Below are 56,497 nucleotides of genomic sequence, written 5' to 3' on the forward strand. Positions count from 1 at the left end.
CGCCGTAAACCGTGGCAGACAAGGTCGTCAGCAGCCGCAGCTTTGCTTCAGGGATGCCTTTGGCTGCCAGGGCCTGCAGGCGCCACAGGCAAAAACTGTCGGCGATGTCACCTGTCAAGGCTGCTGTGAACGCCAAGGCGGCAATCGCCATGTCGGTCGCCAGGCCAAGCAGCACGCAAATTCCGAAAACAAAGACCTGCCGTGCCCAGAAAGTTCTGTAGCGCCCCTTGGCATAGCGCATCATCAGCTCAAACGAGCTGTACTTTCTCTCATAGCTGGCCAGCGGGCCATCGTGTGGCCCCTTCCCTATTTTCATCAGTCAGCCTTGCTGTCCGGACTCCCTGCCAGTGTTAGGGGTAACTGGTTAACATTTGGAAACTTCAACTCAAGATTGAAACTCTATGCCTGCCTCTTCCATCTGCGTCAGGGCTGCGCTGAGAGAGCCATCCAGATCAATGGCACGGCAGGCAGACAGCTGCACCGTCACGCCAAACCCCAGGCGCGCCGCATCCAGCGCGGTGAAGGCAACACAGAAGTCAGTGGCCAGCCCGGCAAGTGTCAGCCGGGTTATGCCGCGGCTGCGCAGGTATCCCTCCAGCCCGGTGGGCGTGATCTGGTCGTTCTCGAAGAAACCGGAATAGCTGTCGATCGCAGGCCTGAATCCCTTGCGGATTATCAAATCGCCATCGGTGCGCAGGCCCTTGCGGAAGGCCGCGCCTTCAGTGCCCTGAACGCAGTGGTCCGGCCACAGCACCTGGGGGCCATAGGGCATCTCAGTGGTTTCAAACGGCGCTTTGCCCGGGTGCGAGGAGGCAAAGGAGGAATGCCCCGCCGGGTGCCAGTCCTGGGTCAGGATCACGGCATCGAACCGGCCCATCATCGCGTTGATCGGGGCCACCACCTCATCCCCGCCGGGAACCGCCAGCGCGCCGCCGGGACAGAAATCGTTTTGCACATCGACAACGATCAGGGCATGGGTCATCGGCATCTCCTATGCTGTATACACAACATCTAGCGGTATAGGCGGGTCATGGGAACTGCTGCTGCAGGACAGTGCACAGGCATGGCCAAAACATACATCCAAAGCCCTTGTTTTATTGGGGCCGCCGGGCGGGTTCTTTGACTTGAAAACCCGGGCGCATGGTTCTAAGGGCGGGGCATGTACACGATTGCTGCCCTCTATCACTTCACCCGCTTCCCCGATCCCGCCGCGATCCGGCCGGCGCTGCTGGACCTGTGCCAGGCGCAGGATGTCAAAGGCTCCTTGCTGCTGGCGCAAGAAGGGATCAATGGCACCATCGCAGGCCCGCGCGCAGGCATCGACGCGGTGCTGGCGCATATTAAGGCGCTGCCTGGCTGTGCGGGGCTGGAATGGAAAGAGGCAACCGCTGCCGAGCCGCCGTTCGGCAAGATGAAGGTGCGGCTGAAGAAAGAGATCGTCACGATGGGGCAGCCGGACGTGGATCCGCTGGCGTCTGTCGGGCATTACGTCGAGCCGGAAGAGTGGAACGACCTGATCCGGCAGGACGATGTGGTGCTGATCGACACCCGCAACGATTACGAAGTGGCCATCGGCACCTTTGAGGGCGCGATTGACCCCAAGACCGGGTCTTTCCGCGACTTCCCCGCTTGGTGGGAAGAGAACAAGGACCGTTTTCACAACAAGAAGGTTGCGATGTTCTGCACCGGCGGCATCCGCTGCGAGAAGTCGACCAACTACCTGCTGGGCCAGGGGGTGGAGGATGTCTATCACCTGAAGGGCGGCATCCTGCGCTATCTGGAGGAAATGCCAGCGGAGAACAGCACCTGGGAAGGCGAATGCTTTGTGTTCGACAACCGGGTGTCGGTCGGCCACGGGCTGGTTGAAGGCCCGCATGAGCTGTGCCACGGCTGCCGGCGCCCGATCCTTCCAGAAGACAAGGCGCGGCCCGAATTCGAGCAGGGCGTCAGCTGCCACCTGTGCATTGGCCAGACCTCGGAAGAGGACAAGACCCGGTTCCGCGAGCGGCAAAAGCAGATGCAGCTGGCGCGGGAGCGCGGCGAGGACCATCTGGGCAGCATCCCGCTGTAGGCCTACTTTTTCAGCCCAGCCGCAACGGCAGGTTCGCGCCCGGTCCCGAGGGTGGGCGCGGTGCCGCTTGGGGCGTGTTGACAGACAAACGCCACCCATTCAGCCTGTTGCAACCTCAGTTGCATTCGCGCCCGCCCTGGGGGCGGGGCCGGGCGCGAACCGGATCGCAGGCGATCCGGGGACGTATTCAGCGCATCAAGAATAAAAACAGGCCGCTGCCCGTTAGGACAGCGGCCTTTTCGTGCTTTGCGGGGCTGGCAGCGTCAGTCGCTGCTCAGGCCCAGGTAGCTGCGGGTGCTGGCCAGCAGGCCCTCGCCATGGGCCGGGGCCAGCAGGCCTGCGTGATCCTCGCCTTCGGCTGCGGCCATGTCCGGCAGCTGGTGGGCGATACCCTTGTGGCAGCTGATACAGGTCTTCTCGCCGGTGAACAGGAAGCGCTCATGCGCATCCGCCGCCCGCTTGGATTGGCGGGTGATGTCCATCGACTCATCCGAGTGGCAGTTGCGGCATTCCAAGCTGTCGTTTGCCTCAAGCCGTGCCCATTCGTGCTGCGCCAGCTCCAGCCGGTGCTCCAGGAATTTCTCCCGCGTGTTGATGGTGCCGAAGATCTTGCCCCAGACCTCCTTGGAGGCCTGCATCTTGCGGGCGATCTTATTGGTCCAGTTGTGCGGCACGTGGCAGTCCGGGCAGGACGCCCGCACGCCGGAGCGGTTGGAATAGTGGATCGTCGGCTTCAGCTCCTCGAACACGTTGTCGCGCATTTCGTGGCAGCTGGTGCAGAAGGCCTCAGTGTTGGTGACCTCCAGTGCGGTGTTGAAACCGCCCCAGAAAATGATCCCCATCACAAAGCCGCCCATGGTCAGAAAGCCGAGCGAGAAGTAGGCGCTGGGCCGGCGGATGATCCACCAGAGACGTTTCAGAAAACTCCACATCAGTCAGACCCGCCCTGTTTGGAATGGACGTAGTCCAGCACCTTGTCGACATCGACGAACTCGTTTTCGACCAGCGGCCGGGCGTTGGTCTGCACCACGTGGCACTGGGTGCAGAAATAGCGCCGCGGGCTGACCGCGCCGAGGGTCTGGCCCTCGCGGTTCATGAAGTGGGTGACCGAGATCATCGGCGCCTGGCTGACCTCCACCGCGGTGCGGCTGTGGCAGGTCAGGCATTTGTTGGAGTTCAGATCGACCTGGTAGTTGTCGGTCTTGTGCGGGATCAGCGGCGGCTGATCCGGGTAGTTGCGCACCTGGCGGATGTCAGTGTTGACGATGCCGGGAATCTGGGTGGCTTCGCCCTGCTGGTCCAGCGGCGCAGTGTTGCGCAGCGTGGCGACCTGGTTCTGGGCAAAGGCTGCCGAGGCCAGCAGGATTGGTGCGGCCAGGATGGCGAGACGGAGATGTTTCATGACGGGCCTCACACTGCTTCGATACGGACTGCGCATTTTTTGAAGTCCGTCTGTTTCGAGATCGGATCGGTGGCGTCCAGCGTGACCTTGTTGATCAGCCGGCGCGCATCGAACCAGGGCACAAAGACCAGGCCTTTGGGCGGCTTGTTGCGGCCGCGGGTTTCAATCCTGGTGCGGATTTCGCCGCGCCGCGAGATCACCCGCACCTCGGTGCCGCGCCGGAACCCCTGCGCCTTGGCATCGTCCGGGTGCATGTAGCAAAGCGCGTCGGGAACGGCCTGGTACAGCTCCGGCACCCGCTGGGTCATTGAGCCTGAGTGCCAGTGCTCCAACACCCGGCCGGTGGCCAGCCACATCGGATATTCGTCATCCGGGCTTTCCGCCGGCGGTTCATAGGGCAGTGCAAAAATCACCGCCTTGCCGTCAGGCTTGCCGTAGAATTCGTAATCCGAACCCGGCTTCACGTAGGGGTCAGAACCTTCCTTGAAGCGCCATTGGGTTTCCTTGCCATCCACCACGGGCCAGCGCAGGCCGCGCACCTCGTGGTAGGTGTCGAACGGGGCCAGGTCATGCGCCTTGCCGCGGCCGAATTCGGCGTATTCCTCGAACAGGCCCTTCTGGATGTAAAAGCCGAAGTCCTCGGATTCGTGGTTGCCGTATTCGCGGGCCTTTTCGGACAGCTCGTACTGGTCGACTTTGCCGTTGGCGAACAGCACCTCGAACAGGGTCTTGCCCTTGTATTCGGGGTTGGCGTCCAGGATTTCCGCCGGCCAGACCTCATCGGTGGTGAAGCGCTTGGAGAATTCCGCCAACTGCCACAGGTCGGACTTCGACTCGCCCGGCGCGTTGACCAGCTGGTACCAGAACTGGGTGCGGCGCTCCGCGTTGCCGTAGGCGCCTTCCTTCTCGACCCACATGGCGGCGGGCAGGATCAGGTCTGCAGCCTCTGCCGTCACCGTCGGGTAGGCATCCGACACTACGATGAAGTTGTCGGGGTTGCGATAGCCCGGCAGCCCTTCCTCCATCATGTTGGGGGCGGCCTGCATGTTGTTGTTCACCTGCACCCAGTAGCAGTTGATCTTGCCGTCCTTCAGGTCACGGTTCTGCTTCACCGCGTGGGAACCGACCCAGCCCGGAACGGTGCCTTCGGGCAGCTTCCAGATCTTTTCGGCATAGGCGCGGTGTTCCGGGTTCTTGACCACCATGTCAGCCGGCAGGCGGTGCGAGAAGGTGCCGACCTCACGCGCGGTACCGCAAGCCGACGGCTGGCCGGTCAGCGAGAACGGCGAGTTGCCGGGGGTGGAGATTTTGCCGGTCAGCAGGTGGATGTTGTAAAGCAGGTTGTTGGTCCAGACACCGCGGGTGTGCTGGTTGGCGCCCATGGTCCACAGCGACATGACCTTGGTGTTGGGATCGGCATAAAGCTTGGCGATCTTTTCCAGGGTCTCAGCTGGGACGCCGGACATTTCTTCCGCTTTTTCGAGCGTGTATTCCGACACGAACTCGGCAAATTCCTCGAAGCTCATCGGCTCGGAACCGCCCGCCTTGTCGTTGTTCTCGGCCGCCTGTTCCAGCGGGTGTTCCGGACGCAGACCATAGCCGATGTCGGTATTGCCGCGGCGGAAATTGACGTGCTTGCCAACGAAGTCCTTATGCACCGCGTCATTCTGGATGATGTAATTGGCGATGTAGTTGAGGATCACCATGTCGGTCTGCGGCGTGAACACCGCCGGGATGTCGGCCAGGTCGAAACTGCGGTGGGTGAATGTCGACAGTACCGCGACCTTGACGTGCGGATGGCTGAAGCGGCGGTCGGTGATGCGGGTCCACAGGATCGGGTGCATCTCCGCCATGTTCGAGCCCCACAGCACGAAGGCGTCGGCGTTCTCGAAGTCGTCATAGCAGCCCATCGGCTCGTCGATGCCGAAGGTGCGCATGAAGCCGCCCACAGCCGAAGCCATGCAGTGGCGCGCGTTGGGGTCGATGTTGTTGGAGCGGAAGCCCGCCTTCATCAGCTTGGAGGCCGCATAGCCTTCCCAGACGGTCCACTGGCCGGAGCCGAACATGCCGATGCCTTCGGGGCCTTTCTCGGCCAGTGTCTTCTTCCACTTCTCGGCCATGATGTCGAAGGCCTCATCCCAGGAAACCGGGGTGAATTCGCCGTTCTTGTCATATTCGCCGCCCGTCTTGCGCAGCAGCGGCGTGGTCAGGCGGTCGGCGCCATACATGATCTTCGACAGGAAGTAGCCCTTGACACAGTTCAGGCCGCGGTTGACCTCTGCCTGGGTGTCGCCGTGGGTGGCAACCACGCGGCCGGCCTTGGTGGCCACCATGATCGAGCAGCCGGTGCCGCAGAAGCGGCAGGCCGCCTTGGACCATTTCAGCTCAGTCACGTTTGCATCTGTTACAAGGTTCTGCGCTGCCGCGGGAACCGGCAGGCCGGCAGCAAGCGCCGCTGCGGCGGCGGCCTGCGCCTTGATGGCGTCACGGCGGGTAAGTCCGGTCATTGGGGGACTCCTTCTTCAATGGCGAGGTCCTGCGCATCGCAGGTTTGATGGAAGACAAGCGCCGCGCTGGCGACGCCGTCGAGAAGCTGAATTTTGGCGAGTGCATCACCGATAGCCCGGTCGCTGCCGGCCTCGAACAGGACCACGATCTTGCCCGAGGGATCGGTTTGCGAAATTTCAGCGCGGGGCATGGATTTGATGTCGGCCAGAACGGCCTCCATCCGCGCCGGGTCGCTGCGCACCAGCAGGCTGGAGATATGGATTTCTTCTGTCACGCGGACTTCCTTTGCTGGCGGGGATCGGTGATCGCAATGGCGTTGTTCGGGCAAGTGGAAAGGCAGGCGCCGCAACCGGTGCAGGCGTCGGCGTCCACCTGAATTGCGCCGACCGGGCGGACCGACAGGTCCATCCGCAAGGCGCGCGGGTCGCAGGTATCGGTGCACAGCTGGCAGGCGATGCCGGCGGCGTTCAGACAGCTGCCGGTGATCTCTACCGTGACCGGCCAGGGGGCCGGCTGCACCAAGTCGAAAACAGGTTCGGGACAGGCTTCGGCGCAAGCGGCGCAGAAGGTGCATTCGCCGCCGCGGAAATTGATGCGCGGGCGGTTGCGGCTGTCGAACTCGATAATGTTCTCCGGGCAGGCGTCCACGCAGGCATTGCAGCTGGTGCAATGGGACTGCACCCGGGCCTCATCCGTCCAGGGCGGCCGGAACTCGGGATCCGGGCGGGCCACTCTTCCGGTCAGGAAGGCGCGCCGCGAAGGAGCTGTGCTGGCATGTGCTGGCATTGGCCTGGGCCCTTAACCTGTGGGCGGCCCCAGGAAGATCTGGGAGATCCAGATCATCAGGCCGTATCCGCCGACGATTCCCACTGCCAGAACCGGCGCCAGAATCACCGCGAGGAACAGAAAGGTATTCCGTTCTTCGGCTTTGGTTGGCTGTTCGGACATATCTGTCCTCCATGGCTGCTTCTATTTGCACCAAAGCAGATCGAGACAGGCTCAACTCTCTGGCGATGGCAGGAAAACCCTAACCCATTTCGGCAAAACAACAATCAAAGGTTGCAATCAGATACATCTTCACGCCCCAGCATGCTGCGTTCTGCCAGCGCCACCATGCAAATGTGCTGTTGCTGCTACCTTGATCTGAATCATTTCGCAGGCGGCTGATTTTAAAAAATACAAATATTCAAGAAAGCGAAAGTGAACTGCAGCAGCGCTGCCCGCAAGGCCCGGCTAGTCTGAGCCTGATTCGGGTGCCCTTCCCGCTTGCACTGGCACGTTGACCTGCGAATTCCCTTTGCGCCGCCGAGGATTCAGCCATGCTGCCGGGCAATCATGGCGCCCGCTGCAGTCAGCACGCGCCTCCGTGCAAGGCAGCCGCAACCGTAAAACTGATTCGCCCGGGGCGTTGTCTGATGCAGCGCACTCCGATCCCAGCGGCTGGACCTGCCTGCCCCTCCCCGGAAACGCAAAAAAGCACCCCAAACCAACGGCCGGACACTGCACCTGTAGTGAGATATTATGCAGCAATTTCAGGGATTAATGGTGCTGCTGGAGAGAATTGAACTCTCGACCTCTCCCTTACCAAGGGAGTGCTCTACCTCTGAGCTACAGCAGCGCCGGTGAGGGGGCTTTTAGGCATAAACGCGAAGGCGTGCAAGAGCATTCTGGACGGTTTTTTCGCACTAAGTTAGAGAAGTCTTATGGCAGAGAAGAAATCCCCTAAAAACGACGGTTCCGCAGCATCGCGCGAAGACCGGCTGAAGGCAGCGCTCAAGGCCAACATGGCCCGGCGCAAGGCTCAGGCGAAGGCGCGGTCAGACAAGCAGGATCAGGATACGGGCAAGAGTGGAGAGTAAGAGCAGATGGATTCGATTCTGGTAACCGGCAATGGCCCGCTGAACGGGCAAATTCCGATCGCAGGGGCCAAGAACGCCTGCCTTACCCTTATGCCGGCAACCTTGCTGAGCGAGGAGCCACTGACGCTGACGAATGCGCCGCGCCTCAGCGACATCAAGACGATGACGCTGCTGCTGCAATCGCTGGGGGCCGAAGTGTCCAGCCTTCAGGACGGCCAGGTGCTGGCAATGTCCAGCCATGACCTGACCAGCCACGTCGCCGACTATGATATTGTGCGGAAAATGCGCGCGTCGAACCTGGTGCTGGGTCCGATGCTGGCGCGGCTGGGCCAGGCTGTTGTGTCACTGCCCGGCGGCTGCGCCATCGGTGCACGCCCGATGGATCTGCACATTCACGGGCTGGAAGCGCTGGGGGCGGAGATTGAACTGAAGGACGGCTATCTGCACGCCAAGGCACCCAAAGGCCTGAAAGGCGCGGTGGTGGAGCTAAGCTTTGCCTCCGTCGGGGCGACCGAGAACATCATGATGGCGGCGACACTTGCCAAGGGCACCACCGTCATCAAAAACGCCGCGCGCGAGCCGGAAATCGTCGATCTGGCCGATTGCCTGCGCAAAATGGGTGCGCAGATTGAGGGCGACGGCTCCCCCAATATCACCATCCAGGGTGTCGACCGCCTGCATGGCGCGACCCACCAGGTGGTGACCGACCGGATCGAGCTGGGCACCTATATGCTGGCCCCCGCAATCTGCGGCGGCGAGGTGGAGCTGCTGGGCGGCCGCCGCAGCCTGCTGGAAAGCTTCTGCGCCAAGCTGGAGGCCGCTGGCATTGAAATCACCGAAAACGAAAACAGCCTGACCGTCAGCCGCAAGAACGGCCGGGTGCGCGCGGTGGATGTGGTGACAGAACCTTTCCCGGGCTTTCCCACCGACCTGCAGGCGCAGATGATGGCGCTGATGTGCACGGCTGAAGGCACCTCGGTTCTGGAAGAGAAGATCTTTGAGAACCGCTTCATGCACGCGCCCGAGCTGGTGCGCATGGGCGCCGAGATCGAGGTGCACGGCGGCCACGCGACCGTCACCGGCGTCGAGAAGCTGAAGGGTGCGCCGGTGATGGCCACCGACCTGCGCGCCTCTGTCTCGCTGATTCTGGCCGGCATGGCAGCAGAAGGCGAAACCAAGGTCAGCCGGGTCTACCACCTGGACCGCGGCTATGAGCATGTGGTGCGCAAGCTGTCCGGTGTCGGCGCAAAAATCGAGCGGATCAAGGAACAGTCATGACAGATGCGAGTTTCGAGGACGGCCGCGAGGCGCCGTTGAACCTGGGCGCATTGGATGAAGAGGACCTAAAGGTGCTGTCCTCGCTGCTGCAGGACGCGGTGTTTCCGGTGACGGAAATGAGCTGGCGCGCGTCTGAACGCCGCTTTGCTCTGCTTGTTAACCGTTTTCGCTGGGAAGACAGCGACGCAGCGGAGCGCCGTGGCCGGGCTTTTGAGCGGGTGCAGTCCTTGCTGGTGGTGGACAGCGTGCTGGGGGTTTCCTCGCAAGGGGTGGACCGCAAGGACAAGGACCTGATCCTGTCGCTGCTCTCCGTCACCTTTGAACCGGGGGAAGACGGTGCCGGCCATGTGCTCCTGACCCTTGCAGGAGACGGCGCACTGCGCCTGCCGGTGGAGGCGCTGGATGTGTCGCTGCGCGATGTCACCCGGCCTTACAAGGCCCCTTCCGGCCGGGCTCCGGACCACGGCGCATGAGCCGTGCAGAACAAGCGCGGCATTTCCCAGGCTTTCACCGCTCCGCCGGCACCGCTGGAGATCCGTGCCGCCACGGTTTTTGACGTCTTCGCCATGAGCCGGATTCTGATCGCCTCGATCCGCGATCTGTGTCAGGCCGACCACGGCGGCGACTCCGCCCGGATTGCGGAATGGACCGGCAGCAAGACGCCGGAGCAGATCCGCGGATGGATCGCCGGACCCGGCCGTTACTGGCTGGCCGAACATGGCGGAGAGGCCGCTGCCGTGGGCGGGCTGTCTCCGGACGGCTCCATCTCCCTGCTTTACGTCGCCCCTGTCGCAGCCGGCCGGGGCACCGGCGCCGCCATGCTGGCACATTTGGAAGCGGAATTGCTGCGGCAAGGCCATGCTGAGGGCCGCCTTGACGCCACCCGGACAGCGCTGGACTTCTACCGCAAGCACGGCTGGGAGGCTGCGGAGGAGACCGGCGGGTGCTGCGCAACCCCCTGCATCCCGATGCGTAAAGCCCTGAGCTAGGGTCTCTGCCGCTATAGGCCGGTTTGCACCGGCCATATGCTTGCGTCCAATTGCACCGCCGGCCCGCATATTTCTTGAGGCTCTGCGCCCATGCGGATATGCGGGGGTCAAAGGAGATCCCGATGCCGCAGTTTCTGAACACCTCTGAGTCCGGTTTTGAACAGTCCTTCACTGCACTGCTGGGCGCCAAGCGCGAGGACAGCCCGGATGTGGACGCCACCGTGGCCGGGATCATTGCCGATGTCCGCGCCCGTGGCGATGCCGCGCTGGTGGAGCTGACGGCGAAGTTCGACCGGCTGGAACTGGACCCGGCGCAGCTGCGCTTTACCGAGGCGGAGGTGGATACAGCCATCGCCGAGGTTTCCGCTGAAGAACGCCAAGCGCTGGAACTGGCGGCGGAACGGATCCGTGCCTATCACAGCCGCCAGATGCCAGAAGACGCACAATGGACAGACGCCAGCGGCGCAACGCTGGGCTGGCGCTGGTCTGCGGTCTCGGCTGCCGGGCTGTATGTGCCGGGCGGGCTGGCCTCCTACCCGTCTTCGGTGCTGATGAATGCGATCCCGGCCAAAGTTGCGGGTGTGGAACGGCTGGCCATCACAGTGCCAACCCCGGACGGGCAGGTGAACCCGCTGGTGCTGCTGGCGGCGCGGCTGGCGGGTGTGGATGAGATCTACCGCGTCGGCGGCGCGCAAGCGGTGGCGGCACTGGCCTATGGCACCGAGAGCATCGCGCCGGTGGACAAGATCACCGGACCCGGCAATGCCTTTGTCGCCGCGGCCAAGCGACGGGTGTTCGGCAAGGTTGGCATCGACATGATTGCAGGCCCGTCGGAAATCCTGGTGATTGCCGACAAGGACAACAACCCGGACTGGATCGCGCTGGACCTGATGAGCCAGGCTGAACACGACGAAAGCGCCCAGTCGCTCCTGATTACCGACGACGCAGCCTTTGGCCGTGCGGTGGCTGAGGCGGTGGAGAAGCGTCTGGAAACGCTGGAGCGCCGCGCCATTGCCGGGGCCTCCTGGCGCGACTTCGGCGCGGTGATCACGGTGCGGGATCTTGATGAAGCCGCAGCGCTGTCGAACCGCATTGCGCCGGAACACCTGGAGCTGTGTGTCGCTGATCCGGTTGCTCTGAGTGAAAAGACCATCCATGCCGGGGCCATCTTCCTCGGCCAATACACGCCCGAAGCAATCGGCGACTATGTCGGCGGCCCGAACCATGTGCTGCCAACCGCGCGCTCTGCCCGGTTCTCTTCCGGCCTGTCGGTGATGGATTTCCTCAAGCGCACCACGCTGAGCCAGATGACCCCGGACTCACTGCGTGCCATCGGCCCGGCAGCCGAGGTGCTGGCAAAAAGCGAAAGCCTGGAAGCGCACGGGCTGTCCGTGACTGCCCGTCTGGACGCGCTGAACGGGTAAGGGAGCGAGGGGCGCAGCCCCTCTGCGCGTACGCGCATTCACCCCGGGATATTTGCGGCCAGATGAAGAGGGATCCGCGCCCCGGAGCCCGCCGGGGCGCTTCACCTGGCGCGGTCATCGGCGTCCCCGCCTCTACCGCTGGACCAGGGTTGCGGAGCCTAGTTAACGAACCGTAACTTCATCTGGCCGAAAATATCCCCGCCGGAGGCATCAAGTCATTTTTCCCGGAAAAATGACGCAGACATCAATAATGCGCAGTATACCCGCCATCCACGGCGAGCACCTGCCCGGTGATGTAGGACGCAGCAGGTGATGCGAGGAACAGGATTGCGGGGGCCAATTCCTCCGGTTCGCCCCAGCGGCCTAGCGCGGTAGCGTTTTTCAGCTTCTCAGCAATCGCAGGGTCTGCAGCAGCAGCCATATTGGGTGCAGTCTTGAAGAATCCCGGGGCAATTGCGTTCACTGTAATTCCCTGAGCGCCAAGCTCTGCCGCCAGTGCCCGTGTCATACCATTGATGCCGGCCTTGGCGGTGGTATAGGCAGCATCGCCCGATTGCGCGATGAGGCCCGCGATCGACGAGATATTGATGATGCGGCCCCAGCCCTTGGGCGCCATCTGCGCCGCCGCCATCTGCGACAGGCGGAAAGGCGAGACCAGATCGACCTCCCACAGCTTTTGCAGATCGGCGCGGGTGAATTCCGGCAGGCTGCGCCGGTCGCGCTGGCCCACGTTGTTGACCAGAATGTCCAGCCCGCCCTCCTGCGCGATCCCCGCCATTGCTGCAGTTGCGGCGCGTTCATCGGCGATGTCCAGCACCAGCGGGCGGACAGTACCTGGCGCCCGGGCGAGTGCATCCTCTACCCGCACCCGGCTGCGGCCATTGATCCAGACCTCGGCTCCCGCCTCTGCCAGAAGGCGGGCCGCGGCGAAGCCGAGACCGTCGGTGGAGCCGGTCACCAGCGCGCGGCGGCCCTGGAGGGAAAACTGTTCAAGGGCTGTCATTTCAGTGTCTCCTGCTGGCGGCAGGCTGGTCGCGAGGGCGTGGCCTGTCAAGCACTGCCGCAAACGGGCAGGCGTTTGACGCCCGCTGCTGCATTGCCCCAGGCGGAGCGGTGCGATACTCATGGCCGGACGCCCCTGCGCATATCAGAGACAAAGACCCATGAGCCGCATCAGCCATATCGAACTGGACGACCGCAACCTGCCGCCTCCAACGCCCGAGATCGAGCAGGAGCGCAAGGTGGCGATTTATGACCTGATCGAGGACAACAGCTTTGCCTTGCCGCAGCGGGAAGACCGCGATATTCCTGCCGGTCCCTACCACCTGGGGCTGGCGATCCGCGACAAGCGGCTGGTCTTTGATATCAACACCGAAGGCGGGGAAAAGGCGGCGGAGTTCCATCTGTCGCTGTCGCCGTTCCGGCAGGTGGTCAAGGACTACTACCAGATCTGCGAAAGCTACTTCACCGCGGTAAAGACAATGCCGCCCAGCCAGATCGAGACCATCGACATGGCGCGGCGCGGGATTCACAACGAAGGCAGCCGGGTTCTGCAGGAAAGGCTGGAAGGCAAAGCGGAAGTTGATACCGACACGGCCCGCCGCCTGTTCACCCTGATCTGCGTCCTGCACTTCGGAGGCTGACGCGTGGAGGAGCTGCCGCAGTCCGTTCTGTTCTGTTGCGACCACAATTCGGTCCGCTCTCCGATGGCGGAGGGCATCATGAAGAAATTCTATGGCACCGGCACCTATGTGCAGTCGGCCGGGGTCAAGAACGACATGGAGATCGACGGCTTCTCCATCGCGGTGTGCCAGGAGATTGATGTCGAACTGTCCCGGCACCGGTCGCGTTCCTTTGACGAGATGGAGCGCTGGGGCGACGACCTGTCGTCCTTTGATCTGGTGGTGGCATTGTCGCCTGCCAGCCAGCGCCGGGCGCTGGAGCTCACCCGTTTTTTTCACCTCGATGTCGAATATTGGCCGATAATGGACCCTACCGGGCTCGGCGAGACGCGTCAGGCCAAGCTAGATATCTACCGTCAAACACGGGATCAAATCATCCAGCACCTGAAAAACCGCTGGGGTGAACCGACGGAGAGAACATGACCGATACCATCGCGCGCTATTTCGCGGCCTTCAATGCCGGCGACACGGAGACCATGCTGGACTGCCTGGATGAGCAGATCGCCCATCACGTGAACGAGGGCCAAATCCGGGTGGGCAAGGAGAAATTCGCGGAGTTCTGCGCCCATATGGACCGCTGCTACAAAGAAGAGCTGACCGATATGGTGATCTTTTCCGCAGCGGGCGGAAGCCGCGCGGCGGCGGAATTCATCGTGAACGGCACTTACCTGCAAACGGATGAGGGCCTGCCACAGGCCAAGGGGCAGACCTACCGCCTGCCTGCGGGCTCGTTCTTTGAGCTGAAGGACGGCAAGATTTCCCGGGTCACCACATATTACAATCTGGCGGACTGGATCGCCCAGGTCTCAGCCGGATGACCATCCGGGTTGAAGCCATGACCGGCGCGGCGCTGGAGGCCGCGCTGGACGATGTGGCACGCCTGCGGATCAAGGTGTTCCGGGCCTGGCCGTACCTGTACGACGGGGATCCGGCCTATGAGCGGGAGTACCTGCAAAGCTACCGCAACAGCGCCCGCGCGGTTGTGGTCGGCGCCTTTGACGGCGAGACACTGGTGGGCGCCTCCACCGGGGCGCCCCTTAGCGACCATGCGGATGATTTTGCAGCGGCGTTTGAGGGCAGCGGGATTGACCTGAACGAGGTCTTCTATTGCGCCGAATCCGTGCTGCTGCCGGAATACCGCGGGCATGGTGTGGGCCACGGGTTCTTTGACGCGCGCGAAGCGCATGCCCGGAAGCATGGGTTCAAGAAGGCGGCCTTTTGCAGCGTTCAGCGCCCGGCAGATCATCCCATGCGGCCTGGGGATTACGCGCCGCTGGATCCGTTCTGGCGCAAGCGCGGCTATGCCCCGCTGGAGGGCGCCATCGCGCATTTTTCCTGGAAGGATGTGGATCAGCCCGGCGAAACCAGCAAGCCGCTGCAATTCTGGAGCCGGGATCTGTAAGGGGAACAGGCGCCCGCACGGGCGCCTGTCTGTTTTGGTTCAAACGCCTTCAGGCCGCGCCGCCTGCACTTCTTCCAACGCAATATTCTGCTGAGTTGCGTACAGCTTCACGGAATCGCGGGCGTCATCAAATGTGCGCTTGGCCGCTGTCACCGCCTTGCCGGCCGCAACATATTCCTTCTTGCTGAAGTCTTCCTGCTTGAACTGCTTGTAGTTCTCAGCCAGTTCCTTGAACAGTTTGGGCAGGGCGCCCTTCACGTTCTTTGCATGCGCGTCGATCTTGTAGGCCTTGGTCAGGTCGCGAATGCCCTTGTCGGCCTGGGCTTCGATTTTGGAGCGGTCTGCACCCTCCTTATTGTAGGCGGTTTTCCAAGCCTTCTTGATCGCGTCCAATTTGGCCAGCGCAGCGTTCACATCCTTGGAAATATCCAGACAGGCAGCCTCAATCTTCTTGCCGCGCACCTCAGCTGCCTTGATTTCCTTGAGGATCAGCTTGCGGGTTTCCTCGTGCTCTTTCTTGAGCTTGGCCAGATGCTGGTCGGTTTCCTCGTTGGCCTTCTCGGCCTTCAGCTGCTACGCCATCTGCTTTTGCTTGATCTTGTCCGCATTACGGGCAAGATCTGCCGCCGCGTCTTCGCGTTTTTCGATCTGCTTGGCATAGGCCAGGCACAGCTCCCGGCTGTGGGACTGCAGCTTGCCGCATTTGCCGCGTGCCTTGAGCATCGCATTGGCCAGCATGCTGAAGGCCTGAACGATTTCGCCCATGTTGTCCAGATCCGCCTTGGCCGGGTCGCCAGACGGCGGCACCCCCAGTTTCTCCAGCAGGTCCATGTATTTACCGACACCGCTGCCCTTGCAGGCCCCGGCACGGTATTCGCGCCAGAATTTGGTGCGGAAGCCTTTTTTCGGGATGTCGGCAATAACGCCCTTCAGGTTCTTGTCATCAAGCTTGGTCGCCAAGGGAGTGGTCCTTCTTTCAATAAATCAAATGATCCGCTGCCTGCGAGAATGGCTAAATTGCCGGGCAGCACCAAGGTGAAACGCAGCACGCGGCTGTTTCCGTTGCAAAAATGTGCATTTTGTTTGAGTTTTTTCCTGCGCGCCCGGCGCCGGATAGGACCAGAGGGCCGCACAGTCTTGCGCAGGGCCGATAGGGCGGGCAATCCTGCAAAATGACCGCACCGGGATGCGGCCGCTGACCGCCGGAGAAACCGCATGAAAATCGCCACCGCCGCCTATCCGCTCGACTGGCTCGACAGCTGGGCACAATATGAGGACAAGCTGGCCGCCTGGGTTGCAGAGGCCGCCGGTAATGGCGCCGAGCTGCTGGTTTTCCCCGAATACGGCGCGATGGAGCTGTCAACGCTGGATGGCGCGACGGTTGCCGGAGATCTGGAGCAGTCGATCCATTCGGTGTCAGAAAAGATGCAGGATGCGGCTGCGCTGCACCTGAAACTGGCTGCAGAACACGGTGTGCATATCCTGGGTGCCTCCGCCCCGGTGAACACCGGACTGGACCGGCCAGTAAACCGGGCGGAGCTATACACCCCCACAGGCAAGCGGGACCATCAGGACAAGCAGATCATGACCCGGTTCGAGCGCGAGGATTGGGGCATCATGGGCGGCGGGCCGCTCAAGATCTTCGACACGGCCCTGGGGAGAATCGGGGTGCTGATCTGCTATGACAGCGAGTTCCCCTTGCTGGGCCGCGCGCTGGCGGAGACAGACGTGATTCTCGTCCCCTCCTGCACCGAGGCGCTTGCCGGATACTGGCGGGTGCGCATCGGGGCAATGTCGCGGGCGCTGGAAAACCAGTGCGTGACCGCCATGGCCTCCATTGTCGGAGCCAATGAATGGTCGGAAGCCGTGGACATGAACACCGGCACCGGTGGCATTTTCGGCCCGCCGGACAAGGGCTTCCCCGGTACCGGGGTGCTGTCTGAGGGCGCGCTGAACCAGCCGGGCTGGACCTACGGCGAAGCGGACCTGGAAGCGATCGCCCATGTAAGGGCGGATGGCGGCGTGCTGAACCGGCTGCACTGGGAGGAGCAGATACCTCGCGTGAAATCGGTCACAAAGGCCGCAGTTTGCTGATTGAGCCCTTGAATTATTGGGAAAATGACCCCATTTAAGCGCACGTCCCGCAGTTTGCGGGTTAACCCAATGATGGAGACAACATGGCCAAGGAAGATACGCTCGAATTTCCCGGTGTCGTGAAGGAACTCCTGCCTAACGCGACGTTTCGGGTCGAGCTTGAGAACGGCCATGAGATCATCGCGCACACGGCAGGCAAGATGCGCAAGAACCGCATCCGTGTTCTGGCTGGCGACAAGGTCCAGGTGGAAATGACCCCCTATGACCTGACCAAGGGCCGGATCAACTACCGCTTTAAGTAAGCGTTTGATCTGGAAGAAATATCAAGGCCCGGCACTCTGCCGGGCTTTTGTTTTGAAGCGGCCTCCGGCGGAAGTACTTTTGGCAAGATGAAAGAGCTGGATGCTCTTTTCACGAGGCCGCTAATCGCCGTATTACGGGCACAAACCGTTAAGAGGGCCATACGATGGCGTTTATCCTGGGATCGGGCAGCCCGCGGCGGCTGCAATTGCTGGCGCAGCTGGGGGTGCATCCGGACGAGGTGCGCCCGCCGGAAATTGACGAGACGCCGCAGAAGGGCGAACTGCCGCGTGCCTATTGCGCACGTGTCACGCGTGAAAAGACCGAAGCCGTTCCTGCCGGACCTGATGACGTCGTTCTCTGCGCCGACACCACCGTTGCGCTTGGCCGCCGCATCCTGGGCAAGCCGCGCGATGCAGGCGAGGCGGCAGAGTTCCTGCTCGCCCTGTCCGGCCGCCGCCACCGGGTGATCACTGCCGTTGCAGTGCGCCGCGGGGACCGCGTCTGGGAAAAAGACGTGGTCAGCCAGGTGAAGATGAAAAACCTCTCAGACGAGGAACTGAACGCCTATCTCACCACCGGCGACTGGGAGGGCAAGGCCGGCGCCTATGCCATCCAGGGGCCTGCGGGCGCCTTTATTCCGTGGATCAGCGGATCCTTCACCGGGATCGTCGGGCTGCCGCTCTCTGAAACCGCAAACTTGCTGCGCGCCGCCGGCCTGCCGCTTTATCAGGAGGCCGCCGCATGAAGGGCCGCACCATCATTCTCGACCACATCCAGGACCGTGAAGCCGCAGCACTTATGGTGGACGGCAAGCTGGAGGACTTTCTGGTCGAAAGCGATGCCCCTGCCCCCGGCACCATCTACCGCGCCCGCGCCGACCGGCCGGTCAAAGGCCAGGGCGGCATGTTCCTGACCACCCCGGACGGCCCGGCCTTCCTGCGCCAGGTCAAGGGACTGGCACCGGGCCAGATGATCCTGGTGCAAGTGTCCGGCTTCGCCGAGCCGGGCAAAGCCATTCCGGTGTCTCAGAAGCTGTTGTTCAAGAGCCGCTACGCCATTGTCACACCGGAGGCGCCGGGCCTGAATATCTCACGCAGCATCCGCGACGAGAACGAGCGCGACCGGCTGCTGGAGATTGCACATGAAGAGATGGGCGACTCTGGTTACGGGCTGATCCTGCGCTCTGCCTGCGCCGCTGCAGACAGCGAGGAAATTGCCGAGGACGTGGCCGCCATGGCAGCCCTTGCTGCGCAGGTGATGCAGGACGAAGGGACCGAGCCTGAGGTTCTGGCCGAAGGTGACACCCCGCACCTGCTGGCCTGGCGGGACTGGGTAGAACCTGCGGATATCGAGCGTGACCCCGGCGGATTCGAACGATTGGGCGTACTGGATGCGCTGGACACTGCACAGGGCATCCGTGAGCCGCTGCCGGGCGGCGCCTTCCTGTTCATCGAGCCGACCCGCGCCCTGGTCGCGGTGGATGTGAACACCGGCTCCGACACGTCTCTGGCAGCAGGTGTGAAGGCCAATATGGCCGCCGCCAAGGCCCTGCCCCGCGCCTTGCGGGTGCGCGGTCTGGGCGGCCAGATCGTGCTGGATCTGGCGCCGATGCCCAAGAAGGACCGCCGCGGGTTTGAAACCGCGCTGCGGGCCGCTTTCCGGGCGGATTCCGAGGAAACCGTGCTGGCAGGGTGGACCAACCTCGGCCACTACGAATTGCAGCGCAAGCGCGGCCGCATTGCCCTGAGCGAGGTGCTGAAATGAGCTGTCCGATCTGCGGCGGGGAATCGCAAAAGAGCTACCGCCCGTTCTGCTCCAAACGCTGCGCCGATATAGACCTTGGGAAATGGCTGACCGGCGCCTATTCGGTGCCCAGCCAAAACCCGGAAGACATTGAAAACGCTTTGGAAGAAGCCGGACGCGCCTCAGCACAGAAAGAAATTCCGCAGCAAACCCGGCATTAGCGATTTTCTTTGAAAAACCCTCTGGACACCGCCGCCCCCAGAGCATAGAAGGCCCCCACCCAAGGCGAACAGCCTTCCCGTGCCCGGGTAGCTCAGGGGTAGAGCAGTGGATTGAAAATCCTCGTGTCGGTGGTTCGATTCCGCCCCCGGGCACCATTTATACCAAAGAAAAACAGTGCGTTGGCGATGTGGTCGCTGCTGCACCTCGCTGTTAGCTTGCCCGGGACTGCAAACATCATATCTGCACGCTGATGAGAATTGAATTCCGCCATTTGATGGTGTTTCGATTTGGCGCTTCACTCGACGCTGTTGATGATCAGGAGATCAAGCAGGGTTTCACCGCCAGGGTAGAACCTTACCATCAACGCCTCCCCGTTCGCGCTTCTGATACCTGGCGGCGCTCCTCCTCGGCAAAGCAAGCCAGCAGATGCAGGAAGAAGTTCGAGACGTTCGGGTGCACGCAGACAGTCAGCTCTATGCCTTGTCCGATGATCCCCTATATGAACGACACCTTACGGGAGAACCGATCCAGCTTCGGGATACCTGTCACAATGCACGAAGAGTAAATCCGTCAGGGGAAGGGGGGCCTGCGGTCAGACCCGGATTTGCGCTACAGCTCCGATACGCGGAAATTACTAAGCCTCAAGAGCGCTGTGGCCCTCGGGAAGCTGCAAGCAGACCCCAAGATTGAAGCCTTCAGGCGGGTGATCCAGAATTTTCAGCCCGCCGCCCATCAGCCGGGCCAGCTCGCGACAGATCGACAGCCCCAGGCCGGACCCGCCCGCATGCTGGGACAAGGCATTCTCCAGCTGAGTGAAACGTTCAAAAACCCTGCTGCGGTCCTGTTCAGAAATTCCGGGCCCGGTGTCCAGAACGGTTATTCTGACAGGGCATTCCGTCGTCGCGTCATATTCCAGCATGATGCAAACGCTGCCAGAAACAGAGAATTTCACCGCGTTGTCGATCAGGTTGTTCACGATCTGAGTAACCTTCGGCAAATCAATCACCAGCGTTTCTGGAATGCCATCGGCAAGCGTCACCCAAGTGCGGAGCGGCTTGCCGTAGCGGATGGCGCTGGCCTGCAGTGCCTCGCGCCACAGCCCGGCCAAGGCTGCGGTTTCCTCAGGTTTGGGCGTATATTCCACAGCATCGGATTCAATCCGCGCGGTTTCCAGCACGTTGACCAGCTGTGTCATCAGCATTTCAGCGGCCCGGTGTCCCACATCCGCCCGTTCCCGGGTTTTCCCGGATGCGCTCGCATCAGTCCTTATCAGATGCAGCAAACCGAGGATCACATTCAACGGCGTGCGGATCTCGTGGCTCATCGTGGCCAGAAAGGCAGTTCGGGCCTCAACTGCGGAATTGGCACGTTCAACCTCCGCCTCCAGCACCGCGTTCATCTTTTCGAGTTTCGCTTCGCTCTCCTTGAGTTCGGTCAGGTCGTTATGCGCACCAAGCATCCGCACCGGCTTACCCTGTTCATCCCGGATCGCCAGACCACGGCAGCGAACTGTAACCATGTGGCCTTTGGCATGGCGGTAACGCACGATCTGGTCATAAGGATGCTCCGGATCTTCAAGGTGCCTTTGAAAATTCTCAAGCGCCAGCGCCAAGTCGTCCGGGTGAATAAGATCCTGCCATTCGGATGCAAAGTGCCCTTTGGTTTCCGGATCGATGCCAAACAGGCGCCAGAATTCCGAACTCATCCATTCATGTTCGGGGTTTTCCAGATCCCAGTACCAGAGGCCGTCCAAAGAGCCGATTTGAAGAAAGTCGAAAATGGCACCATCGCTTTTGACCAGGTCGTAAAGCTCGCGTTTGAGATAATGCATTTTCACCTGTCCTTGCCGGTCTTGCACAGCCATAGACCGCCACCAAGCAATGTCAGATTTACGACCCGCGTGCCAGCGCAATCATTGGGCGACTGCCCCGCAGCGCGGACCGCTCAGGCTGCCTTTACAGACGAGCGCTTCAGCTGTTTCCAGAGCACATCCAGCGTCTGCTTGGTACTGCGCGGATCACGATACAGGCGAATTTCCAGGTCTGTGCCCAGCCTTTCATCCACAATCGCAAAACGGCCGGACGCGATTTCCTGGCGGCAGAGGCTCAGCGGCAGCCAGCCCATGCCGAAGCCTTCCTGGATCATCGCCTTGACGCTGTTGGCCAGCGCGTTCTGGTTGACAACGAACACCTTCTGATCGGGCAGCAGCTGGGTCAGAGCAAATTCCTGCACCGAGCGTAACGCTGACACCGCACCATAGGACAGCAGAGGCACCGCGTCTTTGCTGCCGGGTTTGAAAGCGAATTCCGCCGTGCTGTCCGGGGCCGTGCGGGAAACCGGCACATAGCGGTCGGTGGACAGCGTCAGGTAATCGAAATTGGCAACCTCCAAGGGCCCCAGGAAATCCATCGACGGATGCCAGTAGGTCAGGATCACATCGCAGTAGCCCTGCTGCAGCGCGCTTACGAACTGGTCGGCCGCCCAGGAAGTGGAGTTGAGGTCGGTGTCCACCCCGCCTTCGCTGGCAAGCGGCGCAATCAGGGTCTTGTAGTGAGTCATGTAGAGCGACTGCGAGGCGGCGAAGCGGATCACGTTTTCGCTTGCCGCGTCGATGGTCTGGCAACGCTCAATGGTTTCCTCGTAAGTGCGCAGCATGATGCGGGACTGCGACAGGAACACCTCGCCTGCAGGCGTCAGGGTCAACGGCAAGGTTTCGCGGTTGATCAGCCGCACGCCGATCTCGTTTTCCAGTGCCCGGATCCGGCGTGAGAAGGCCGGCTGGCTGACATTACGTTCTTCGGCCGCGCGCGAGAAGTTCTTGCACGCGACCAAAGCTTCGAAGTCCTTGAGCCAGATGATGTCCAACTGGGCGTCCCGTCTTAACCGGCAGCCACCGCATCCAGCCTGTCTTCTTCGACGGCATGGCATGCAACCATGCTGCCGTCGGGCTGGTGAATGGCCTTGGGCTTTTCACTCTTGCATCGTGCGTCCGCAAAGGCGCAGCGGCTTTGGAACGGGCAGCCTTTCGGCAGGTTGATCGGCGTTGGGATCTCGCCCTTGAGGCGGATGTGGTTCGGCCGGTCGTCCTTCAGCTGCGGCACCGCGGACAGCAAGGCCCGAGTATAGGGGTGTTTCGGGCTGGAGAACAATGTCGCGGTGTCCGCAACCTCGCAAACCGACCCAAGGTAAAGAACCGCCACCCGGGTGCCGAAATGCTCCACCACGCTCAGATCGTGGGTGATGAACAGATAGGTCAGGCCGCGGCTTTCCTTGGCCTCCAGCATCAGGTTCAGAACCTGCGCCTGGATCGACACATCCAGCGCGCTGATCGGTTCGTCGGCAATGATGAATTCTGGATCCACCGTCAGGGCGCGGGCGATGGCGATCCGCTGGCGCTGGCCGCCGGAAAACTCATGCGGGTAACGCTTGGCCCAGCTGGGATCGACGCCAACCGAAAGCATTACCTCGGTCACCTTGTCGCGCACCTCTGCCGCCGAGGCATTTGGATAGTGGTGGCGCACCGGCTCCTCCAGCGCCTGCCGAATGGTCATGCGCGGGTTGAGCGAGGCATAGGGGTTTTGGAAGATCATCTGGATCTTCTTGCGCAGGGGCTGCATGCCGGCCCGCGGCAGGTTGTCGATGCGCTGGCCGCCATAGTGGATCTCACCTGCGGATGGGGTCAGCAGGCCTGCCACCAGCCGCGCCACGGTGGATTTTCCGCAACCCGATTCACCCACGACACACAGCGCCTCGCCCTTGCGGGCCTCCAGCGAGATGTTGTTCACCGCATGGACAGAGCGGCTCTCGCGCACGATCTTGCCCTGCTTGAACTTGAGCGTTTCCAGGAAGCCCTGATCGAGGTCGAACCTTTTTTCCAGGTTCTTGATCTCCAAGAGCGGGCGGTCAGTCTTTGCGTCGCTCATGCCCGTGCCTCCTGACGGTCTTCATCACTGTTCAGGCGCTGCACCTCATGGCAAGCCACCTCCACGCCGCCGTAATGCACCGCTTCCGGCACCCTGCTGCGGCACAGGTCAGTGGCGTATTTGCAGCGCGGGTTGAAAGCGCAGCCTGCGGGAATGCTGGCCAGACCCGGCATGTTGCCCGGGATCTGCTTCAGCCGCTGGCCTGGCACCGTCTGCTGCGGCAGCGCGTTGATCAAGCCCTGGGTATAAGGGTGCTGCGGGTCGTTGATGATCTCGCGGGTGCGCCCGCTCTCGATGATCCGGCCAGCATACATCACCAGCGTCCGCTCCGTCATCTGGCTGACCACCCCCAGGTCGTGAGTGATCAGGATCAGTCCCACCTGATTCGACTGGCACAGCTCCAGCATCAGTTCCATAATGTCGGCCTGGATGGTCACGTCCAGGGCGGTGGTCGGCTCATCCGCGATGATCAGCTGCGGATCCAGCAGCAGCGCAATCGCAATGATGATCCGCTGGCGCATACCGCCGGACAACTCGTGCGGATACTGCTCCAGGCGTTCCTCGGGTGACGGAATGTAGACCTCGCGCAGTTTGACGATGGCGATCTGGCGCGCTTCCTCATGGCTCAGCTTGCGGTGCGCCATCAGGGTCTCGATCATCTGCTGACCGATGGTCAGCACTGGATTGAGCGTCACCATCGGGTCCTGAAAGATCATCGCCATCCGATTGCCGCGCAGATTGCGCAGGCGCTTGTCGTTCATCTGAACGACGTCCTCGCCCTCGAACAGGATCTTACCGGTGTCGATGTAGCCCGGGCGGCTGAGAAGGTTCATCAGCGAAAACCCGGTGATCGACTTGCCGGCGCCGCTTTCGCCGACGATGCCCAGACGCTCGCCTTTGGCAAGGTCAAAGGAAATGCCGTTAAGGGCAGTAACCGTCTGGTCGCGCATGGCGAATTTGACGGTGAGGTCGCGAACGGAAAGAAGGCTCATCGCGTTACCCCTTGTAGAGTTTCGGGTTCAGGACATCGCGCATCCAGTCGCCCAGCAGGTTGATGACAAGAACCAGCACCACCAGCACCACGCCGGGAATGGCGGTGATCCACCAGCTGCCGGAGAAGATGTAGTCGAAACCGGAAGAGATCAGCGAGCCCAGCGACGGCTGGCTCGGCGGCATGCCCAGGCCCAGGAAGCTGAGCGAGGCCTCGGAAATGATCGCATTGGCGACCTGCACGGTAGAGATCACGAAGATCGGCGACAACGAGTTCGGCAGGATGTGCCGCACCATGATCCGCATCGGGCCAAAGCCCAGAACGCGGGCGCTGTCGACATATTCCTTTTTCTTCTCAGCCAGCACGGTGGCACGCACGGTGCGGGCATACTGCGGCCACTCTGCCACCCCGATCACCGCAATCAGGAACACCACCGCATATTTGTTGAAGGTGTCGGTTCCAAACATCGCCTGCGTGACGGCCAGAAAAATGATCGCCACCATCAGGGTGGAGAATGACAGCTGAATATCCGCCAGCCGCATCAGCAGACTGTCGAGGCGGCCGCCGACATAGCCCGCAATCAGGCCGATGGAGATGCCGAGGAACGCCTGCAGGGCCACGGCGCAGATGCCGATCAGCAGCGACAAGCGGGTGCCGTAAAGGATAGTGGACCACAGGTCGCGGCCCTGGTCGTCGGTGCCCAGCACAAATTCGGGCAGCGACCCGCTGACCCAGGCCGGCGGGTACTCGGAGTTCATGATATCGATCTGTGCCGGATCGTAAGGGTCATAGGGCGCGATCAGCGGCGCGAGGAACGACGCGAGTGCGATCAGCAGGAACACGATCATGCTCACCACCGCCACCGGATTGCGGCGGAAGCTGTAGCCCATGTTGGAGTTCCAGATCTTGGACCAGCGCGAGGGTTCGGATTTCGGGTTCAGCGTTTCGGTGCTCATGCGCCCATCCTCGCAATATTCACGGTCGGGTTCACCAGCCCGTAGATCAGGTCGACGATGGTGTTGGTGACGACAAAGATGAAGCCGACAACAATCAGGTAGGCCACAATCAGCGGAGTATCGACGCGGTTCACCGCCTCAAGGAACATGAAGCCCATGCCCGGCCACTGGAACACTGTCTCAGTCAGGATGGTGTACGCCACCATGGTGCCGATCTGCACGCCGCCCACGGTGATCACCGGCAAAAGCGTGTTCTTCAGTGCGTGGACAAAGTAGATCCGCCATGGGTTGATGCCTTTGGCCTTGGCGTATTTCACATATTCGGACTGCAGCACTTCCATCATTTCAGCCCGGATCAGCCGGACAAACAGCGGCAGCATGATGGAGGCGAGCGCAATCGAGGGCAGAATGATGTGCAGCCAGCCGTCGGCGGTGGCAAAGTTGGTCTGCCAGTAGCCCCAGACCTGCACGGTATCGCCACGCCCGTAGGAGGGGAACCAGCCGTATTCTACCGAGAACACGAAGATCATCAGGATGGCAGTCAGGAACACCGGGATCGAGATGCCGACAATCGACAGGCCCATGATAACGCGGCTCAGGATGCTGTCCGGCTTGATCGCGGTATAGACGCCCAGCGGGACCGAGAAGCCGACGATGATCAGCGTTGCGCCGAACACCAGCTCCAGCGTCGCGGGCAGTTTCTTCAGGATCACGTCCAGCGCCGGCTCCTTGAAGAAATAGGAGGTGCCCAGGTCGCCCTGCAGCGCATTACCCGCAAACCGCAGGTATTGCGTTACGAAGCTGTCGTTCAGCCCCATTTCGTCGCGCAGCTGCTGGCGCACTTCTTCCGACACCGACTGCCCGACCAGCTCGCGCAGCGGGTCGCCCAGGTTGCCCTGGATGGCAAAGGCAATCAGCGAAATGACGAACATCACCGCCACCGCCTGAATCACTCGCTTGGCGAGATAGGCAAACATTGTCCTGACCTTTGTAGAGTTTGGTTACAGCGCAGGTCGCAGTGTCCGATGGAAACGCGGGTCCTGCAAGCGCAGCCTTGGCGGCCGCTTGTTGTTTGAAAGTCCCGGGCCGGCCGGGGGAGACCGGCCCGGAAGTATTCAGTGATCAGCTGCCGGTTTCGACAACCAGGTCACCGAAGTAGGGGAAGTTCAGCGCGTTCACGATGTCGGCCGAGTTCATGCCGGACTTGGAACCCCATGCCAGGTTCTGCCAGTGCAGCGGGATGAAGGCAGCTTCATCATACAGGATGCCTTCCAGCTTCTGCAGCATTTCCGCGCGTTTGGCCGGATCGGTTTCCGCGTTCGCGGCATTCATCAGCGCATCGGCTTCCTCGTTGCAGTAGTTGCCCGAGTTGTACTGGCCGTTGCCGTTGTCAGGGTTCGGGCAAGCGGTCAGGAACTGGTGGAAGTTCGCGGAGTCCTCGGTGTCCGAATGCCAGCCAATCATCATCATGTCCGCTGCGCGCTCGTCAAAGGTCGGCCAGTACTGTGCCTTGGGCATGGTCTGCAGGTCGACTTTGATGTTGATCTGCGCCAGCATCGAAGCCACCGCCTGAGCGATCTTGTCGTCGTTCACATAGCGGTTGTTCGGCGCCATCATGGTGATCGAGAAGCCGTCGGCATAACCTGCCTCAGCCATCAGCGCCTTGGCTTTTTCCAGGTCGAAACGCGGTGCCAGACCTTCGTTGTAGCCCAGGTAGCCGGCCGGGCTGGCCTGTGCGCCAACGGTGCCGAAGCCGCGCATGATGCGGTCGACGATGCCTGCATTGTTGACTGCGTAGTCGATCGCCTGGCGGACTCGGGCGTCCTTGAAGGCCTCGACACGGTTCTGGTTCATCTGGAAGGTGATGATACGGGTGCCGGGCATGGTGATCAGGTCAACGCCCTCAGCCTCTTCGACACGCTTCAGGTCGGTCGGCGGAACAGGCGCAATGAAGTCCACATCGCCGGACAGCAAGGCTGCCACGCGGGTCGGGTCTTCCTTGATCGGGGTCAGAACGATTTTATCGACGTTGCCCGCGTCTGCGTCCCAGTAGCCGTCAAAGCGGTCGAACACGACGCGCACGCCCTGCTCGCGTTCGGAAACCACAAACGGGCCGGTGCCGGAAACGTTGCGCGACGCAAAGCTGTCACCATGCTTGACGATCTCGCCCTTGTCTTTGCCGTCGTCGGTGGTACCAGTGTAGAACGCGCTGTCCATCGGGAAGATGTAGGTCGCGGTGTGCAGGACCAGCGGATAGGGCTCCGAGGTTTTGAGGTCGAAGGTCATGTCATCAATGACCTCAACATCGGTGAACTGCGCGAAGATCGCTTTGAAGTCGTCGCTTGCTTTCAACCGGTCAAAGGTCCAGTCCACATCCTTCGCGGTCAGCGCGTTGCCGCTGTGGAAGGTGACGCCGCTGCGCAGCTTGAAGCGCATGGTGGTCGCGTCGATCTGCTCCCAGCTTTCCGCCAGACGCGGTTCAAACTGCAGGTCCTTGGTCCAGCGCACCAGCGGGTCAAAGACCATGTGCGACAGCTGCAGCGTGCCGCCGGACAGCTGTTCATGCGGATCCAGCGAGACCGGGTCAGCGTCATAGGCAACGCGCACGGTGGTTTCGGCATAGGCAACCGGTGCCATCGCCACCACCGCAGCAGCCGCCAGGCTTCTGACAAATTTCGTCATTAGGCATACTCCCCTGTGATTATGCCGCAAACGCTATCCTGCGGTGCGTGAACTGTGAAATGCCGATATCGCATAGGGTATGCAGGATGCACATCGGTGCTATGCACCCTTGGAATACCCTTTTTAGATTAAGCTCTTAAGCCGGCCCGACCTTTTAAGGCACCTGCAGTTGCCTGAGCTTTCCTGCCCTATAAAATGCTCGGCCAACGGCCTCCTGCCGCCACTTCCAGGATGCTTCTCCAGTGCTGTTCGGCAGTGCAAACCGAAAAAACTCCTCCTGAAACACAGAGGATTCAAGCCTGCGCTCCGGCGAGACTCCTGAACCAGCAACAGCCATGTCCGGCGGATGGCCTCCGGTGGCAAAAAAACCTCTGTCAGCGCTCTTCCTGAGCCATGCTCCTGCGGATCCGTTCAGCGGCAAGGGCGGCACGTTTGCCGGCAAGCCCCATACCGGCCAGCGAATCCAGCGCCGCCAGCGCCGGCGCCGCGGAGGCGCCTATGTTTCCCAGGGTGTTGGCGGCCTCTTTGCGAACAAAGGCAGAAGGGCTTTGCAAAAGTATGGTCAGCTCAGGCACCGCTGGAGCAGCTGCAGCCCCAAACAGGCTCAGCGACCGGGCCGCCTGCCTCTGGCTGCTGGCGTCCGCTAGCGACAGTTCTGCCTTCAGGCTGGCCACCGTCGTGCCCGGTGGCAGGGCTGCAAGCAGCAGCCCATCCGTCAGCCGCCGGTTCAGATACTGGCTGGCCCCGGTCCAGCGCAGGATGAAAAAATATTCCTTTACTGCAGCCGGAAGAGACGCAGCGCTGTTGCCGCTGTGCCATTGTTCGACCATAGCACGTGCGTCCCGCTGCCTCCCCTGGAGCGCCAGCACCGAGGCCGCAAGCGGCATCAACTCTCTGGCTCCGGGAGTGCGTTCGAGCTCCGCCAGCAGCAATGCAGATGCCTGCGCGTAATCGGCCATTGCAAAAAACGCCGCAGCTTCGAACAAGGTATAGTGGCTGGGGTGTTTGGGATCGAGCCGCATTGCGGCACGGACAAAGGCCAGCCCCTCCTGCGGCTCACCCTCAGCGATCAGCGCCCAGCCCATGACCAGATGAGCCTCCGGATCGCTGGGCTGGAGTGCAATAGCCTTGGCAGCTTCCTGCCGGGCTTCACCGATGCCCCGGTTGCCGCCGCCTCCTTGCCCCCAATCGTTCAGGTTGAGCCTGACCATGGCCCTGATCACATGCACCAGCGGGGCTTCATGCTTGGATGTCTCTTTCAAATACTTGTAGAACAGGCCGATATGCATCTGACTGCTCTGTCCGGCAAAAGCATTCCAGTGAAGAAAGATGTGCGGACGCAGATGCGCCATTGCCAGAAAGGCCCAGGCCCGGCCATAGTCCGGATCCAGCGACACCGCCTGTTCAAAATGCGGAATGGCAGCCAGATTATCCGCCTCGTTGAACCGGGCGTAAAGCGCCCAGCCCTGCTGGAAAGCCTCACGCGCAGCTATGGTCGCGGTATCCACTTGTTCGATCCCGGTGCGCTCTTCGTTATCCAGCGGCAGATCCAGCGCCTTGGCGATATCCAGTGCTATACGGTTTTGCACCGAGAAGATGTCCTCCAAAGGACCGTCGAAACGCTCCGCCCAAACCAACTGGCCGCTGGATGTGTCGGTGAGCCGGATATTGGTCCGGAACGCGGAGCCGGTGCGGCGCAGGCTGCCGTCAACCACATAACGGACACCCATTTCCTCAGCGAATTGCGCGGGGCTGATCTGCTGGCCATGATAGGCAAAGGAACTGTTGCCGGAGATCACGAACAGGCCGGAAATCCGCGACAGGTCGGTTATCAGATCCTCGGAAAAGCCATCCGCCAGCATCGCATTACCGGTTTCGCCTGTGGAATCGGCCAGCGGCAGCACCGCAACAGAAGGAAGGTCCGGCAGCGGAAAGGCCATGCGCGCCACGACAGCCTGATCCGGGTTCGGCTGCCTGGGGGCGGTCCACCAGAGAGTGCCTGCCACTGCCACGGCCAAAATGCCCGCCCCCGCGGCCAGCCGGGCCCGCGGAACCTTGGCGCGCGCTGTCTTATGCGGCGTCTGACCGCTTACCCGAACCCGGTAGGCCTCCACCGGTTCCGGGATATTCTTGACCATCTGCGCTCCCATGGGAATGAAATCCGCAGTGATGCTCTTGCGGGCATAGCTGACGGTGGACAGGGAGGCGGTAATGCCGCCCGGCTCTGCCAGCGCCTCCAGCCGGGCGGCCACGTTGACGCCATCACCCAGTATGTCTGCGCCGTTGGAGATCACATCTCCCACATTTAGGCCGATGCGAAGCTGGACGGCACGGTCCTCAGAAACCCCCGCATTTCTTTCCTGCAGCCGGTCCTGAATGCTGAGGGCCGCACGCAGCGCATCAACAGCGCTGCGGAATTCGATCAGGAAACTGTCCCCAGCGGTATTGGCAATCCGGCCGCCGTGCTGCTCCGTCAGCGGTTCCACCACCTCGCTGCGGATGGCACGAAGCGCCGCAACCGTGCCTTCCTCATCCGCAGCAGTCAGCCGGGAATAGCCTGCCACATCTGCGGCCAGGATCGCAGCCAAGCGGCGATTTGAAGGGCTTTTCATAGGGTTGGAGTGTACCAGTTCGGCCAGCGCCTGGGAACCGGTTTCGCTGCCGCCCTAGCCTGCCAACAGCCGCAGGCCCTGGGTCACGTCCGAGCGCACTGCCAGCCGCAGGCCGGGCTCGTCGCCCGCCTTCAGCGCGGCGATAATCAGGCGGTGGTTCTGCGGCGGATCGGTGCGGCGCAACCGTCCGTAAAGCGCCCGCATTGTAGGGCCGAGCTGCAGCCAGACAGTTTCCGCCATGGCCAGCATTGCCGGCGCCTGGGCACGCAGATAGAGGGTGCGGTGGAATTCCAGGTTAGTGCGGATATAACCAACGGCGTCGCGTTTGGAGACCATCTCTGCCACGTTGGAATTTATTGTCTGCAGCCGGTCGATCAGCGCCATATGCGCGCGCGGCAAAGCACGGCTGGCCAGCTCCACCTCCAAGAGCGCGCGCAATGCAGCCAGCTCCTCAATCCGCTCGTTTGTCAGCTCCGGCGTCGTCACCCGGCCCGATGAAGACAGGAAAAGCGCGCCTTCAGCCGCCAGGCGCCGTACCGCCTCGCGCGCGGGGGTCATCGAGACACCGAATTCGCCACCGATACCACGCAAAGTCAAGGCAGCTCCCGGTGTAACTTCACCGTGCATAATACGGGTCCGGAGAGTCCGGTACACGCGGTCATGAGCTGGTGCAGAGGCGGTTTCCTGGGCAGGGCGAGCAGTCTGGTTCATCCGCTCATGTGATCACAAAATCTGGTGTGGTCAACCGGACAATTACGCGCAACTTCAGGGGCGGCCCGGCAGCCCTGCCAGACTGAGCCCCGTGCGCAGAGCCCGCTGCGGTGCCGCGGCGGAATAGGGAAAGGCCGCTGCAGCCTGATCCACCGTCAGCGGCGCACCCTTGAGGCGGCCACAGGCAGCAGCGGCCTCTTCAAAATTGCCAAGCGTAGCCAGGCTGGCGCAAAGCAGCACCAAAGCCAGCTGCGCCGCAGGTTCAATCCTCAGCGCCTCCGCCGCGGCGGCGGCGGCCTCGGTCTCCCGGCCGGCAGCGAGGTGGAGAGCAGCTTCGACGGTCAGAACCATCGGCTGAGGCAGCGGTTCGAGGCGGCGGACACTGTCCAGCACTTTCCGGGCGCTGCTGCCCTGCCCGGCGAGATGCAAAAGCCAGGCCCGCAACAGCTGACCCGGTGCATCGTTCGGAAAATCCTCTGCCAGGATCCCGGCCAATTGCAGCGCTTCGCCGTTGCGGCCAGAAAATTGTGCTGCCAGCGCCTGCAACTGCAGCACCGCTGCCTCTGGCGGCAGCCCTTCAACCAGCTTTGCTGCCCCTGACGCGCGCTCTGGCAGCCCCGCTGCCGTGCCAGTGAGCATGTCCAGATGCCAAAGCGCGGCCAACGCCTGTGCTTCCGGCCAGTCCGGTTCCATCTGCTGTGCCCGTTGCAGGACCAGCTGCGCGCCGCCGCGGTCACCCTGCTGCATCAGAATGCGGGCGTTGAACAACTGCAGCATAGCGCCATCGGCAACATCAGGACGGCTGTTGTCGGGCAGAGGCTTGCCGAAGTAGCCAATGATGCTGGCCGCAAGCTCCGGCGCAACAGCGGACACAGATCGCTGCGGCTGCGGCGGCAGAATGCTCAGAGGTTCCGCCCCTGCACTGCTGCCGCCGTCTTTCGCCTGCAGGATTTTCAGACCGGCCCCCTCCTGCAGGGTTCCGGGCAAATGGCCCGCCACTACGAAATCGGCCCCCAGCAAAACCGCCGCCTCATCTGGCAGCAAACCCTCTGCAGCCTGAGCGCTGGACGGTGCAATGATGCGGGCGCCGCTGGCTGCGGCCAGACTGCGGATCACCTCCTGTGCCAGCATCCGCGCCGTTTCCGGCTGAAGCATGTCAGACGTGAATGGCAAAATGGCGATCACCGGGCTGCCTTCAAAGGCGGATGCGGCTGGAAAACCGGGCGTGAGCACTTCAGCGGTTTTCAGACCGCCTGCCGAGTGCCAGCTCCAAATCCCGGCCACGGCGGTAGCAGCACCGATGCAGCCGGCCGCCAGCAGTACAACGGGCCGCATTCCCTTTCGGGCCGCAGGTGCCTGCGGTTTCGACGGCGGCCTGCTGCGGCGCAGGGAGGGCAGAGAGGTGAGCTCATCTCCGAGGAAGTAAACCTGAACCGGATCAGGTATGTTCTTCACCTCATGCAGACCAAAGTCCTCGAAGTCATAGGGTATGCGGTTTCGAACCTGATCATAAGCGGCAGCCGAGAGGGCCACACCGCCAGGATGCGCCAGGCTTTCCAGCCGGGCAGCAATGTTCACTTCGTCGCCGAAAACGTCTCCCTGCGCGATGAGCACTTCACCCAGATTGATGCCAATGCGCAGCTGCAGATGGCGGGTGCGGGCCGCGTCCGCCTGGATTTGCGCTGCAGCCTCCACAGCTGAAATCACGCTGGGAAACAGTGCCAAAACCCCGTCACCCATCAGCTTGATGATACGGCCGCTGTGGCTACGGATCGCCGGCGCGATCAGGGTTTGCTGCTGAGCAAGCACTTGGTTCAAAGTACCGGCCTCATCCTCGGCCATCATGCGGCTAAAGCCGGAGACATCCAGCATGAATATGGCGGCAAGGCGTCTTTGCGGCTTGTCTGACACGGGGCGGGCCTTTGGACCGGGAACTGGCAACTGCAACTGGTGCCAGCTTAGCCCGCGCACCCGCAGGGTCAAAGCCCTGATTTCATTCGCCGAAACGGTAGCGGTGCAGGCTCGTGCCGTTTTCGCGCAACCAGGTGCGCTGGTCCTGCCAGCGGCCATGAATACGCTCAACCGTGTCCCAGAAGGCCTGCGAGTGGTTCATTTCCTGCAAATGCGCCACCTCGTGTGCGGCGACGTAGCGCAGCACCGAAGGCGGCGCCAGGATAAGCCGCCAGGAATACATCAGCCCGCCGTCCGCTGTGCAGGACCCCCAACGGGAACGGGTGTCACGCAGGGTGAGGCGGTTGTAGCTCTTGCCCAGCCGGGCGGCATAAAAATCCGACGCCTCGGCCAGACGGTTGCGTGCCAGTTCCTTCAGGTAGCGCTGCAGGGGACGCCCGGGATTGGGCCCCGGCACCGCGATGCGGCCGGCCTCCAGCTGGATGCGGCGGCCCGCGGCCAGCTCTATCACCCGATCCTGGCCATCAACCGGCAGCACCGCGCCAAAGACCGCGTCCACGGCGTCCGGGTGCTTTTCCAGATTTGCCCGGATCCAATCAGCCTTTTCCTCCGCAAAAGCCAGGGCGGCACGCTCTGGCAGCCCCTTGGGCAGAGTCAGCGTCACGCGCCCGTCCAGAGAGGAGATCCGCAAGCTGATCCGCCGCGCCCGCGCAGAGCGGCGCAGTGTAAGCGGCACCGGCGGGGTCCCGGACAGATGATATTCGGCCATGCACGCGCCCTTTCCAGGCTTAGGCTTTGACAGTGCCCCCCTCATATGGCAAGGCACCGGAATCGTCGATACGACTCACCAGTAAATCAAGGGGATCCACATGCCCAAGGAAGAATGGGGTGTAAAGCGCGTCTGCCCCACCACTGGCAAGCGCTTTTATGACCTGAACAAGGACCCGATCGTCAGCCCCTACACGGGCGAGGTCGTCGAGCTGGATACCGGCAAGACCCGGATGATCGAAGCAGATGCCGAAGACGCGGCCACCCTGAAGGCCAAAGAGAACTTGGACGCCGATGACGTGGTCCTGGACGATGACGACGACGTCGATGTTGATCTGGGCGATGATGTTCTGGACGATGACGATGATGATGACAACGTCTCGTTGGACGATATCGCCGACATGTCGTCTCCAGAAGACGATTCTTAAGGCGTTTCAAGAGGTTCGGGGGCAGGATCAGCCACCCCCGGATCAGCCGCCCTGCGGGCCGGCAAAAAATTTGGGACCCGGCGCATTTTCCGCTTGCAGCCCGCGCCGACGTCCCGTAAACGACGCTCACACCGCGAGACGGGCCGGATCAAGACGGAACGGACACTGAAAGCGGTCAGGTTTGGGGCCTTAGCTCAGCTGGGAGAGCGCCTGCATGGCATGCAGGAGGTCAGCGGTTCGATCCCGCTAGGCTCCACCAAATCTTCATCGTCGCCTTGGAAAGCACTTAAAGCCTTGAAAATCAAGGTGAGTTCTGGTGTTCGAAACGCTCGTTTCAAGGGGTATCTGGGAGGCTCAGCAAAACAGGTGCGCAGAACTGCTTGTTTCTGCCTGCATGCCCCAAGCCCCATGCCGCCACGATAATGCGGCAGATGCTGCCGTCAGAGGCCGGAATGCAGATCTCGCCATAGGGATCTGGAGGCCCGTGGCGTTGAGCCGCCAGTCCCTAGCGCAAACGTTTAAAATGGGAACTTCATCTCAGGGATTACGCTGACCACTTTCGGGGCTTCATTGGAAACCGGGTTTTGAAAGAGGTCATGTTCATCGTCTTGTTTGGTCAGGCTTGCAGCCGCCAATCCTCCTCCTCGGACCGCTCTGAATCCTCCCAAGCCTGCTCAAGCGCGGCTGCGTTGGTACGGAATGCACCCAGCGCGCCCGCCATAGCCTGAGCTTCCTTTGACAGACCCTGGCTGGAGGATGTCACCTCCTCGAACAGACCTGCGTTCCGGGTGGTAGCGTCATCCAGATTCGCCATGGCCGAATTGATTTCCTGCAGGCTGCCGGATTGCTCGGATGATGCCTCGGAAATAGTCTTCATCAGGTCTGCAGCACTGGCAACGGATTCGGATATCTCCCCGATGGCAGCACGAGTCTGCTCGACAAGATCAGCACCCAATTCAACGTTTTGTCCTGCTTCATCGACCAGAGCGGCAATCTCGGTCGCTGCTTCCTTGGAACGGTGCGCCAGAGTGCGTACCTCAGAAGCAACCACTGCAAAGCCCTTGCCAACGGTCCCTGCCCTGGCGGCCTCGACCCCGGCATTCAGAGCGAGAAGATTGGTTTGCTGTGCAATGGCCTCAATCATGCCGATGATGCGAGAGATTTTCTCGGAGCTCTCCTTGATCGCCTCCATAGCACCATATGTGCGCTTTACGACTTCGATGCTGCCGGTTGCATTGCGGCGCGCAGCTTCGACTGAGGCAGATGCCTCGCCTGAGGCCTGGGCGGTACCGGTAATCGACACCGAGAGCTGGTTAACCGCAGCCGCGGTTCCGGCCAGAGTTTGCGCAGTCCGTTCGGAACGCTCCGACAGGTCGCGGGACGCAGCCGAGATTTCGCTGCTGACGCCGGCAATGGACTGACCGTTGGCACTGAGACTGCGGACGGAGATTTCCAGCTTTTCAAGCGCAGCATTGAAATCATCGCGCAGCTTGGCATACCCCTCGCCCATTTCCTCGTGAATTCTGAAAGTCAGATCGCCCTGCGACAAACGTTCGAGCCCATCACCGATGGCAGTCACGGCGACGGTCTGCTCAGTTAGCCGGGCATTTCGTTCCTCATTGGCGGCGGCCTCGACCTCAGCCTTTTCAACCAAACCGTCGCGGAACACCGCAAGGGCCGTCGCAATGCGGCGGATTTCGTCGCTGGATCGCTCGTAGCCCTTTACCGGGCGCAGATTTCCTGCAGCCAGGCGTTCGGTGGTGCCGCTAATGTCAGCCAAAGGACGCAAAATCAGGATTCTGGTGAGGATCAAAGCCACTACAAAAACCCCAGCGGAGACTGCCGCCAAAATTTGCAGCTGGCGCTGAGCCTCTCGCACATCGGCTGCCAGCCCGTTAGCGATCGAAGCGATTTCCAGCTGGCTTGCATTGCCAAGCGCAGTTGCACGGCGGGCAAATTGCAAAACCGCCTCTACCGTGGCCTCGGACGCTCTGGCTGCTTCGGCCGCTGCCTCCAGTGAAGCGACTTTGAACGCCGGCAGCCCCTGAGCAGGATCGGCTAGCGCGATCATGCCCTCAAGAGCTTCAGAAAACACCCCATCGCCAAACCCGGTGTAGCCCTGCAGTGCCGTTGCTGCGTCCTGCAGAGGTGCCACTGCAGCATTGGCAGCCTCGATACTCTGAGACGCCGCCATATCCAGCGCCGCAACTTGGAAAGCGCTTGTCCAGCCATTGATCTCCAGAAGCTTCAGGAGCACTTCAACCTGATTGTCCAGCAAGCTTTGAATGGCAGTCCTGTTGTCGGCACTGGCCTGCGTAGCAGCCACTGATAAAGTAAAGACCATGCGTTCCATCGCCTGCGTCAGCGGACGGACACTGGCGTTGCGGGCGCTCAGCACCTGCTTGCGGCTTTCCTTCAACTCTTTACGGCTGGCTGTCAGAGTATAGCGGAACAGCTCAACACCTTCGCTCACCTTTTTGGCGCGGAATGCATCGAGCCCCAGTTCCTCAAGCCGGCCAAGCACTGGCTCAAGGCGTTCCAAAGCGTCAGTTGCCATTTTCTTGAGCGCGCGCTTGGTCGGCACATCGCGCACATGTCCCAAAGCCAGAGCTGCACCGGACAGAATGCTGATATCGGCGCGCGCTTCCAGCAGTGTCTGCAGGCTGCCGAATTGCTGATCCACCAGGTTATTCAGAACCTCGTCCACCTGTATGATGGTCTCTTCACCACCGTCCATCAGGCTGTCACGCGCCTCTGCCGCCACCTGCACGAGCCTCTCCTGAACAGCCTGGCTGAGGCTTTGCAGATCGGCGGTCTGAGTGTCGATCCATGCCTGGTTCCGGAAGGCTGCCTGGCGGGAGGCTATCAGATTGTTCAGCCGGTCCGAGGCTTCAGCCGCTTCAGGTGCAAATTGCGCCCGCTCCGCTGCCGGAAGTTCCGAGACACTCCCCTCAAGCGTTGACACTGCCGCCGCAGCAGCAGCCTCCGCCGTGGAAAGTTCCTCAACAGAGCCGGCCTGCAGGACGCCAATCATGGCATTTTTGGCCTGACTTGCGGCATCGACCATATGGGTGCTGAGTTCCAGCTGCGGCACCTTCTCGCCAGTCAATACCTCCATCTGGCGGCCTGTCTGGGCAAAAACCAACGTAACAAGAATGCCTCCGACCGCTGCAGTCCCGCCCATCGCCATCAGGATTAGCGTGATCTTGGCACCAATGCTTGAAAACGGCCGAAAACTGCGCTTCGCCAAGAGGTCTTTCTTCGAACTCATTCTGTCACCCAAGTCTTCCGCCCGTATTCTGCGCCCCGGGCAATTCATATGGCACACCCCCTGCTGGTTGGCAGGAAGCCCGCATCTCCCTTACAGGAACGACGTAAGACGTAAAAAAAGGATGATGGCGCTGCGGAAAGTGCTGCAGATTTTAGCAATCCGCCTCGCCGCACAAGAAACCCCCACGCGATGCATGGGGGCGAAGCGGCATCAAACCGCGGCGTGCGTTACCGCAATCGGTTTCAGAAGAACTTATTCCGGCACTCCAGCCTGCCGCAGAGCATATGCCCACTCCTGACCAGCCGGGCTCATTGCGGCCGGGTTGTCGCGCTGGAACTGCGACAGGCAGAACTCCGGAGCTGCCTCGAGCAGTTTTTGAACTGTGTTGCGGGCTTCTTGGTCCTGGCCAGACAACTGCAGGGCAATGGCCTTGGAACGCAGCGGCACGGGAAAAGCCCCCTTGGCCTGCAGCGAGCGGTCAGCCAATTCAATAGCACGGCCATATTTGCGCGCAGACAAGTTCGCCAGGGCTGACAACGCATCAAAATAATAGCATTGCGGCCCCAAAGGCGTCAGCCGCCGGGCAGCATCAGTCATCTGAACGGCCTCGTCGGCCATATCCTGATAGGCCATCGTAGCCCCCTTAAGGAGCAACGCCAGAGCCTCGTTCGGATTGTCGCGCAGCGCAAGATCATAGGCGTCCAGAGCTTGATCAAACCTGAAGGTCAGATGGCTGCAGATCAGCCCTTTAAGCGTATGAGCCAGGGAAAAGCCCGGCGCCGCTTCGATCGCAGTCTCGGCCAGCTGGCTCGCCAGACGGCTGTCTGCCACACGGTCATGCGACAATCCACGCTCAACCCTCATTACATGCCAGAAGCCCATCCAGGTAAGGGGCAGCGCGTGGCCGGGCTCCCGCTCTTTTAAGTGCGACAGGATACTGTAAGCCTGCTGAAACTTGTTCATGTCCATTTCCTGCATCAAGGAAATGGCTGCCATCAGCAAAGTGTGACTTTCCAGGTCCTGCAGCGGCTTGAATTCTGCCAGCCTCACAGCCTCTCCGGCAGCAGTTTGACCAATCTGCAAGGTGGCATTTCGAAGGACCGAACTCCGGCCTTCCATCAAATTGTTCAACGACCCTTTGAAACTGCGCGACCAGATCACCTTTTCCCGCAAGGCATCGTGCAGGTCTATCTCGGCTTGAAACCGGCCGCCGCCGCAGGTGACGGCCCCCGACACCAAATAGTCTGCTCCAGCCACTGATGAAACTTCAGCCGGCCGCACGGTTTCAGGATCAAACTGGCGCGACGCCAGATATGAGGTAACTGAAAACGCCCAACTGCGCGACAGACAGCGTGATAGCTCCTCTGACACCAGCGAACCTAATGGTGCAGATGACTCACCCGGATACCGGTGCGCAAAGGGCAATACGGCAATCGACGGTAGCAGCCCATCCAGAATGACCCTGCCCGGCGGGGCGCCTGTCGGCCCTGAGGGCGCTGCAGGCTTGCGGGCAAGTTCCGCCCGCGTCTCTTGCAGCCAGGCGTTGAAAACGGATTCATGCGGCAACTCAAAGCCTTCCATGAACTCCGCTCCACCACCGACAGTGTCCAGTTCAAGGCGCGTCAGATCCAAGATCACCCTTTCCCGGTTGGCATAAAGCAGCTTGGCCGCTTCCGGCCCCAAATGCCGCCGCAACGTCGACAAAGCAGTGCGAAGGCTAGCCTTGGCCTGTTCCGGCTGCGCCAGGCACCACAAAGTCTTTTCGAGAAAGGCCCGCGTCCGGATCCCGCCCTCGGCGGTGGACAGCAAAGCCACAAGAGCTTGATGTTTGGCACCGAGCTGCACGCCAGTACCGTCCGCATGGAAGACGCCAAAAGCACCGAACCGGCGAATTTTCAGTAGAACAGTCATACGCACCCCCACTCAACGCGTGATACCTTCGGTATTAAAGTACCGTTATGGTGCACACCTTTAGGTTGTTTTGCAATTACTGATTGCATTGCTGAGACAACTTAGTCACCCCGCATCCGTACAAGCGCGTTGAAGAACTCAACTTTCCATTTTTTTATCAAGTAAATAGCAGGTCGCGACCCTGAACTTTCACAGCAAACGAAAAAGTCGCCAGACGGCCAGTCAAAACTCACATTCGCCACGAAAAACACTCAAAAGGTGTATTTTTGACTCTTCCTGGTCGCCGCCCATCTGCTTGGGATCAGGATAACCCCAAGCTAGAGCAAGTACAGCGCAGGGCCGCGCAGAACCGGGCTGCGGCCGGCGACAGCTGGTGCTCCAGCCGGACACACAGCCCCACCGGCCCAAGGGTGCCACCGGTGTCCATCGGCAGGGCCGCCATCGTGCCTGCCGCAAGATCCGGACGCACCACGCCCTGACTGATGATCCAGATCGCCTGATGCTCCAGCACAAAACGCCTTCCGAAAGCTGAAGACACCGTTTCCACCGGAAAACGCGGCAGCGTCAGTCCCTGCTCCAGAAACATCCGTTCCACCAGCGGCCGGATAACTGAACCCTCAGAGGGTATCAGAACCGGATAATCCTCGAAGGCTGTGGGTGGCAGACGGCTGAGGCCGGCAAGAGGGTGATCCCGCTCAGTAACTGCAATCACACGCTCGCGGTAAAGAGGGTCGAACCCGATCCCTGCCATAGTTTCCGGAGCTGGCATCCGGCCCACCACCAGATCCAGTGAGCCCCTCCGCAACTGGTCGATCAAGTACTGGTTATCTCCAGACACTACCATGAAACGCCCAGGTGCGCCGCCGCCGCGCAGCGTGTACAGCGTATCTGGCACCAGATCCGCCGCCGCCGTTGGCAGGGCGCCGATGGCGACCAGCGGCCCCTCAGCCTCATCCAGCCCTTGCAACAGCGCCACTCCGTCACGGGCAAGTGCGAGGCTGCGGCCTGCATGATCGCGGAACAGCTCGCCATAGCTGCTGAGCCGGATGCCTCGGCCGTGTTTCTCTACCAGAGGTTTGCCGCAGACCGCTTCCAGCTCCCTCAGAGCCCGTGTAACAGCCGGCTGTGTCATACCCAGCGCCTCAGCCGCCTGTGTAACGCTCATCTTGCGAGCCACTTCGACGAAGACTTCCAGATGGCGCAATTTGAGGGATGAGGAAAGGCGCATACCAATTTTGCTATCATTTGATGACTGATTGAGGATTATACAGACCACTTGCGGTATGCGATACTGTTTCGGAAAAGGGAGGCCGGAATGACGCAAGACCGTTACACCCGCGGTATGCAGGTGCGGCGCCAAGTACTAGGCGACGCCCACGTGAACCGGGCGGAGGATACCAAGACCGCACTGGACCAGCCCTTTCAGGAACTGATCACTGAGGCCGCTTGGGGCACGGTCTGGGCCTCGGACCGGATCAGCTTGCGGGAACGCTCGATGCTGACGCTGGCGCTGCTGGCGGCAACAGGCAATTTTGACGAGATCCCAATGCATATCCGCGCCACTGCCCGCACCGGCGCCAGCCGGGAGGATGTGCTGGAGGCCTTCCAGCATGTTGCGATCTATGCCGGGGCACCGCGGGCCAACCACGCGCTGAAACTGGCTAAACAGATCTATGCCGAAATGGAGCGCGAGGGAGGGGAACCCGCATGATCAAGCCACCACTGCAAGGGGATTTCTACCAAAGGGACCGCCGCTGGCACCCGCCTGCCCTGTCGCAGGAATATAAAACCTCTGTCACCCGCTCACCGCAGTTTCCGCTGATCAGCCTGGAAAACACTGTCAGCGAGATCACTGGCCCGGCATTCGGACACAACGACATCAATGCCACGGACAACGACCTTCTAAGCAACTTCGCTCAACCTGGCGGCAGCCCCATTGGCGAGCGTATCATCGTGCATGGCCGGGTGCTGGATGAAAACGCCCGCCCCGTGCCGAACACGCTGGTGGAGATCTGGCAGGCCAATGCCTCCGGCCGTTACCGGCACAAGAAGGACACCTACCTTGGTGCTCTGGACCCGAACTTCGGCGGTTGCGGGCGGACGTTGACGGATGAAAATGGCTGCTACCATTTCCGCACAGTGAAACCCGGCGCCTACCCCTGGCGCAACCGGGTGAACGACTGGCGGCCCGCGCATATCCATGTCTCGGTCTTTGGCACCGGTTTTGCCCAGCGCCTGATCACCCAGCTCTATTTCGAAGGCGATCCGCTGATTGCCCGCTGCCCTATTGTGAACACCATCCCGGACCCGGAGGCGGTGGAGATGCTGGTAGCCCGGCTCGACATCAACGCCACCATTCCGCTGGACACCATCGCCTACCGTTTTGACATCGTGCTGCGCGGGCGGCGGTCCACCATGTTTGAGAACCGCATGGAGGGGAACTGATGCGCCAGAAGCTAGTGTACCTGAAGGAAACCCCGTCGCAGACCGCTGGACCTTATGTCCACATCGGCCTGGCTCCCGGTGCCGCAGGGTTTGAGATCTACGAGCAGGAGCTTGGGTGGGACATTGCCGGGCCCAACGCCAGGGGCGAGCGCATCCGGGTGGAGGGTGTGGTGACCGACGGCACCGGCTCGCCGGTCAAAGATGTGCTCCTGGAGGCCTGGCAGGCAAATTCGGACGGCATCTATGCCCATCCGGAACACACGGGCGAGGTGGAAGACGGTTTTCGCGGTTGGGGCCGGGTGATCACCGATTTCGAGACCGGCGAATGGGGTTTGGACACCGTGAAGCCCGGGCCGGTGATGGGCCGGGGCGACCAGATGATGGCACCGCATATCAACCTGTGGATCGTGGCGCGCGGCATCAATGTCGGGCTGAACACGCGGATCTACTTCGATGATGAGGCTGCGGCCAACGCCGCCGACCCGGTGCTGAACGTGATAGAGTGGGAGCGCCGCCGCGCCACCCTGATCGCCAGGCGCGCGCTGCGGGACGGTCTGGCCGTCTACCGCTTCGACATCCGCCTGCAGGGCGAAGATGAAACCGTGTTTTTCGACATCTGAAAGGGAATTCCATGAGCAAACCCTGCATCATCTGCGTTGCAATCACCGGCTCTGTCTCGACCAAGGAAAACAACCCGGCGGTGCCCGTAACAATTGCGGAACAGATCGAAAGCACCCAGGAGGCGTTTGAGGCCGGCGCCTCGATCGCTCATTGTCATGTGAGAAACGACGATCAATCGCCAACTTCCGATCCGGAGAAGTTCGCGCGGCTGATGGAAGGCTTACAGAAACACTGCCCTGGCATGATCATCCAGCTGTCGACCGGTGGGCGCTCCGGCGCGGGGCGGGAGCGTGGCGGCATGCTGCCCCTTCGGCCTGACATGGCGTCGCTGTCGGTGGGGTCCAACAACTTCCCAACAAGAGTCTATGAAAACGCCCCCGATCTGGTGGACTGGCTTGCATCAGAGATGCGCGCTCACGAGGTCAAACCGGAGATAGAAGCCTTTGACCTGTCGCATATCCACCAAGCGGTGAAGATGAACCGTGAGGGCCGCATTCCCGGCACACTCTATGTTCAGTTCGTCATGGGGGTGAAGAACGCTATGCCGGTCGACAAGGATGTGTTCGACTACTACGTCAAGACCATGCAGCGGCTGGCGCCGGAGGCCCAGTGGTGCGGTGCCGGTGTCGGGCCGGGGCAGATCCTGGTCAACGAATGGTCCATCGCCGCAGGCGGCCACACCCGCACCGGGCTGGAGGACAACATGCGGCTGAACCGCGAAACGCTGGCGCCCTCCAACGCGGCACTGGTGAAACGGGCGGTGGAGCTTTGCGAAAAATATGACCGCCCCGTCGCCACCTGGCGGCAAGCCCGCGAGATCCTGGAGCTGCGCCCCGGCTGAGGCTGCCCGCTTCGGGCCGCAGGTCCGAAACCGTACCCAAGGCCGCTAGGCGGCCCGGCAGGGCAGCCGCGGGCACGGGAGCCTCTGCCCTTTGCCGATCACCCTTCTCCGGACAAATCCCTGAGGATCGGGCAGTCCGGACGACTGTCGCCGGCGCAGCCTTTGACCAGTTCTCCCAGCGTGTCATGCATCGCCTGAAGGTCGGCGATTTTGGCCTCGATTTTGGCCAGATGCTCCAACGCAAGCTGTTTCACATCGGCGCTGGCGCGGCTTTCGTCCTCGTAAAGCGCCATCAGGGTGCGGCAGTCCTCGATGGTAAAACCCAGCGCCCGGGCGCGGCCCAGAAACGCCAGCTTGTGCAGGTCGGTCTCGGCAAAGCAGCGGTAGCCGTTGGCGCTGCGGTGCGGCTTGATCAGGCCGATGTCCTCGTAATAGCGGATCGTCTTGGCCGGAAGCCCTGAGCGGCTGGAAACATCCCCGATATTCATGCGCGCGCCTCCTGCTTGGTGTCTGCCTTAGGTGTCGGTACCGCCTGCTCTTCATCTATGGCAGGTTTCAGGCGGCGCAAGCGCAGCGCGTTCGACAGCACAAAAACACTCGACAGCGCCATGGCGCCTGCCGCCAGCGCAGGAGACAGCAGCGGGCCGCCAAAGGGGTAGAGCAGGCCCGCCGCCACCGGGATAAGCAGCACGTTATAGCCGAAGGCCCAGCCCAGGTTCTGGCGGATGTTGCGCATGGTGGCGCGGCTGACGGTCAGCGCGTTGACCACCCCGCGCAGGTCGCCGGAGACCAACACCACATCCGCGGCCTCGATCGCCACGTCGGTGCCGGTGCCAATGGCGATGCCCGCATCCGCCGCCGCCAGCGCCGGAGCGTCATTGATGCCATCGCCGACGAATGCCAGGGTGCCGTGTTCCACCTGCAGCTCCTGCAGCGCCTTTACTTTATCCGCAGGCAGGCATTCCGCCTTCACCGCATCAATGCCCAGTCGTGCAGCAATCGCCCGTGCCGTGCCGGCCGCATCGCCGGTGATCATGGCCACCTTCAAGCCCTGATCGTGGAATGCCTTGATCGCCGCCGGGGTGCCCGGCTTGACCGGATCCGCCACTGCAATCACCGCAGCGGCCTTTCCGTCAATGGCAGCATAGAGCGGGGTTTCTCCCCGCTCAGCCAGCCGCGCGCCTTCTGCCTCCAGCGCGCCAAGAGCAATGCCTTCGCGTGCCATCAGACGGGAAGCACCGCCCAGTACCACTCGGCCTTCGACCTCTGCCCGCAGGCCGTAGCCGGGGATCGCCTCAAAGCTTGACGCCTTCGGCAGCCCCTTGCCTGCCGCCGCCGTGATGGCCCGGGCAATCGGGTGTTCGGACTGCGCCTCGGCGGCGCCGGTCAGTCGCAGCACCTCCTCGCGGGTGAAGCCGTCGGCGCAGATCAATTCGGTCAGCTCCGGGCGGCCCTGTGTCAGGGTGCCGGTCTTGTCGAGCGCCACCACCTTGATCTCCTGCAGCCGCTGCAGCGCGTCGCCTTTGCGGAACAGCACCCCCATCTGGGCGGCGCGGCCGATACCCACCATGATTGAGGTCGGCGTGGCCAGCCCCATCGCGCAGGGGCAGGCGATGATCAGCACGGAAACGCCGGCCACTAGCGCCAGCGGCAGCGACGGCGCCGGGCCAAACAGCGACCAGGCCAGCACCGTCAGCGCCGCAACCGCGATTACCGCAGGTACGAACCAGAGGGTTATCCGGTCGACCAGCCCCTGCACCGGCAATTTGGCGCCCTGCGCCTGCTCCACCATGCGGATGATCTGCGCCAGCACGGTGTCGCGCCCCACACGGGTTGCGCGGAATTCAAGCGCGGCGTTACCATTTATGGTGCCTGCCGTCACCTCATCGCCGCGGGACTTGGCAACCGGTACCGGCTCGCCGGAAATCATGCTCTCGTCAACATAGGAACTACCTGAGGTGATCTCGCCGTCCACCGCGATCCGCTCGCCTGGACGGACCCAGATCAGGTCGCCGGTTCCAATCTCCTCCACCGGGGTTTCGATAGCATCGCCGCCGGAGACCACCATGGCGGTTTTGGGCTGCAATCCCGCAAGCTTGCGGATCGCTGCACCGGTGCGGCCCTTGGCCCGGGCCTCCAGGAAGCGGCCGGTGAGGATCAGTACCACGATGACCGCCGCGGCCTCGTAATAGACATTGGCGGTGCCTGCGGGCAGAAGCCGGGGTGCGAACGTGGAAATTACCGAGAAGCCGTAGGCCGCAGCAGTGCCCAGAGCAACCAGCGCGTTCATGTCGGGTGCGCCCCGGAACAGAGCCGGGAAGCCCTTGACGTAGAACTGCCGCCCCGGCCCCGCCAGCACCGCGGTGGTCAGGGCAAACTGCAGCAAGTAACTGTTCTGCATGCCGATATTCGCCGCCACCCAGTGATGCAGCGCCGGAACCATGTGGCCGCCCATCTCGATCAGGAACACCGGCAGGGTCAGCAGCGCGGCGATCAGTACCTGGCGGCCTAGTGCGGAAATTTCATCCGCCTTGCGCTGGCTGGCCTGTTCCGCCTCATCCTCCGCCGCGCCGCTGAGACGGGCCGGATATCCGGCCTCCGTCACCGTGCGGGCCAGATCCGCAGCGCGGGCGGCACCGGTCAGATAGCGGACCTGCGCGGTCTCGTTTGCAAGATTGACGCTGGCCGACAGCACCCCTGGCACCGCCAGCAGTGCCCGTTCCACCCGGCCCACGCAGGAAGCGCAGCTCATGCCGCTGATCACCAATGCAGCCTGCGATTCCGCAGCCGGATAACCGGCAGCGGCCAGGGCGCCGGTCAGGTCGGTCAGCGTCATGCCCTGAGCGGCTTCCACCTGGCCGGTAGCGTTGGCTAGATTGACGGAGGCCGACTGGACCCCCTCCACTGCCGCCAGCGCGCGTTCTGCCCGCCCGGCGCAGCCCGCACAGCTGAGGTTGGTGATATGCAGGGAAATTCGGGTTGTGTCTGACATAGGGATTCCGCCGGTTTTGCGCCTTTGACAGTGGATATGAGGGTTCCAGTCAGGGGAAGGTCAAGAGGTGCACCCGAAATTCCTTCCCAAAACTGGAACCCTGATGGCAAACCGCTGCAAACCGTAGGTTTTCCAACAAGCCTGAATGGCGCGGACCGTCGGCCATCTGCCGCTTTCGGGGCAAAGCCCGGCGGACCTCCCCTGTTAGGGTGCCGAGGCAATGCTTGCGCGTGCCGGTGCGCAAATGTAACGCTGGGTCATTCCGGCCTGCGGCGCAGCCGTCGGCACAGCATTCACCCCGGACCCGCCAATTGGCGGCCCGGTCCCGAAGAATAGAACGAAGGACCAGTCACATGATCAAGACCCGCGCTGCCGTTGCGGTTGCCCCCGGCAAACCGCTGGAAATCATGGAAGTGAACCTCGAAGGCCCCAAAGCGGGCGAGGTTCTGGTGGAAATCAAGGCAACCGGCCTGTGCCACACCGACGAATTCACCCGCTCCGGCGATGACCCGGAAGGCATCTTCCCGGCGATCCTGGGCCATGAGGGCGCGGGCGTCGTGATCGAGGTCGGCGAAGGCGTGACCAGCCTGAAGCCCGGCGACCATGTGATCCCGCTTTACACCCCTGAGTGCCGTGAATGCGAGTATTGCCTGAACCCCAAGACCAACCTGTGCCAGGCGATCCGCTCCACCCAAGGCCAGGGCCTGCTCCCAGACGGTTCCACCCGTTTCAGCATGCAGGACGGCACCCCGATCCACCACTACATGGGCTGCTCGACCTTTGCCAACCACACCGTGGTGCCGGAAATCGCGCTGGCGAAAATCCGTGAGGACGCGCCCTTTGACAAGGTCTGCTACATCGGCTGCGGCGTCACCACCGGCATCGGTGCTGTGATCAACACCGCCAAGGTGGAAATCGGCTCGCGCGCAGTGGTCTTCGGCCTCGGCGGCATCGGCCTGAACGTGATCCAGGGCCTGCGGCTGGCCGGTGCTGACCAGATTGTCGGCGTCGACCTGAACCCCGGCAAAGTTGAAATGGCCGAGAAGTTCGGCATGACCGATTTCGTGAACCCGGCCGAGGTCGAGGGCGATCTGGTGGCACATCTGGTCGAGCTGACCGGCGGCGGCGCCGACTATACCTTTGACGCCACCGGCAATGTGAACGTTATGCGCACCGCACTGGAATGCGCACACAAAGGCTGGGGTGAATCTATCATCATCGGCGTGGCGCCTGCCGGTGCAGAGATTTCCACCCGCCCGTTCCAACTGGTCACCGGCCGCAGCTGGCGCGGCACCGCGTTCGGCGGCGCATCCGGCCGCACCGACGTGCCCAAGATCGTCGACTGGTACATGGACGGCAAGATCGAGATCGACCCGATGATCACCCACAAGCTGACGCTGGACCAGATCAACGAAGGCTTCGAGCTGATGCACGAAGGCAAGTCGATCCGTGCCGTGGTCGAATTCTGATCCCGGGATTCATGTGAAACAGATGAAACGCAGGCCTCTGGGCCTGCGTTGTCGCGCATAGGTTGTCAGCTGACAATCAGCTTTCGGTGGTCGCTTCCACTGCGTCCAGCCGGACATCATAGCCCCAAAGCGTGCGCAGGTGTTTCAGCACCTCTTCCTGGTCGTCCTCGTCCAGGTGGATGCCATCGCGCACGGTGTGGGTCAGCTTCAGCTCCCGGTCGCCGCGCAGGTCGGCATCGGTCACTTGAATATCCGGCTCCAGATAGGCGAGGTCATACTGCTTGGCCAGATCGCGGCGGATCGCCTTGTAGCCGGCCCGATTGTGGATCTGGCTGACGACCAGATTGGGAAGCTCCGCATCATTGGTCAGGGTGAACAATTTGAACTTGCGGATCAGATGCGGCGACAGGAACTGCTGGATGAAGCTTTCGTCGCGGTAGTTCGCCCAAGCGTCCCGCAGCACTCCGCGCCAGTCCGGGTTTCCGGCAAAGTCAGGGAACCATTCGCGATCCTCTTCGGTCGGATCCTGACAGATGCGGCGGATGTCCTGCATCATCGCAAAGCCCAGCGCATAAGGGTTGATGCCGGAATAACGCGGATCGTCATATTCCGGCTGCATCACCACATTAGTGTGGCTGTGCAGCATTTCCATATAGGCGCCCTGAGTGATCTGGCCCTGCTCATGCAGCTTGTTGATAATGTAGTAATGCACGAAGGTCGCGCACCCCTCGTTCATGACCTTAGTCTGTTTCTGCGGATACAGATACTGCGCCAGCATCCGCACGATGCGCAGGATCTCGCATTGCCATGGTTCCAGCACCGGGCTGTGCTTTTCCAGGAAATACAGGATATTTTCCTGCGGCAGATTCATCATCTTGCGCCGCGCGTTGTAATCGGCGTCCTCGACAAGCTCCAGCTTGTCCCGGCCAAGGGTTGAGTCAGTCCAGATATCCAGCACGCTCTGGCCGCTTTCGTAGCCCTCGCGCACCTTCTGCATCGCCACCAGTTCTTCGTTAGTGGGCTTGGGCGGACGGCCGTAGCGGAACACACCCTGCGACTGCATCGCATGGGCGGCGTCCAGCACTTCTTCTACAGCCATCGGGCCATAGCGCTCCTCGCAAGCCGCGATGTAGTTTTTTGCGAACGCCAGGTAGTCGTGGATACCCGCGGCATCGGTCCATTGCTGAAAGAGATAGTTGTTTTTGAAGAAATGGTTATGCCCAAAGGCCGCATGCGCCATCACCAGCGTCTGCATCGCCATGGTGTTTTCTTCCATGTTGTAGCTGATGCAGGGGTTGGAGTTGATGACGATTTCATAAGCCAGCCCCTGACGACCGGTGCGGTAGAGCGCCTCATCGCGGGCGAAATGCTTACCGAAGGACCAGTGCTGATACATCAGCGGCAGGCCAACGCAAGAATAGGCGTCCAGCATCTGCTCGGCTGAGATGATCTCGATCTGATTGGGGTAGACGTCCAATCCAAGGTCTTTGAGCGCGATCTGCTCAATCGCGTCGCGCGCCTTTTCCATCAGCTCGAAGGTCCATTCCGGCCCGTCAAACAGCGGCTCGCGCGCCTTTTCAGCTGCCTGCATGCTGCATCCCTTTCACCTTGGGGAGGAAGAACTCCCGGAAAATCGGATAGATGTGACCGGGCTGGGAAACCCGCTGCATTTCGAAATGCTGCGCCTGCGCCTTCACCTCGCGGTAGTTCTGCCACAGGTCTTCGCCTGCTTCCGGGTTGTTCAGCAGCATCTCCGCAGCCTCATCAACGATTTCCACATAGGCATAAAACTGGCTGACCGGCAGCAGATCGTTCAGCAGCAGGTTCTTGCAGCGCACCGAGTCATTGCCGAAGTTTTCACCGTCAGACGCCTGGGCACCATAGATGTTCCACTCATCTGGCGGATAGCGTTCCTCAATGATCTCTTTCATCTTCTCCAGCGCGGTCGACACGATGGTACCGCCGGTCTCCCGGGCATAGAAGAAGGTTTCCTCATCCACTTCCTGCGCGTGGTGGGTATGGCGCACGAACACCAGTTCGGTATGCTCATAGCAGCGCTCAAGGAACAGATGCAGCAGCAGGAAAAAGCGTTTTGCCAGATCCTTCTCGCGCTCCTGCATGGAGCCCGACACGTCCATCAGGCAGAACACAACGGCGCGTGAGTTGCGGATCTTCTCAGGCACAAAGGTATCGTAGCGCAGATCCAGCGGGTCGATGTAGCCGACCACTTTGCGCTTGCGGATGATGCCCTCCAGCCGCTTTTTCAGCGCCTCCAGGAAATCCTCCTGCGGTGGGGTGCGCTCATCCAGCGCCTCCAGCTCAGCGATCTGTTCTTCCAATTCGCGCTGGGATTTGGTGGTGGGGCGCTGCAGGGCGATACGGCGGCCCAGCGAATTGCGCATGGTGCGCACCAGGTTCAGGTTGTTTGGCGTGCCCGCAGTGGTCAGACCGGCGCGGCGGGTGCCAATGGTTTCGGTTTCCACCGTGGCCTTTTCTACCAGATCCGGAAGTTCAAGCCCCTCAAACAGGATTTCCAGGTATTCCTCCTGGGTCAGGGTGAAGGAAAACTCGTCCTCACCATCACCGTCCTCAGACGCTTGGCGGCCGCCCTGCCCGGCACCGCCCTGCGGCCGTTTGATGGTGTCGCCGACAACAAAATCCTTGTTGCCCGGCAGCACGTGGCGGCGCATGCCGCCCTTGGAGGAATGAAAGAACCGCGGCTCCTTCAATCCCCGGGTCGGGATGGTGACCTTTTCGCCTTCATCCGGGACACCGCTTCCGCTTTGGATCGACTTCCCCCGGACCGACTGGTCGACGCGCTCCTTAATGTTCTCGCGGGCCCGCCGCAGGAACCGCTGGCGGTTCCCGAGGCTCTTGCCCTTTGGATTGGCGCGCCTGTCGATGAAATGATGCATGTTGCACAGCGCTCCTCTTTAGCCCGCCTTGTTGACCCGCATGTACCATTCGACCAGACGCCGCACCTGGCGGTCGGTATAGCCGTGGCCGCGCATCCGCTCGACGAACTCCTGATGCTTGCCTTCGGTTTTGCTGTCCTTTTTGGACCCGAAGGAGATTACCGGCAGCAACTCCTCAACCTGGCTGAACATGTGCTTCTCGATCACATCGCGCAGCTTCTCATAGGAGTTCCAGGCCGGGTTCTTGCCGGTATTTGCGCGGTGGCGCAGAGCGAACTTGACCACCTCGTTGCGGAAGTCCTTGGGATTGGCGATGCCGACCGGCTTCTCGATCTTGCTAAGCTCGGCATCCAGAACCTCGCGGTTGTAGAGCTGGCCGGTATCAGGATCTTTATAATCCTGCTCCTCGATCCAGGCATCGGCATAGGAGATGTAACGGTCAAAGACGTTCTGGCCGTATTCTGTATAACTTTCGAGGTACGCCTTCTGGATTTCGTTGCCGATGAACTCCTCATAACGGGGGGCAAGTTCGGTCTTTATGAACTCCAGATATTTTTGCTCTGTCTCCTGCGGAAACTGCTCGCGTTTGATCATCTGCTCCAGCACATACATCAGATGCACCGGGTCCGCTGCCACCTCGTTGGTGTCGAAGTTGAAGGTGGTCGACAGCACCTTGAAGGCGAAGCGGGTGGAAATACCGTTCATCCCCTCATCCACGCCGGCGCGGTCCTGATACTCTTGCACCGTCTTCGCCTTGGGGTCGGTGTCCTTCAGGCTTTCGCCGTCATAGACCCGCATCTTGGAGTAGAGGTTGGAATTCTCATGCGGCTTCAGGCGCGTCAGCACCGAGAAGCGGCTGAGGATCTTCAGCGTTTCAGGTGCGCATGGGGCATCCCGCAGTTCGCTGTACTCGATCAGCTTTTCATAGATCGACGTTTCATCCGAGACCCGCAGGCAATAAGGCACCTTGACGATTGACACCCTGTCGATGAACGCCTCGTTGTTCTTGTTATTCTTGAAAGACTGCCATTCTGACTCATTGGAATGCGCCAGGATCAGGCCATTGAACGGGATCGCGCCAAAGCTTTCGGTCCCCATGTAGTTGCCTTCCTGGGTCGCCGTCAGCAGCGGGTGCAGCATCTTGATCGGCGCCTTGAACATCTCGACAAATTCCAGAACGCCCTGGGTCGCCCGGTTCAGACCGCCGGAAAAGCTGTAGGCGTCTGGATTGTCCTGGCTGAAATGCTCCAGCTGCCGGATGTCGACTTTGCCGACGAGGGTCGAGATATCCTGATTATTCTCATCGCCCGGCTCCACCTTGGCCACACAGATCCGGCGCAGGCGCGAAGGATACAGCCGAACAACCGAGAACTTGTTGATATCGCCATCAAATTCATCCAACCGCTGCACCGCCCAAGGCGACATCAGACCCGGCAGGCGATGCTGCGCAATACCGTATTCCTCTTCCAGAACCTTGCCCATCCGGACAGGGTCGAACAGCCCCAGCGGGCTTTCGAAAATCGGTGATATCTGGTCACCAGCTTTCAGCACATAAATCGGCTGATCCTCAACCAAGCGTTTCAGACGCTCCGCCAAAGAGGACTTGCCGCCGCCAACGGGGCCTAGCAGGTAGAGGATCTGCTTGCGTTCCTCCAGTCCCTGAGCAGCGTGGCGGAAGTATCCGACGATCCGCTCAATTGTATCTTCCATACCGAAGAAATCGTGGAAGGCGCTGTAGCGTTTGATTGTCCGGTTCTGAAAGATCGGCCCGAGCCGCGCGTCCTTGGACGTGTCCACCAGCTCCTCTTCGCCAATTGCCTTCAGCATCCTCTCGGCGACGTTCGCGTACAGGCTTGGATCGTCACGGCAGGCGTTCAAATACTCCTGCAGCGGCATTTCCTGCTCGCGCGTTTCGCCGTACTGCTCTGCAAAAAGTTCGGCAATGTCTTTCATCTTGGATCAAGCCTCCTGGTTAACTCGCGCCGTTCCTCCTGGCGTTTAAGATCGCGCACGGACAGAGAGTGCCCAGCACGTGGGCATGGATGTCCGCGTTAGTGTTGAGTTCTGATTTCTGCTCGGCGCCGCTTCTGGCGGTGTTACGTCCGGCTGGCCGCTCTTCGCGGCGGCCTGCGCCCGGAAACCAGGGCTATCGGCGTCGTGTTACTTACTCTCGAGCTTACACCAATTACGAACTTCTTACTATCTGAAAGTGGTGTACTTTTAATTAATTGCCAGAAAGTTTTGCGGAAAATTATCTTCACATCCCAGCGATCACTGTTCGCACACTGCCTTTTTGAAGCGCGGCATTTCAAAGCTTTCCCCGCCGTTTGCTCTTCCTGAAACCGTCCACTCAAAGGCGGCGCCGCAGCCCTTGCAGCTCGCTCCGAAGTCTATATTGAACGGGCGTTCGCCTCTTGCCACGGCACTGCTTTCCCCCGTGAAAGCCTGCGGAGTGACATCACAGAAGCGTGAAAAGCCTTAGAAAATCTGCGGCAGTCAGGACACGGTCGGCGACCAAATCTCCCCAAGTGCGCAGCTCATATACTAGACAGGACTGGAAAAATTGTCACATTGTGGCCTCAAAATGGCCGCAAAAGACGGCCGATGGGCAAAATTACAGGCAACGAAACCACACGCCGCCGGCCGAATTCCGGGCCACGGCGCTTTTAGATGGGCGGTAAGTTTATGAGCACGGTCGCATACATCACCCGCGACATGGCGGGCACTACGCAGCATGGAAATTTTTCCGAGGAAACGCTGGCAAGGCTTGATGCGTCTCATTCCAAGGACATCTCACTGAATCTCAGGCCCGCCGATGTTGAGAGCTACTCCCGGCAGGGCAACAACCTTCATATCATGCTGGCAAACGGCCAGGAACTGGTTCTGGAGAACTACTACTCCTTCGGGGCGTCGGGCGGCAAAAACCTGTTCCTCAGCCAGGAAGGCGAATTCATAGAAGTCGTGCTGGAAGACAAATCCGGCGGCATGCTGTTTGCCACCTACGAACCGCTCGACCTGGCAGGCAAATGGAGCGCCTACGACGATATGGTCTTTCTGGACGTCGACCGGATTGAACCGGTTGTTGCGCCCTTGGCGGCCCCGTTGTTCGGCGGCCTTGGCGCGGCAGGCGCTGCCGCAGGTGTAGTTGGCGCCGCCGCTATAGCCGGAGGCGGTGGCGGCGGTGGAACCGGCGGCGGCGGCGGTGGTGGAACCGGCGGCGGTGGTGGTGGTGGAACCGGTGGCAACAACGGCAACACCTTTGTGACAATTGACAGCGGCCAAGCTGGCGGCGACGATACAATCAGCGGTTCCGAAGCCGCATCCGGAGTGACTCTGACAGGCACTGCCGAAGCCGGTTCCACCGTGCAAGTTACCTTTCAGGGCGTAACCCGTACAGTAACGGCCACCGATGACGGCACCTGGAGCGCGGATTTCGCCTCATCCGAAATCACCGGCGGCGAGTACGACGCGCCGATCAGCGTCACATCGACAAATGCCTCCGGTGACACGGCAACCGCCAGTTCAACGATCCGTATCGATACGGAGACCACGGTTGCAATTGAAAATGGGCAGGCCGGCGGCGACGACATGATCAATGGCGCAGAGGCCGCAGACGGGGTGACTCTGACTGGCATTGCCGAAGCAGGCGCAGCCGTCGAAGTCACTTTCCAGGGCGTGACGCGCACGGTTACGGCCGCGAGCGATGGCACTTGGAGTGCCGATTTTGCGGCATCCGAAATTTTGTCCGGAGAATACGACGCCGACGTGACTGCCACGGCGACCGACGCCTATGGCAACACCGAAACGGTCACCGGCACGGTCCGGGTGGACACCATCACTTCGGTGGCGATTGATCCCAACCAGGCCGGTGGCGACGATATCGTGAGCAACGCAGAGGCCACCGCCGGGGTAACCCTGACCGGGACTGCCGAAGCGGGTGCCACGGTCAGCGTCACCGTCGAAGGCGTGACCCGCACCACCACCGCGGACTCCAGCGGCAACTGGGCTGCGGAGTTCGAAGCAGGTTCCCTGCCCTCTGGCGAATATGACACCACAGTCAGTGTCACCTCTACCGATGCTGCGGGCAATTCAGCGACGGCCACTGCAGACCTGCGCGTAGACACTTTGGTCGATCCCCTCACCGTGGACACTGCCAGCGTCGAAGGCGACGGCATCGTCAATGAAGACGAGCACAGCGACGGTGTGACTCTGACAGGCACTGTGGAGCCAGGCTCCACGGTGGTAGTGCAACTGGGCAGTGCAACAGAAACCGCAACCGTTGACAGCAGCGGCAACTGGACTGTGGACTTCGCCGCGTCCGACATTCCGGAAGGCAGCTATGAAGCAGATGTCACCGTCACAGCAACAGACGCTGTCGGCAACATTGCGGAAATCACCGACACTCTGACCATCGATACAGAGGTGGTGCCATTTGAAGCCGACAGCATCACCAGCGACGACATCGTCAACAACGCTGAACGCGCTGCAGGGCTGACCCTGACTGGAACCGTCGAGCCCGGTTCTTCGGTCGACGTCACCATCGAAGGCTTGACCCGCAGTGCAAGCGTGGATTCGAGTGGCAACTGGAGCGTGGAGTTCGACGCAGACGATCTGCCCGAAGGAACCTACAGCAGCAGCGCAGTTATCACGGCGACAGATCCGGCAGGCAATACCGCAACTCTGACGGAAGCCTTTGAGGTCGATACGGATTACGATGCGCCGAATGTCGGCAATATCATCGACACTGGCGCCGGCGTCACTGGTTTCTTCAGCGATGACTATGAGGACGACGATACCGCACATGAACTGACAAGCAGTGGAGCGGTGGACGATGTCACCGGAACCTCAACTGATCTCGGTGGCGGCAACACCCTGTTCAGCTTCGATGAAACAGTGCCAGACGGGTCGAACCTGGTGGTCAACCGCGTCGATGATGCAGGCAACAGCTCAGGCACTATGGTTGTGTTTGAAGACGGTGCTGATGCCTCCGTTCTGGACCACGCTGGCTTGTCACAGTTCAACATCGACGAGCTGAACCTGGTGCATGCGGACAACGTCGATCTGACGCTGACTGAGGCCGACATCAACGCGCTCTCAGGCAACTCTGACACGCTTACCGTACATGGCGGCTCGGATGACACGCTGACCATCACAGGCGCAACTGCCAATGGCAGCCAAACCATCGACGGTGAAACCTACGATGTCTACACCCTGGGCGACGATGGCACCACGATCCTGGTCGATGAAGACGTCAATACCGTGATCTGATCTGCTGGCCCGGCGGTACTGACTGCCGCCGGGCCCAAGATATTAAAAGCCTTGAACAAAAGGGCGAAGAGCAGGATGCAACCGGGACGCTATTTTTGCGCCATCGCAGCGATGTGCAGCCTATCGGCCTGCGCACCGGCCCCTATTGGCGATACAGAAAGCGGTGGACCGCGCAGCAGTTTCGCACAGACCGGCGAGTCCTCCTCCGAAGTCATCAGCGCCTTGATGGATCGCCGCTCGCTGCTGGCCGAAGACAGCGCCTTCGGGCAGGTTGCAACGGCAGCCATCGCCGCATCTTCCCGCGCGGCGGAAGCAGAGCTCATCAGCGCCAAGCTGCGGGCAGAGGCCGCGTCCAAAAACTGGCTGCCGACACTGGGGCCGTCCGTCAGCCTGACCGACCTTGGCGATCTGGTTGCCGGGCTGCTGATTGAACAGGTGCTGTTCGACAATGGCCGCCGCAAGGCGGAGCGGGAATTTGCCGCCGCCGATGTGGAGGTCGCTGCAGTCAGCCTGTCGCAGGACATGAACGGCCGGGTGGAAACTGCCGTCGGCCTTTATGCCGCTGCCCTGCGCGGGGATGAGAAGGCCGCTTACGGCGACCGAGCCCTGCGCCGGATGCAGGAATTCCGCCGCATTGTGCAGGGCCGCGTCGATGGCGGCGTTTCCGACCGCGCCGACCTGAACGTGGTGGACAGCAAAATCAGCGGCATCCGCACCGCCACTGCCACCGCCCGGGACGCAGCAACCACTGCCCGTGCTGAATTGCAGGCGATGACGGGGCAGAGTTTCGGCCAGAAGCCTTCGC

At 61.4% G+C, this 56,497-nt stretch carries 54 protein-coding genes and 3 tRNA genes (2 of these 57 only partly in view); 26 read left to right on the forward strand and 31 right to left on the reverse strand.

Annotated features, from left to right (window positions below; genetic code table 11):
- Both N6L27_RS13040 and pncA read right to left on the reverse strand, forming a co-directional pair.
- A protein-coding gene (locus N6L27_RS13040) for a hybrid sensor histidine kinase/response regulator (RefSeq protein ID WP_271907710.1) crosses the window boundary here: on the reverse strand, window positions 1-316 show its beginning. The gene continues 1,946 nt to the left of window position 1, outside the view; the window shows 316 of its 2,262 coding nt (coding positions 1-316); its start codon is at window positions 314-316; its stop codon lies off the left edge, out of view.
- A gap of 69 nt (window positions 317-385) precedes the next feature.
- Window positions 386-982, reverse strand: coding sequence for a bifunctional nicotinamidase/pyrazinamidase (pncA, locus tag N6L27_RS13045; protein ID WP_271907711.1), 597 nt, complete (start codon window positions 980-982; stop codon window positions 386-388).
- 177 nt (window positions 983-1,159) lie between these two features.
- Between pncA and trhO the strand changes: the two genes are divergently transcribed.
- Window positions 1,160-2,071: an oxygen-dependent tRNA uridine(34) hydroxylase TrhO gene (trhO, locus tag N6L27_RS13050; protein ID WP_271907712.1), complete on the forward strand. Its 912-nt coding sequence runs from the start codon at window positions 1,160-1,162 to the stop codon at window positions 2,069-2,071.
- A 263-nt stretch (window positions 2,072-2,334) separates the two neighbouring features.
- Here the strand turns inward: trhO and N6L27_RS13055 are convergent, their stop codons facing one another.
- The 7 genes from N6L27_RS13055 to N6L27_RS13085 all read right to left on the reverse strand — a co-directional run bounded on the left by N6L27_RS13055 (window position 2,335) and on the right by N6L27_RS13085 (window position 7,599).
- Window positions 2,335-3,003, reverse strand: a complete 669-nt coding sequence (locus tag N6L27_RS13055; RefSeq protein WP_271907713.1) for a NapC/NirT family cytochrome c — start codon at window positions 3,001-3,003, stop codon at window positions 2,335-2,337.
- On the reverse strand, window positions 3,003-3,473 hold the full coding sequence (locus N6L27_RS13060; protein ID WP_271907714.1) for a nitrate reductase cytochrome c-type subunit: 471 nt from the start codon (window positions 3,471-3,473) through the stop codon (window positions 3,003-3,005). The genes N6L27_RS13055 and N6L27_RS13060 overlap by 1 nt, the downstream gene beginning before the upstream one ends.
- Before the next feature lie 8 nt (window positions 3,474-3,481).
- On the reverse strand, window positions 3,482-5,980 hold the full coding sequence (gene napA, locus N6L27_RS13065; RefSeq protein ID WP_271907715.1) for a nitrate reductase catalytic subunit NapA: 2,499 nt from the start codon (window positions 5,978-5,980) through the stop codon (window positions 3,482-3,484).
- Window positions 5,977-6,255: a chaperone NapD gene (locus N6L27_RS13070; protein ID WP_271907716.1), complete on the reverse strand. Its 279-nt coding sequence runs from the start codon at window positions 6,253-6,255 to the stop codon at window positions 5,977-5,979. Before N6L27_RS13070 ends, napA begins: the two co-directional genes overlap by 4 nt.
- Window positions 6,252-6,767, reverse strand: a complete 516-nt coding sequence (gene napF / locus N6L27_RS13075) for a ferredoxin-type protein NapF (protein ID WP_271907717.1) — start codon at window positions 6,765-6,767, stop codon at window positions 6,252-6,254. Before napF ends, N6L27_RS13070 begins: the two co-directional genes overlap by 4 nt.
- A 12-nt stretch (window positions 6,768-6,779) precedes the next feature.
- Window positions 6,780-6,929: a periplasmic nitrate reductase, NapE protein gene (gene napE, locus N6L27_RS13080; protein WP_039185196.1), complete on the reverse strand. Its 150-nt coding sequence runs from the start codon at window positions 6,927-6,929 to the stop codon at window positions 6,780-6,782.
- A gap of 595 nt (window positions 6,930-7,524) precedes the next feature.
- Window positions 7,525-7,599, reverse strand: a tRNA-Thr gene (locus N6L27_RS13085).
- Between the two features lie 85 nt (window positions 7,600-7,684).
- Between N6L27_RS13085 and N6L27_RS13090 the strand changes: the two genes are divergently transcribed.
- The 5 genes from N6L27_RS13090 (at window position 7,685) to hisD (ending at window position 11,531) form a co-directional block, all read left to right on the forward strand.
- Window positions 7,685-7,840 carry a hypothetical protein gene (locus N6L27_RS13090; protein ID WP_193747630.1) on the forward strand — a complete coding sequence of 52 codons (156 nt, stop codon included), beginning with the start codon at window positions 7,685-7,687 and terminating at the stop codon, window positions 7,838-7,840.
- A 6-nt stretch (window positions 7,841-7,846) separates the two neighbouring features.
- Window positions 7,847-9,118, forward strand: a complete 1,272-nt coding sequence (murA, locus tag N6L27_RS13095) for a UDP-N-acetylglucosamine 1-carboxyvinyltransferase (RefSeq protein WP_271907719.1) — start codon at window positions 7,847-7,849, stop codon at window positions 9,116-9,118.
- Window positions 9,115-9,591 (forward strand): DUF2948 family protein, encoded by a 477-nt coding sequence (locus N6L27_RS13100; protein WP_271907720.1) that lies wholly within the window; start codon window positions 9,115-9,117, stop codon window positions 9,589-9,591. The genes murA and N6L27_RS13100 overlap by 4 nt, the downstream gene beginning before the upstream one ends.
- A gap of 3 nt (window positions 9,592-9,594) precedes the next feature.
- Window positions 9,595-10,107 (forward strand): GNAT family N-acetyltransferase, encoded by a 513-nt coding sequence (locus N6L27_RS13105; protein ID WP_271907721.1) that lies wholly within the window; start codon window positions 9,595-9,597, stop codon window positions 10,105-10,107.
- A gap of 122 nt (window positions 10,108-10,229) precedes the next feature.
- A complete protein-coding gene (hisD, locus tag N6L27_RS13110; RefSeq protein ID WP_271907722.1) occupies window positions 10,230-11,531 on the forward strand; it encodes a histidinol dehydrogenase in 1,302 nt (433 codons plus the stop codon).
- A 244-nt stretch (window positions 11,532-11,775) separates the two neighbouring features.
- Here hisD and N6L27_RS13115 read toward each other — a convergent pair whose 3' ends face one another.
- Entirely contained in the window at window positions 11,776-12,534 is a 759-nt protein-coding gene (locus N6L27_RS13115) for an SDR family oxidoreductase (protein WP_271907723.1), read from the reverse strand.
- Window positions 12,535-12,694: 160 nt separating this feature from the next.
- On the opposite strand from N6L27_RS13115, the gene N6L27_RS13120 reads away from it, so the two are divergent.
- Genes N6L27_RS13120 through N6L27_RS13135 form a run of 4 tightly spaced genes read left to right on the forward strand, consistent with a single transcriptional unit; the run spans window position 12,695 to window position 14,615 of the window.
- Window positions 12,695-13,174 carry a UPF0262 family protein gene (locus N6L27_RS13120; protein WP_039185183.1) on the forward strand — a complete coding sequence of 160 codons (480 nt, stop codon included), beginning with the start codon at window positions 12,695-12,697 and terminating at the stop codon, window positions 13,172-13,174.
- 3 nt (window positions 13,175-13,177) lie between these two features.
- Entirely contained in the window at window positions 13,178-13,636 is a 459-nt protein-coding gene (locus N6L27_RS13125) for an arsenate-mycothiol transferase ArsC (protein ID WP_019295067.1), read from the forward strand.
- Entirely contained in the window at window positions 13,633-14,031 is a 399-nt protein-coding gene (locus N6L27_RS13130; RefSeq protein WP_271907724.1) for a ketosteroid isomerase-related protein, read from the forward strand. The genes N6L27_RS13125 and N6L27_RS13130 overlap by 4 nt, the downstream gene beginning before the upstream one ends.
- A complete protein-coding gene (locus N6L27_RS13135) occupies window positions 14,028-14,615 on the forward strand; it encodes a GNAT family N-acetyltransferase (RefSeq protein ID WP_271907725.1) in 588 nt (195 codons plus the stop codon). The genes N6L27_RS13130 and N6L27_RS13135 overlap by 4 nt, the downstream gene beginning before the upstream one ends.
- A gap of 39 nt (window positions 14,616-14,654) precedes the next feature.
- Here the strand turns inward: N6L27_RS13135 and N6L27_RS13140 are convergent, their stop codons facing one another.
- Both N6L27_RS13140 and N6L27_RS13145 read right to left on the reverse strand, forming a co-directional pair.
- On the reverse strand, window positions 14,655-15,077 hold the full coding sequence (locus N6L27_RS13140; protein ID WP_271907726.1) for a hypothetical protein: 423 nt from the start codon (window positions 15,075-15,077) through the stop codon (window positions 14,655-14,657).
- A gap of 111 nt (window positions 15,078-15,188) precedes the next feature.
- Entirely contained in the window at window positions 15,189-15,575 is a 387-nt protein-coding gene (locus N6L27_RS13145; protein WP_271907728.1) for a hypothetical protein, read from the reverse strand.
- A gap of 255 nt (window positions 15,576-15,830) precedes the next feature.
- Between N6L27_RS13145 and N6L27_RS13150 the strand changes: the two genes are divergently transcribed.
- From N6L27_RS13150 to N6L27_RS13180, 7 genes are all read left to right on the forward strand, one after another.
- Window positions 15,831-16,709, forward strand: a complete 879-nt coding sequence (locus tag N6L27_RS13150) for a carbon-nitrogen hydrolase family protein (protein ID WP_271907729.1) — start codon at window positions 15,831-15,833, stop codon at window positions 16,707-16,709.
- Between the two features lie 83 nt (window positions 16,710-16,792).
- Window positions 16,793-17,011 carry a translation initiation factor IF-1 gene (gene infA / locus N6L27_RS13155; protein ID WP_005978431.1) on the forward strand — a complete coding sequence of 73 codons (219 nt, stop codon included), beginning with the start codon at window positions 16,793-16,795 and terminating at the stop codon, window positions 17,009-17,011.
- Window positions 17,012-17,175: 164 nt separating this feature from the next.
- Window positions 17,176-17,757, forward strand: coding sequence for a Maf family protein (locus tag N6L27_RS13160; protein WP_271907730.1), 582 nt, complete (start codon window positions 17,176-17,178; stop codon window positions 17,755-17,757).
- Window positions 17,754-18,776 carry a ribonuclease E/G gene (locus tag N6L27_RS13165; RefSeq protein WP_271907732.1) on the forward strand — a complete coding sequence of 341 codons (1,023 nt, stop codon included), beginning with the start codon at window positions 17,754-17,756 and terminating at the stop codon, window positions 18,774-18,776. The genes N6L27_RS13160 and N6L27_RS13165 overlap by 4 nt, the downstream gene beginning before the upstream one ends.
- Window positions 18,773-18,976: a DNA gyrase inhibitor YacG gene (locus N6L27_RS13170; RefSeq protein WP_271907733.1), complete on the forward strand. Its 204-nt coding sequence runs from the start codon at window positions 18,773-18,775 to the stop codon at window positions 18,974-18,976. The genes N6L27_RS13165 and N6L27_RS13170 overlap by 4 nt, the downstream gene beginning before the upstream one ends.
- Window positions 18,977-19,057: 81 nt before the next feature.
- Window positions 19,058-19,132: transfer RNA gene (locus N6L27_RS13175), tRNA-Phe, on the forward strand.
- A gap of 95 nt (window positions 19,133-19,227) precedes the next feature.
- Entirely contained in the window at window positions 19,228-19,542 is a 315-nt protein-coding gene (locus N6L27_RS13180; protein WP_271907734.1) for a hypothetical protein, read from the forward strand.
- A 69-nt stretch (window positions 19,543-19,611) separates the two neighbouring features.
- Here N6L27_RS13180 and N6L27_RS13185 read toward each other — a convergent pair whose 3' ends face one another.
- The 11 genes from N6L27_RS13185 to N6L27_RS13235 form a co-directional block, all read right to left on the reverse strand.
- Window positions 19,612-20,808, reverse strand: a complete 1,197-nt coding sequence (locus tag N6L27_RS13185; protein WP_271907735.1) for a PAS domain-containing sensor histidine kinase — start codon at window positions 20,806-20,808, stop codon at window positions 19,612-19,614.
- A gap of 113 nt (window positions 20,809-20,921) precedes the next feature.
- Entirely contained in the window at window positions 20,922-21,842 is a 921-nt protein-coding gene (locus N6L27_RS13190; protein WP_271907736.1) for a LysR family transcriptional regulator, read from the reverse strand.
- 14 nt (window positions 21,843-21,856) lie between these two features.
- Window positions 21,857-22,900, reverse strand: a complete 1,044-nt coding sequence (locus N6L27_RS13195) for an ABC transporter ATP-binding protein (RefSeq protein WP_271907737.1) — start codon at window positions 22,898-22,900, stop codon at window positions 21,857-21,859.
- On the reverse strand, window positions 22,897-23,892 hold the full coding sequence (locus N6L27_RS13200) for an ABC transporter ATP-binding protein (protein WP_065265718.1): 996 nt from the start codon (window positions 23,890-23,892) through the stop codon (window positions 22,897-22,899). Before N6L27_RS13200 ends, N6L27_RS13195 begins: the two co-directional genes overlap by 4 nt.
- Before the next feature lie 4 nt (window positions 23,893-23,896).
- Entirely contained in the window at window positions 23,897-24,847 is a 951-nt protein-coding gene (locus tag N6L27_RS13205) for an ABC transporter permease (protein WP_271907738.1), read from the reverse strand.
- A complete protein-coding gene (locus N6L27_RS13210) occupies window positions 24,844-25,824 on the reverse strand; it encodes an ABC transporter permease (protein ID WP_271907739.1) in 981 nt (326 codons plus the stop codon). Before N6L27_RS13210 ends, N6L27_RS13205 begins: the two co-directional genes overlap by 4 nt.
- Window positions 25,825-25,969: 145 nt before the next feature.
- A complete protein-coding gene (locus N6L27_RS13215) occupies window positions 25,970-27,529 on the reverse strand; it encodes an ABC transporter substrate-binding protein (RefSeq protein ID WP_271907740.1) in 1,560 nt (519 codons plus the stop codon).
- 374 nt (window positions 27,530-27,903) lie between these two features.
- Window positions 27,904-30,141, reverse strand: coding sequence for an adenylate/guanylate cyclase domain-containing protein (locus tag N6L27_RS13220; protein WP_271907741.1), 2,238 nt, complete (start codon window positions 30,139-30,141; stop codon window positions 27,904-27,906).
- Between the two features lie 54 nt (window positions 30,142-30,195).
- The gene (locus tag N6L27_RS13225) at window positions 30,196-30,852 is read right to left on the reverse strand and encodes a GntR family transcriptional regulator (RefSeq protein ID WP_271907742.1); all 657 of its coding nucleotides are present in this window, start codon (window positions 30,850-30,852) and stop codon (window positions 30,196-30,198) included.
- Window positions 30,853-30,906: 54 nt separating this feature from the next.
- Window positions 30,907-32,724: an adenylate/guanylate cyclase domain-containing protein gene (locus N6L27_RS13230; protein WP_271907743.1), complete on the reverse strand. Its 1,818-nt coding sequence runs from the start codon at window positions 32,722-32,724 to the stop codon at window positions 30,907-30,909.
- A 121-nt stretch (window positions 32,725-32,845) separates the two neighbouring features.
- Entirely contained in the window at window positions 32,846-33,532 is a 687-nt protein-coding gene (locus N6L27_RS13235; protein WP_271907744.1) for a M48 family metallopeptidase, read from the reverse strand.
- A 100-nt stretch (window positions 33,533-33,632) separates the two neighbouring features.
- Here N6L27_RS13235 and N6L27_RS13240 point away from each other — a divergent pair, with 100 nt between their 5' ends.
- Together N6L27_RS13240 and N6L27_RS13245 are read left to right on the forward strand one after the other, a co-directional pair.
- A complete protein-coding gene (locus tag N6L27_RS13240) occupies window positions 33,633-33,959 on the forward strand; it encodes a TIGR02300 family protein (RefSeq protein WP_271907745.1) in 327 nt (108 codons plus the stop codon).
- 183 nt (window positions 33,960-34,142) lie between these two features.
- Window positions 34,143-34,218, forward strand: a tRNA-Ala gene (locus N6L27_RS13245).
- A 357-nt stretch (window positions 34,219-34,575) separates the two neighbouring features.
- Here N6L27_RS13245 and N6L27_RS13250 read toward each other — a convergent pair.
- The 3 genes from N6L27_RS13250 to pcaQ all read right to left on the reverse strand — a co-directional run bounded on the left by N6L27_RS13250 (window position 34,576) and on the right by pcaQ (window position 40,369).
- Window positions 34,576-37,230 carry a methyl-accepting chemotaxis protein gene (locus N6L27_RS13250; RefSeq protein WP_271907746.1) on the reverse strand — a complete coding sequence of 885 codons (2,655 nt, stop codon included), beginning with the start codon at window positions 37,228-37,230 and terminating at the stop codon, window positions 34,576-34,578.
- 252 nt (window positions 37,231-37,482) lie between these two features.
- Window positions 37,483-39,141, reverse strand: coding sequence for a transcriptional regulator (locus N6L27_RS13255; protein ID WP_271907820.1), 1,659 nt, complete (start codon window positions 39,139-39,141; stop codon window positions 37,483-37,485).
- 301 nt (window positions 39,142-39,442) lie between these two features.
- Window positions 39,443-40,369, reverse strand: a complete 927-nt coding sequence (gene pcaQ, locus N6L27_RS13260) for a pca operon transcription factor PcaQ (RefSeq protein ID WP_271907747.1) — start codon at window positions 40,367-40,369, stop codon at window positions 39,443-39,445.
- An 87-nt stretch (window positions 40,370-40,456) separates the two neighbouring features.
- Between pcaQ and pcaC the strand changes: the two genes are divergently transcribed.
- The 4 genes from pcaC to N6L27_RS13280 are packed head-to-tail and all read left to right on the forward strand — an operon-like array spanning window position 40,457 to window position 43,048.
- The gene (gene pcaC / locus N6L27_RS13265; protein ID WP_271907748.1) at window positions 40,457-40,852 is read left to right on the forward strand and encodes a 4-carboxymuconolactone decarboxylase; all 396 of its coding nucleotides are present in this window, start codon (window positions 40,457-40,459) and stop codon (window positions 40,850-40,852) included.
- Entirely contained in the window at window positions 40,849-41,586 is a 738-nt protein-coding gene (gene pcaH, locus N6L27_RS13270) for a protocatechuate 3,4-dioxygenase subunit beta (protein ID WP_271907749.1), read from the forward strand. The genes pcaC and pcaH overlap by 4 nt, the downstream gene beginning before the upstream one ends.
- The gene (gene pcaG / locus N6L27_RS13275) at window positions 41,586-42,206 is read left to right on the forward strand and encodes a protocatechuate 3,4-dioxygenase subunit alpha (RefSeq protein ID WP_271907751.1); all 621 of its coding nucleotides are present in this window, start codon (window positions 41,586-41,588) and stop codon (window positions 42,204-42,206) included. Before pcaH ends, pcaG begins: the two co-directional genes overlap by 1 nt.
- A gap of 11 nt (window positions 42,207-42,217) precedes the next feature.
- Entirely contained in the window at window positions 42,218-43,048 is an 831-nt protein-coding gene (locus N6L27_RS13280) for a 3-keto-5-aminohexanoate cleavage protein (RefSeq protein ID WP_271907752.1), read from the forward strand.
- 98 nt (window positions 43,049-43,146) lie between these two features.
- Here N6L27_RS13280 and cueR read toward each other — a convergent pair whose 3' ends face one another.
- Both cueR and N6L27_RS13290 read right to left on the reverse strand, forming a co-directional pair.
- Window positions 43,147-43,536, reverse strand: a complete 390-nt coding sequence (cueR, locus tag N6L27_RS13285; RefSeq protein ID WP_271907753.1) for a Cu(I)-responsive transcriptional regulator — start codon at window positions 43,534-43,536, stop codon at window positions 43,147-43,149.
- Window positions 43,533-46,040 carry a heavy metal translocating P-type ATPase gene (locus N6L27_RS13290; protein ID WP_271907754.1) on the reverse strand — a complete coding sequence of 836 codons (2,508 nt, stop codon included), beginning with the start codon at window positions 46,038-46,040 and terminating at the stop codon, window positions 43,533-43,535. Before N6L27_RS13290 ends, cueR begins: the two co-directional genes overlap by 4 nt.
- A 356-nt stretch (window positions 46,041-46,396) precedes the next feature.
- On the opposite strand from N6L27_RS13290, the gene N6L27_RS13295 reads away from it, so the two are divergent.
- On the forward strand, window positions 46,397-47,509 hold the full coding sequence (locus N6L27_RS13295; protein ID WP_271907821.1) for an S-(hydroxymethyl)glutathione dehydrogenase/class III alcohol dehydrogenase: 1,113 nt from the start codon (window positions 46,397-46,399) through the stop codon (window positions 47,507-47,509).
- Window positions 47,510-47,585: 76 nt separating this feature from the next.
- On the opposite strand, the gene N6L27_RS13300 is transcribed toward N6L27_RS13295, so the two are convergent.
- Genes N6L27_RS13300 through N6L27_RS13310 form a run of 3 tightly spaced genes read right to left on the reverse strand, consistent with a single transcriptional unit; the run spans window position 47,586 to window position 52,377 of the window.
- Entirely contained in the window at window positions 47,586-49,100 is a 1,515-nt protein-coding gene (locus N6L27_RS13300; RefSeq protein ID WP_271907755.1) for a SpoVR family protein, read from the reverse strand.
- Window positions 49,087-50,424, reverse strand: coding sequence for a YeaH/YhbH family protein (locus tag N6L27_RS13305; protein WP_271907756.1), 1,338 nt, complete (start codon window positions 50,422-50,424; stop codon window positions 49,087-49,089). The genes N6L27_RS13300 and N6L27_RS13305 overlap by 14 nt, the downstream gene beginning before the upstream one ends.
- A gap of 18 nt (window positions 50,425-50,442) precedes the next feature.
- Complete coding sequence (locus tag N6L27_RS13310) at window positions 50,443-52,377, reverse strand: PrkA family serine protein kinase (protein WP_271907757.1); 1,935 nt, start codon at window positions 52,375-52,377, stop codon at window positions 50,443-50,445.
- A 732-nt stretch (window positions 52,378-53,109) separates the two neighbouring features.
- On the opposite strand from N6L27_RS13310, the gene N6L27_RS13315 reads away from it, so the two are divergent.
- Window positions 53,110-55,692 (forward strand): Ig-like domain-containing protein, encoded by a 2,583-nt coding sequence (locus N6L27_RS13315; protein WP_271907758.1) that lies wholly within the window; start codon window positions 53,110-53,112, stop codon window positions 55,690-55,692.
- A gap of 75 nt (window positions 55,693-55,767) precedes the next feature.
- On the forward strand, window positions 55,768-56,497 hold the 5' portion of the coding sequence (locus tag N6L27_RS13320; protein ID WP_271907760.1) for a TolC family protein. It continues 551 nt past the right edge of the window; only the first 730 of its 1,281 coding nucleotides appear in the window; its start codon is at window positions 55,768-55,770; the stop codon falls past the right edge of the window.

The organism is Leisingera sp. SS27 (assembly GCF_028368855.1).
Taxonomy (GTDB): domain Bacteria; phylum Pseudomonadota; class Alphaproteobacteria; order Rhodobacterales; family Rhodobacteraceae; genus Leisingera.

Coding starts and splice junctions, on each gene's coding strand:
- pncA (WP_271907711.1), bottom strand. CDS start 982: ATGACCCATGCCCTGATCGTTGTCGATGTGCAAAACGATTTCTGTCCC.
- trhO (WP_271907712.1), top strand. CDS start 1,160: ATGTACACGATTGCTGCCCTCTATCACTTCACCCGCTTCCCCGATCCC.
- N6L27_RS13055 (WP_271907713.1), bottom strand. CDS start 3,003: ATGTGGAGTTTTCTGAAACGTCTCTGGTGGATCATCCGCCGGCCCAGC.
- N6L27_RS13060 (WP_271907714.1), bottom strand. CDS start 3,473: ATGAAACATCTCCGTCTCGCCATCCTGGCCGCACCAATCCTGCTGGCC.
- napA (WP_271907715.1), bottom strand. CDS start 5,980: ATGACCGGACTTACCCGCCGTGACGCCATCAAGGCGCAGGCCGCCGCC.
- napF (WP_271907717.1), bottom strand. CDS start 6,767: ATGCCAGCACATGCCAGCACAGCTCCTTCGCGGCGCGCCTTCCTGACC.
- napE (WP_039185196.1), bottom strand. CDS start 6,929: ATGTCCGAACAGCCAACCAAAGCCGAAGAACGGAATACCTTTCTGTTC.
- N6L27_RS13090 (WP_193747630.1), top strand. CDS start 7,685: ATGGCAGAGAAGAAATCCCCTAAAAACGACGGTTCCGCAGCATCGCGC.
- murA (WP_271907719.1), top strand. CDS start 7,847: ATGGATTCGATTCTGGTAACCGGCAATGGCCCGCTGAACGGGCAAATT.
- N6L27_RS13100 (WP_271907720.1), top strand. CDS start 9,115: ATGACAGATGCGAGTTTCGAGGACGGCCGCGAGGCGCCGTTGAACCTG.
- hisD (WP_271907722.1), top strand. CDS start 10,230: ATGCCGCAGTTTCTGAACACCTCTGAGTCCGGTTTTGAACAGTCCTTC.
- N6L27_RS13115 (WP_271907723.1), bottom strand. CDS start 12,534: ATGACAGCCCTTGAACAGTTTTCCCTCCAGGGCCGCCGCGCGCTGGTG.
- N6L27_RS13120 (WP_039185183.1), top strand. CDS start 12,695: ATGAGCCGCATCAGCCATATCGAACTGGACGACCGCAACCTGCCGCCT.
- N6L27_RS13130 (WP_271907724.1), top strand. CDS start 13,633: ATGACCGATACCATCGCGCGCTATTTCGCGGCCTTCAATGCCGGCGAC.
- N6L27_RS13135 (WP_271907725.1), top strand. CDS start 14,028: ATGACCATCCGGGTTGAAGCCATGACCGGCGCGGCGCTGGAGGCCGCG.
- N6L27_RS13150 (WP_271907729.1), top strand. CDS start 15,831: ATGAAAATCGCCACCGCCGCCTATCCGCTCGACTGGCTCGACAGCTGG.
- infA (WP_005978431.1), top strand. CDS start 16,793: ATGGCCAAGGAAGATACGCTCGAATTTCCCGGTGTCGTGAAGGAACTC.
- N6L27_RS13160 (WP_271907730.1), top strand. CDS start 17,176: ATGGCGTTTATCCTGGGATCGGGCAGCCCGCGGCGGCTGCAATTGCTG.
- N6L27_RS13165 (WP_271907732.1), top strand. CDS start 17,754: ATGAAGGGCCGCACCATCATTCTCGACCACATCCAGGACCGTGAAGCC.
- N6L27_RS13170 (WP_271907733.1), top strand. CDS start 18,773: ATGAGCTGTCCGATCTGCGGCGGGGAATCGCAAAAGAGCTACCGCCCG.
- N6L27_RS13180 (WP_271907734.1), top strand. CDS start 19,228: ATGAGAATTGAATTCCGCCATTTGATGGTGTTTCGATTTGGCGCTTCA.
- N6L27_RS13185 (WP_271907735.1), bottom strand. CDS start 20,808: ATGCATTATCTCAAACGCGAGCTTTACGACCTGGTCAAAAGCGATGGT.
- N6L27_RS13195 (WP_271907737.1), bottom strand. CDS start 22,900: ATGAGCGACGCAAAGACTGACCGCCCGCTCTTGGAGATCAAGAACCTG.
- N6L27_RS13200 (WP_065265718.1), bottom strand. CDS start 23,892: ATGAGCCTTCTTTCCGTTCGCGACCTCACCGTCAAATTCGCCATGCGC.
- N6L27_RS13205 (WP_271907738.1), bottom strand. CDS start 24,847: ATGAGCACCGAAACGCTGAACCCGAAATCCGAACCCTCGCGCTGGTCC.
- N6L27_RS13210 (WP_271907739.1), bottom strand. CDS start 25,824: ATGTTTGCCTATCTCGCCAAGCGAGTGATTCAGGCGGTGGCGGTGATG.
- N6L27_RS13215 (WP_271907740.1), bottom strand. CDS start 27,529: ATGACGAAATTTGTCAGAAGCCTGGCGGCTGCTGCGGTGGTGGCGATG.
- N6L27_RS13220 (WP_271907741.1), bottom strand. CDS start 30,141: ATGAAAAGCCCTTCAAATCGCCGCTTGGCTGCGATCCTGGCCGCAGAT.
- N6L27_RS13225 (WP_271907742.1), bottom strand. CDS start 30,852: ATGAACCAGACTGCTCGCCCTGCCCAGGAAACCGCCTCTGCACCAGCT.
- N6L27_RS13230 (WP_271907743.1), bottom strand. CDS start 32,724: ATGCTGGATGTCTCCGGCTTTAGCCGCATGATGGCCGAGGATGAGGCC.
- N6L27_RS13235 (WP_271907744.1), bottom strand. CDS start 33,532: ATGGCCGAATATCATCTGTCCGGGACCCCGCCGGTGCCGCTTACACTG.
- N6L27_RS13240 (WP_271907745.1), top strand. CDS start 33,633: ATGCCCAAGGAAGAATGGGGTGTAAAGCGCGTCTGCCCCACCACTGGC.
- N6L27_RS13250 (WP_271907746.1), bottom strand. CDS start 37,230: ATGAGTTCGAAGAAAGACCTCTTGGCGAAGCGCAGTTTTCGGCCGTTT.
- N6L27_RS13255 (WP_271907820.1), bottom strand. CDS start 39,141: ATGACTGTTCTACTGAAAATTCGCCGGTTCGGTGCTTTTGGCGTCTTC.
- pcaQ (WP_271907747.1), bottom strand. CDS start 40,369: ATGCGCCTTTCCTCATCCCTCAAATTGCGCCATCTGGAAGTCTTCGTC.
- pcaC (WP_271907748.1), top strand. CDS start 40,457: ATGACGCAAGACCGTTACACCCGCGGTATGCAGGTGCGGCGCCAAGTA.
- pcaH (WP_271907749.1), top strand. CDS start 40,849: ATGATCAAGCCACCACTGCAAGGGGATTTCTACCAAAGGGACCGCCGC.
- pcaG (WP_271907751.1), top strand. CDS start 41,586: ATGCGCCAGAAGCTAGTGTACCTGAAGGAAACCCCGTCGCAGACCGCT.
- N6L27_RS13280 (WP_271907752.1), top strand. CDS start 42,218: ATGAGCAAACCCTGCATCATCTGCGTTGCAATCACCGGCTCTGTCTCG.
- cueR (WP_271907753.1), bottom strand. CDS start 43,536: ATGAATATCGGGGATGTTTCCAGCCGCTCAGGGCTTCCGGCCAAGACG.
- N6L27_RS13290 (WP_271907754.1), bottom strand. CDS start 46,040: ATGTCAGACACAACCCGAATTTCCCTGCATATCACCAACCTCAGCTGT.
- N6L27_RS13300 (WP_271907755.1), bottom strand. CDS start 49,100: ATGCAGGCAGCTGAAAAGGCGCGCGAGCCGCTGTTTGACGGGCCGGAA.
- N6L27_RS13305 (WP_271907756.1), bottom strand. CDS start 50,424: ATGCATCATTTCATCGACAGGCGCGCCAATCCAAAGGGCAAGAGCCTC.
- N6L27_RS13310 (WP_271907757.1), bottom strand. CDS start 52,377: ATGAAAGACATTGCCGAACTTTTTGCAGAGCAGTACGGCGAAACGCGC.
- N6L27_RS13315 (WP_271907758.1), top strand. CDS start 53,110: ATGAGCACGGTCGCATACATCACCCGCGACATGGCGGGCACTACGCAG.